Source organism: Streptomyces sp. SAS_272, from assembly GCF_052543235.1.
On the sequence record NZ_JBMNDR010000059.1, the window covers coordinates 1 to 55,217 of the forward strand.

Consider the following 55,217-nt stretch of genomic DNA (forward strand, 5'->3'; position numbering starts at 1 on the left):
GGCGGCGCCCAGCGCGTGCAGCGGGGCGTCGCGGTAGAGGTCGAGAGCCTCTTCGGGGGTGATCCGCCCACCGGCGGCGGCACGGTCGAGGACGGACTGAAGTTCGGCCTTCTCGGTCACCGGGAGCGTCCCTTTCGTCAAGGGTTGTGGACAGACCGAGCCAGCCTACGCCAGGCCTCCCGGCGCCCCGACCTCAGGCCGCGTACGCGCCGACCAGCAGCCCGGCGAGCGTGCCCACGAGCATGAACGGCCCGAAGGCGATGAGTGTCCCGCGTCTTCCCCGCCCCACGACGAACAGCACGCCGCCGTACAGCGCGCCGAACAGGAACGCGGCGAACGTGCCCAGCATGACGGTCGGCCAGCCGTACCAGCCGAGGACGGCGCCCATGCCGAGCGCGAGTTTCACGTCGCCGAAGGCCATGCCGCCGGGGTTGACGAGGTGCAGCACGAGGTAGCCGGCGCCGAGGGCGAGCGCGCCCAGCAGGGCCGTCGTCCAGTCCCCGGCGTGCTCGGGGAGCAGCGCGGCCAGGCCCAGCAGGGCGAGGGCGGCGACCGCGAGCGGGAGGGTCAGCGGGTCGGGCAGCCGCCGTACCCGAACGTCGACGACGGCCAGCAGCACCCCGACCGGCGCGAGCGCCAGCCACACCACCGACTCGGGCCGCACACCGGTCGCCATGGCGAGCGCGGCGCACAGCAGCGCGGTGAGGGCGGGGAGGAGAAGGGCGCCGGGGGCGACGGTGGCGGCGCAACGGCGGCAGTGGGCGCGTCCGAGCCAGCCCCGGAACGGATGGCCGGCCGGGCAGGCCGCCCGCCAGCCGCCGACCGTTTCCCACTCTTCCTGCCCGCCCGGCGCTCCCGTCCCGCCCGGTGCTCCCGTCCCGCCCGGTGCTCCCGGCGTTCCCGGTGCTCCCGGTGCTCCCGGCGCTCCCGGCGCTCCCGGCGCTCCCGGCGCTTCCTGCCCCGCCTGCTCGTCGCTCTCGTCCGCCGTACCCCGCTCCGCGGTCTGCTCCTGCCGTTCCGGGGCATTCTCGTCCCGTTCGGCGGCCTGCTCATCCGGTGCGGCGGCCTGCTCACCCGGTTCCGCGGTCTGCTCGTCCGATTCCGCGGTCTGCTCGTCCTGTTCCTCCTCCGGCGGCACGGAGAAGCGGTACGCGGCGCGCGGCAGCAGCGCCCCTGTCACCGCGCCCCACAGCGCGGCGGCGGCGGTCAGTGTCAGGTCGCTGGGCGGTGTGGTCATCGTCAGAGATCGTAGGGAAAAGGGAGAGACAGAGGAGAGACGAGGGAGGCCGGAACGGTCGGCACGACGCCGTCCGCTCCGCCTCTCCGCCTCCCGGGGCCGCTATTCGACCTTCGACATCCGTGCGACCGGGTTGCCCTCCGCCGCGCTCTCGGAGGTGTAGGTCAGGTCGTCGCCGGTCGGCGTGAGCCGGATCGGGTGCGGCTTCGGATTGCAGCCGCCGTGGTTGTTCGCGGCGCCCACGGACGTGGCGACGACCTCCTTCGCCGTCACCTGCTTCAGCGTCAGGACGTCGACGCAGACGCCGCCGAGCACGTCCGTCTGCCGCAGCTCCCCCAGCTTCCCGCCCACGACCGCCTTTTGGACCGTCACCCGGAACGTGCCCATCGGGAGGGCCCCGTCGAGGCCGCTGCCCTGCCCCTCCCAGGTGCCGATGTACCGGGCGGGAAGCGCTGAGGCCGACGAGCCGCCGGTGGCGCCGGGACTCGCCGCGGGCGACTGCCCCTCGGTGGCGCCGGGGGTCGCCGCGGCCGTCGGCGCCGGGGAGTTCGCGTCGCTGCCGGCCTCGGTGTCCTGGCCGCCGTCGCCCGGCAGCAGCCGGAACACCAGCACCGAGCCGACCGTCACCGCCGCCATCGCGCCCGCTACCGCCAGCGCGACGGTGCAGCTCAGCCGGCGTCCGCGGCCGCCCTCGCCGGGCGTCGCGCTGCCCGCCACGGTGACCGAGAGCCGGCCGCGACCGTCGGAACCTCCGGTGTGTCCGGAACCTGCGGTGCGTCCGGCGCGTTCGGCCTCGTCGGCCGCAGGCTCGGCGTCCCTCGGCGTGGGCACGGGCGGGACCACGAGCCCGGCAGCCGAGCGGTCGGCCCGGTCCGCCGGAGTCGCCGGAGTGCCCGGAGCCGCGGGGATCACGTCCATCACCGGTGGCGGCCCGAACACCCCCAGCGAGGCTGGCGGCTCGCCCGCCGGGGCCCTGCCCGAGGCCGCTCCCACGGGCTCCCCCGACGCCATCGCCGCGCTGCCGAACCCCACCGGACCGGACGCGGCGGGCTCCGCGCCGGCGTGCGTCCCCTCCAGGTTCAGCAACTGGACGGCGCTGCGCCCCAACTGTTCCACCAGCGCTCCCGGCAGCCAGCCGTCCGCCACCAGCCGGGCCGCGCCCTCGGGCCCGAGGCGCCGGGCCACCTCCTCAGGGGACGGCCTCGCTGCCGGGTCCTTGACGAGGCACGCCTCGGCGACCGCCCGCAGTTCACCGCGCAGCCCGCCCTCCGGCGGGCCGAGCTCCGGTTCCTCGTGGACCACCTTGTAGAGGAGCGCGGCCGACGAGTCACCGGGGAACGGGGACCGTCCGGTCGCCGCGTACACCAGTACCGCGCCGAGGGAGAAGACGTCGGCGGCGCCGGACGCGCCCCTGCCGAGGATCTGTTCCGGGGCCATGTAGCCGGGCGAGCCGACCGAGACGCCGGTCGAGGTGAGCGAGGCGGTGCCGTCGGTCGCGCGGGCGATGCCGAAGTCGATCAGCAGCGGGCCGTCCACGGTCAGCAGCACGTTGGACGGCTTGACGTCCCGGTGCACCAAACCCAGTCCGTGCACCGTGCCGAGGGCCTCCGCCAGGCCGGCGCCGAGCACGCGCACGGAGTGCTCGGGCAGCGCCCCGCCCGACGCGACGGCGGCGGCCAGGGACGGTCCGGCCGCGTAGCCGGTGGCCACCCAGGGGACCGTGGCCTCCGGGTCCGCGTCCAGGACCGGTGCCGTCCACGCCCCGCCGACCCGCCTCGCGGCCTCGACGTCGCGCCGGAAGCGGGCGCGGAACTCCTCGTCGAGCGCGAGGTGCGGATGCACGATCTTCACGGCCACCGTGCGGCCGCCCGCGCTGCGGCCGAGGTAGACCCGGCCCATGCCGCCGGAACCCAGTCGGCCGAGCAGCCGGTAGGGCCCGACCGTCGTGGGTTCACCGTCTCCGAGCGGCTGCATCGGCGCCACCCCCTCCCCCGTCAGGACTCCGTAGGAGACTACGCAGATCGGGGCCGGAGCAGTTCCACCCTGACGTCAGCCGGGAAGCCCGTGGTCGGGCCGACGCGGCGGGCGAACTCCGTGACGGCCTCCAGCTGGGGCGCGCCGAAGCGGAAGTCGAGGGTGGTGAAGTACCGCTCGAGGACGTCTTCGTCGAACTCCTCCCAGCGGGCCGCCTGCTCGGCGACCTTGCCGACCTCCTCCAGGGAGAGGTTGCGGGAGTCGAGGAACGCCTGGTGGACCTGGCGGGTCAGGACGGGCTCGCGCTCCAGGTAGTCGCGCCGGGCCGCCCACACCGCGAAGACGAAGGGGAGTCCGGTCCACTCCTTCCACAGCCGGCCGAGGTCGTGCACCTCCAGGCCGAACCGTGGTCCGTCCAGCAGGTTCGCGCGCAGCGCCGCGTCGCCGATGAGGACGGCGGCCTCGGCCTCCTGCATCATCAGGCTGAGGTCGGGCGGACAGGTGTAGTAGTCCGGCCGGACTCCGAAGCGGTCGGCCAGGAGCAGTTGCGCGAGGCGCACCGAGGTCCGGGAGGTCGAGCCGAGGGCGACCCGGGCGCCGTCGAGCTGGTCCAGCGGGACCTGCGAGACGATCACACAGGACATCACCGGGCCGTCGCAGCCCACGGCGATGTCGGGGAAGGCGACCAGGTCGTCGGCGTTCTTCAGGAACTCGACGAGGGTCACGGGCCCGATGTCGAGATCGCCCCGCACCAGCTGCTCGCTGAGCTTCTCCGGGGTGTCCTTGGTCAGGTCGAAGTCGAGGAGCGTGCCGGTTCTCGCGAGCCCCCAGTAGAGGGGCAGGCAGTTGAGGAACTGGATGTGGCCGACGCGCGGCCGGGTGCGAGAATTGTCCACATCGCGAGGCTAGACCCCGTCGGGTACGCTGCGGACTCCGACCCCCGAGTCAACCCCTTTCATGGATCTTCAAACGTCCGAGTGACGTGATCTTGACCTCTATTGCTTTCGGCTGCCCACATGCTACGCTCGCCGCAAGTTGCAGTTTGGTTTCCCTTGCAGTACAGAGCCTGCGGAGCATGTAACCGCGGGCTCTCGTCGTTTTCAGACGTATGCAGTTGTGCGGCACTTGCTTTCACGCTTGCAGGGTTCTGGAGCAGGGCAACCCTTTGGGCCCAAGGAGGGCTTATGGCTACCGGAACCGTGAAGTGGTTCAACGCCGAAAAGGGCTTTGGCTTCATCGCCCAAGAAGGCGGCGGCCCCGACGTCTTCGTCCACTACTCCGCGATCAACGCGCAGGGCTTCCGCTCGCTCGAGGAGAACCAGCAGGTCTCCTTCGACGTGACGCAGGGCCCGAAGGGTCCCCAGGCGGAGAACGTCACCCCCGTCTGAGTCTCCACACCCTGAGATCGCAAGTCTGAGAGCAGTACCCAAGGAGCCCTGTGCCGTTCGGCACGGGGCTCCTGCCTTTGCCCCCGATGTCGGTCGGGCCTCCTAGGCTCCCCACCCATGACCGACACGGACACCCACGCCCACACCGACACCGACACCACGAAGCCCGAGCCCTCCCCCGCTCCCGGGTTCGTCGCCACCACCCGTGCGTTCTACGACGCCGTCGCCGAGGACTACGCCGAGCGGTTCCGTGACGACCTCGCCGCGCGACCGCTCGACCGGGCCGTGCTCACCGCCTACGCCGAGCTCGTCGGGGCCGGCGGCCGGGTGGCCGACCTGGGCTGCGGTCCCGGCCGGACCACCGCACGGCTCGCCGCGCTCGGGCTCGACGTGTCCGGGCTCGACCTGTCGGAGTCGATGCTGGCGATCGCCCGGCGCGAGAACCCGGGGATCCGCTTCGAGCAGGGCTCGATGCTGGAGCTCGACTTCCCCGACGGAGCCCTGGCCGGAGTCGTCTCCTTCTACTCGTCCATCCACACCCCGCTGGACGAACTGCCCGCGCTCTTCGCCGGATTCCACCGCGTGCTGGCCCCGGGCGGGCACCTCCTGCTGGCCTTCCAGGTCGGCGACGAGCCCCGGCACTACGACCGCCCCTGGGGTCACCCGGTCGCCATCGACTTCGAGCGCCGGCGTCCGGAGACGATGGCCGGGCTGCTGACCGCGGCCGGCTTCGCCGTGCTGTCGCGCACGGTGCGGGAGCCGGACGCGGACCTCGGCGAGCCGACCGCCCAGGCGTTCCTGATCGCGCGCAGGCCCCCGAAGACCGCGCCCGCCGCCCCCGAGATCGGTCCGGACGCCTAGGGCGTGTTTCGAAAGCAGCGTCGTCTGCCCGAAGGGCAGACGCTCGTGATCAATACGCCTGGAGCACCCCGGCGAGATCGAGGGCCGCGATGTAGCCGAAGGTCATCGCGGGGCCGATCGTCGAACCGGCGCCCGCGTAGCTGTGACCCATGACCGCCGCGCTGGCGTTGCCTGCGGCGTACAGCCCCGGGATGACCGAGCCGTCGGGTCGCAGCACGCGGGCACGGGCGTCGGTGCGCAGGCCGCCCTTCGTGCCGAGGTCGCCGGGGACGATGCGGAAGGCGTGGAAGGGAGGCAGCCACAGAGGGGCGAGGCAGGAGTTCGGGAGGACTCCCGGGTCCGTGTAGTAGTGGTCGTACGCGCTGTCGCCCCGCCCGAAGTCGGTGTCGTCGCCCCGGAGCGCGAGCGTGTTGAAGCGGTCGACGGTCGCTCGCAGGGCGGGCCCCGGAACGCCGATGGCGGCGGCCAGGGCGTCCAGGGACCAGGCCTTGTGCGCGGCCCCCGAGCTGTACCAGTCGGCCGGGAACGGCAAGGTCGGCGCCACGTCCTTGAACAGGTAGCGGTTGCGGTAGTTCTGGTCGGTGATCAGCCAGGCCGGGATCGCGCGGTCGGTCGGGTTCTGGTCGTACATGGTGTGGACGACGTCGCCGTAGGGGGCGGCCTCATTGACGAAGCGGCGGCCGGCCCCGTTGACCAGGAGTCCGCCGGGGAGGGTGCGCTCGGCGAGGCAGAACCAGGGCTGCCCGGGGAGCGGGATCGCCGGGCCCCACCAGGCGTCGTCCATCAGGGCGAGGTCGGCGCCGAGCCGCTGTCCCGCCCGGATGCCGTCCCCGGTGTTCTCCTTCGCGCCGACGCTCCACTCGGTGCCGATCGGCTGACGTTGGTACCGGGCCCGCATGGCCGCGTCGTGCTCGAAACCGCCGGAGCCGACGACGACCCCGCGCCGGGCCCGGACCAGGCCGGGCGCGCCGTCGCGGGTGACCACCGCGCCGACGACGGCTCCGCCTTCGACGTGCAGGTCGGTCAGCGGACTGGAGAGCCAGACCGGCACTCCGGCGGCGCGCAGCCCGAGCCGCAGGCCGCCCGCCAGGGACTGGCCCATGGTCAGCGGTTTCTGTCCGAGGAGCGCGGCCTTCGTGCCCCGGGCCAGGCACTCGGCGGCGACGGCCGCGCCCCGCACGCTGACAGCGGTCAGGTTGAGCCACTTGTAGTCGGCGCTGAAGACCACCATCCCGGCCGGCACCTGGAGGTACGAGGGGTTGAGGCGGGCCAGGTCCGCGCCGAGGAGGTTTCCGTCGAGCTGGTCGGGCTCGACGGAGCGGCCGCCCGGGAGACCTCCGGGAAGCTCGGGGTAGTAGTCGCTGTAGCCCTCCATCCAGCGGAAGCGCAGCGGGCTGTGGGCGATGACGGAGGCGAGCATCGCCGGACCGTGCGCGAGGAAGGCGCGCTGCCGGTCGGCGGGGACCTCCGGGCCGACGACCGCGGCGAGGTAGGCGGCGGCTTTCGCGGGGGTGTCGGGGACGCCCGCCGCGAGGATCACCGGGTTGTTCGGGATCCAGATCCCGGCGCCGGACCGGGCGGCCGAGCCCCCGAAGGTCGCCGCCTTCTCGACCACCACACAGCTCAGCCCCTGCCGGGCGGCGGTCAGCGCGGCGGTCATCCCGGCCGCGCCGGAGCCGACCACGACGACGTCGTACGTGCCGAGGAGGGGCAGGTCGGCGGCCCGGGCACCCTGTTGCACCCCCGTGGCGACAGCGAGCCCGGCACCGGCGGCTCCGGCCAGCAGATGTCTTCGGGAAGGGGATCCGGTCATGTCGACTCCAGCCCAGACGGAACGCGCGAGAACCGGGAATGTCGCGCGGGGGTCTTGGGAAGTCAAGGGCCACTACGTCCCTCCCGCCCACGCCATGGGCGCCCTTCCTCGCTCACGGCGTGGGCTGATCACTGCGGGGACGGATCAGGCCTTGCCGCAGGACCATGCGCCGAACAGGCCCCACTCACCGGAGCTGTACTCGCCCAGGCCCGCCTGGATGCACACGCCCGTGCCTTCGTCGTACTTCTTGTTCACCGACTTCGTGGAGCCGTTCTTACCCGGGTTCCAGATGGTGAAGTCGTAACCGCCGTCGGACTTGTACGGGGCGACGTCCACCTTGAGGACCGCGGACATCTCGTCGGCGCACACGTCCTTGATGTGGAACCATTCGCCCTCGGCCTCGAAGGTGCCGACCGAACTGGCGGAGCAGGTGTCCTTCTTGCTCTGGCCCCAGGAGGTGGCGTTCGTGCCGGCCAGAGCAGGCGAGTTGGCCAGCGCGACCAGCGCCGCGGCCGCGACCACGATGCCGCCGGCACGGAACTTGTTCATGAGATACCCCCGAGGGAAGCGATCCGGAACGGGTTGTTCGACCCGCGTGGATCACGCTAGGGCGCGCTTCCCCTGCGGGACCATGGTGCACAGTGGCCACTTCGGTCCGAGAGGTGTGCACGGTGATCAGTCGCGATGAGCGCGTGCACGATGTCGTGGAGGCCGGACCCGGTCGTCAACAGGTCGCGGTTGAGGAGGCGTTCGGCGGTGCGCAGCCGGGCCCGTACCGTGTTGCGGCTCACGGACAGGGCTTCGGCGGCCCGTTGGGCGTCGGTGTTGTGGCCGACCCAGGTACGTAAGGTGGCGTGAAGGTCGCGGTGGGCGGCCTCACCGAGGGGTTCGAGGAACCCCGTCGCCCAGTCGACGGCGGGCTCGCTGCTCAAGAGGTGGGCGAGGGACGGCGCGCCCGAGGCTGCCGCCTCGGCGCCTGGCTCCGAAGGGAGGGCGTTGGAGGCCAGGGCCAGGGCCAGGTCCAGTGCGGCGCGGACGCGGACCTCGCCCAGGTCGGCCTGCAGGGCCCGTTCGGCCCGGCCGCAGTGCGCGGTGACGGTGGTGCGGCTGATACCCAGAAGACGGGCCACGGCGGAGCGGGGAAAGGCCACGGCGAGACGGGTGACGTCCTGGGTGATCTTCGCTTCGCCGAGCAGCGGCTCGACGTGCGCACGGGCCCAGGACAGGGCCGCCGGTCTGGGCAGCAGGGGCAGCAGCGACGGGCTGCCGTGGTAGACGGCCAGGCGTTCGGGGGAGTTGCGGGCGACGGCGAGGGCGTGCACCGCCTCCCCGTACGCCGCAGCCGTGGCGGCGATCGGATGGGGCCTGCTGACGCCGAGCGCGTAACCGCGGTTCTCGCGAACCAGCCTGCGCAGCACGCCCGCCAACCGGTCGTCCAGGCCCCCGCTGCCTTCGCCGTCTCGCTCCCGCTCGGCGATCGGGCAGATCAGGTGGTCCAGGAAGGCCGGGCAGTGCACCATGAGGCCGACGCCGTGATAGCCGGAGGCGTCCTGGAAGGCACTGGCCAGCCGGTCCCGGTCGGCGGGCGGGCAGTGCAGCAGATGGACTCGGACGCGTTCGGCGTCCAGGAGCGGCGGGACGTCCCGGTGGGTCATGCGACGGGCCAGGGTGACGTCCCCGGTCATGAGGGCGGTCAGCACGGCGAAGCGCAGGGCGCGTGCCTTCTCCTCATAGCCGCGGGCGCTGTGGTCGGCCCTGCGCGCCTCGCCGAGCAGGTGCAGCAGGCCGCCGGCCCGGGATACGAGAGCAGCCGCCTCACGGGACCGTCCGGCCGCGCCGACGGTGACGAGGACCGGACGCGGAGCCTGTCGGCCGCAGGCTTCGAGGTGTACCTCCAGGTCGCCGTGGCGGGCGGTGGCTGCGCCGAGCCGACCGTCGGCGAGCCGCACCAACCGCTCCCCCAGCGCCTCGACGGCCTCATGGGGGAAGCCGTCGGTGGCCGCCTCGATCCGGCCGCCGGGGCAGACCCAGGCCACGGCGGTCGCCGTACGCCGCCCGAGCCAGTCCAGTACGTCTGCCGGGGACGCGCGGCGTTGGACCACTCGCAGCAGCTCGTCGATCCCCTGCTCCCACCCCAACTCGCCCACTGCTCAACCGCTTTCCGTCGTCGGTGACGCGTCAGGACGCAGGAAACCACACGTTCATCTCTCGTACGGTTATTCGACCTCGGCCGCGAAGTGACGCAGGACCGCCTCACGGCGGAGTTTCATCGACGACGACGTTCGTACGTGCCGAGGAGGGGCAGGTCGGCGGCTGCCGCGGTCCACTGCACGGCGACGACGGCGAGCCCGCCTCCCGCGGCCGCGCCGAGCACCCTTCTGCGCGAGGGACGGCTGAGCGACGGTGCGCTCTCGGGTGGTCTCACAGGGTCCGCGCTCGTGGTCATGGCCACTCCAGCCCGCCGGGAACTCATGGATGGATTCGGGTGCGGAGACCGGAATGTCGCGCGAGGGTCTTGTGAAGTCAAGGGCCGTGCAGCGGAGTTCACCGCCGGCTTTACTCGGAGACACGCGCTGTGGAGTACGGCTAGCGTGTCCGGGTGATCGATGACACCGTGCGACTGCGCCCCGTCCGCGAGGACGATCTGCCGATGCTGGAACAGTTCATGCTCGACCCCGAGGCGGCCGGGACGTTCTCGTGGTTCGGCTGGACGGACCCCGGGCGCATGCGGCGGCGCTGGGCCGAGAACGGGATGCTCTCCGTCGACGGGGGCCAGTTGATGGTGACGTCCGGCATGGAACCGCTCGGCTTCGTGGCCTGGCGCAGGATCGTCACCGTGGCCCACTCCTCCTACTGGAACATAGGCATCCAACTGCTGCCGCGGGCGCAGGGACGCGGGGTCGGCACCCAGGCCCAACGCCTCCTGGCCCGCTACCTGTTCGCGCACACGCCCGCCGTGCGGATCGAGGCGCACACCGATGTGGAGAACATCGCCGAGCAACGCGCGCTGGAGAAGGCCGGTTTCACCCGCGAGGGCGTGCTGCGCAGCGTCGTGTTCCGCGACGGGCGCTGGCGCGACAGCCTGTCCTACAGCGTGCTGCGGGACGACGCCCCCTGAGCGGGCACGCGTCCCTGGGGTACGCGCCCTGAGGGGGCACGCGCCCCTGAGGGGCACGCGCCCTGATCGGGCGGCGGTCCCCTCGGCCCGGTCCGTTCGATCCGGCCTGTTCCGTCGATCCAGCCTGTCCGGCCGATCCGGCCTGTCCCCTCGATCCGGCCGATCCGGCCGATCCGGCCGAGGTCACCTCTCGTAGAGCCCCTCCACCTGCTCCGCGAAGTCCCGGAGGACCGCCTCGCGGCGGAGTTTCATCGACGGGGTGAGGTGGCCGGCCTGTTCGGTGAAGTCGGTCGGCAGGATGACGAAGCGGCGGATCGACTCGGGGCGGGAGACCAGCTTGTTGGCCTCGTCGACCGCCCGCTGGAGCACCGCGTCGAGTTCCGCGTCGCCGATCAGCAGTTCCGCCGGCACCGGGTGCTTGCCGTTCATGTGCCGCCAGTGGGTGAGGCCGTCGGGGTCGAGGGTGAGCAGGGCGGAGACGTAGGGGCGGCCGTCGCCGAGGACCATGGCCTGGGAGATCAGGGGGTGCGAGCGCAGCCAGTTCTCCAGCGGCGCGGGGGCGACGCTCTTGCCGCCGGCCGTGATGATCATCTCCTTCTTGCGGCCGGTGATCGTCAGATAGCCCTCGTCGTCGAGGGCGCCGAGGTCGCCGGTGGCGAGCCAGCCGTCGGGGGCGGCGGGGACCACTCCGCCGGCCGCCGGGTCCCAGTAGCCGCGCAGCACGTGGTCGCCGGCGATGAGGATCTCGCCGTCCGCGGCGATGCGGATCTTCGTGCCGGGAAGCGGCCAGCCGACCGTGCCCAGACGGGGTTTCATCGGTGGGGTGACCGTGGACGCGCCCGTGGTCTCGGTGAGGCCGTAGCCCTCGTAGATCTCGATGCCCGCGCCGAGGTAGAAGGCGGAGAGGCGCCGGCCGAGGGGGGAGCCGCCGCAGATGGCGTGGCGGACCCTGCCGCCCATCGCGTTGCGGATGCGGCGGTAGACGAGCGGGTCGTAGAGGGCGCGGGCGGCGCGCAGGGTGGCCCCCGGGCCGGATCCCGCGCCGGTCTTCTGCGCCTCGACGGCCTCGCCGTAGCGGCGGGCCACGCCCACGGCCCGGTCGAAGGAGGACAGCTTGCCGCCCGCCTCGGCCTTCGCCCGGGCGGTGTTGAAGATCTTCTCCAGCATGTAGGGGATGGCCAGCAGACAGGTGGGTCTGAAGGCCGCCAGGTCCGGCAGGAGCTGGTCCGCCTTGAGGCTCGGGGCGTGACCGAGGCGGACGCGGGCGCGGATGCAGGCGATGGCGACCATCCGGCCGAAGACGTGCGACATGGGGAGGAAGAGGAGGACGGAGAGCTCGTCGTCGTTCTTGGCCTTGAAGACCGGGTAGAGGAGTTCGATCGCGTTGTCGACCTCGGCGAAGAAGTTGCCGTGGGTGAGCGCGCAGCCCTTGGGCCGGCCGGTGGTGCCGGAGGTGTAGATGAGGGTGGCGAGCGTGTCCGGGACGAGCATGCCGCGGCGGATCTCGACCTCGGCGTCCGGCACCCGCTCGCCCGCCTCGATCAGCCGGTCCACGTGGCCCTTCTCCATGACCCACATGTGCTGGAGGTCGGGCAGCCGGTCGCGTTCCGGGCCGAGGGCCGCGGCCTGGCCGGCGGTCTCGGTGACGAGGGCGACCGCGCCGGAGTCCTGGAGGATCCAGCGGGTCTGGAAGACCGAGGAGGTCGGGTAGACGGGCACGGTGACCAGGCCGGCCGCCCAGGCCGCGAAGTCGAGCAGGGTCCACTCGTAGGTCGTGCGGGCCATGATGGCGATCCGGTCGCCGGGCGCCAGCCCCTCCGCGATCAGCCCGCGGGCCACGGCGTGGACCTGCGCGGCGAAGCGTTCCGCCGTGATGTCGGTCCAGTGCCCGTCCGGTCCCCGGCGGCTGAGGACCACCGACTCGGGGACGGCGGCCGCGTTGTCGTAGGGCAGGTCGGCGAGCGAGCCGTACGTCACCGGGCGGGCGAGGGCCGGCAGGGAGGCCTCCCGTACGGCGCCGTCCAGTCGTCGCGTCTCGGGTTCCACAAGGACGGGAGGGGCGTCAGGGTCGGCGTAGGCCGAGCCGGCGGCTGAGTACGGGGTGGACACGGGCGGCTCCCTGGGCGTGCAGCGAAGAAACTGCTTGCTGCATGACGTACGTGCTTCGCGCACCGACGCGTTCAACCGGGATGCCCCCTATGAAAGGGGTTACCGCCAGTTAGGTAGGGGATCGTACGGCGCTCACATGTGGGGCTTGTGCGTGTTCCGGGATGTTCCGGGGTCGGGTCTGTGCAATCTCGGGGTGTATGTGAGGAATCTTCAGGTTTGCCACGGCTTCATCGGGATTCATCCGCCTTCGGTTTTCACGCCCGCTCCAGGATCGCCGTCACTCCCTGACCACCCGCCGCGCAGACGGAGATCAGACCGCGCGAGGGGCCGTGCTGCTCGGTGAGCAGCTTGGCGAGCGTCGCGACGATGCGGGCGCCGGTCGCCGCGAAGGGATGGCCGGTGGCGAGCGAGGAGCCGGCGATGTTCAGCCGGTCCCGGTCGACCGGGGCGAGGCCCTGCTTCTCCCAGGCCGCCAGCGTCGCCAGCACCTGGGAGGCGAAGGCCTCGTGGACCTCCACCAGGTCGAAGTCCTCCATGCCCAGTCCGGCCCGTTCCAGCATCCGCGGGACGGCGTACGCGGGAGCCATCAGCAGACCGTCGCCGGTTCCGCTTCCGCCGTCGGCCGCGTCGCCGCGCACGAAGTCCACGGCCGCCGTCTCGTAGGCCGTCAGGTAGGCGAGCGGCTCCAGACCGCGGGCCTCGGCCCACTCCTCGGAGGCGAGGAGGACGACCGCGGCGCCGTCCGTCAGCGGCGTCGAGTTGCCTGCCGTCATGGTGGGTTCGGGGCCGTCGACGCCGAACACCGGCTTCAGCCGGGCCAGTTTCTCGACGGTGGAGTCCGGCCGCAGGTTCTGGTCGCGGGCCAGGTCGTGGAACGGGACGACGAGGTCGTCGAAGAAGCCGCGCTCGTAGGCGGCCGCGAGGCGCTGGTGACTGGCGGCCGCCAGCGCGTCCTGGGCCTCACGCTCGACGCCCCAGACGCGGGCGGTGACCGCGGCGTGCTCACCCATGGACAGACCCGTGCGCGGTTCGGCGTTGCGCGGGATCTCGGGGATCAGATGGGAGGGGCGGATCTGCGCGAGCGCCTTGAGGCGGGCTCCTGTCGTCTTCGCGCGGCGGGCCTCCAGGAGGATGCGCCGCAGCCGGTCGTTCACGCCCAGCGGCGCGTCGCTCGCGGTGTCCGCGCCGCCCGCGATCGCCGAGTCGGTCTGGCCGAGGGCGATCTTGTTGGCGGCGGCGATCACGGCCTGCAGGCCGGTGCCGCAGGCCTGCTGGACGTCGTAGGCGGGGGTGCGGGGGTCGAGCCTCGAGCCGAGGACGGTCTCGCGGGCCAGGTTGAAGTCACGGCTGTGCTTGAGGACGGCCCCGGCGACCAGCTCGCCCACCACGCCGGGGACGTCGAGGGCGTACCGGCTCACCAGCCCGTTCACCGCCGCCGTCAGCATCTCCTGGTTGGAGGCGGTGGCGTAGGGGCCGTCGGAGCGTGCGAAGGGGATGCGCGAGCCGCCGACGATCGCGACCCGTCGGGCGCGCGGGGGCTCGGAAGGAGTCCGGAGCGAGGGCTCCACCAGCTTCAGCCGTGACGGCTCCGAAGGACTCATCTCGACCTGCTCCTCACCCTTGACCTAGACTTACCCCGGGTAACCTTACTCCAGAGTAAGCATGTGCGCCGAGCCCGTGGGAGAGAACATGGCCGACCGCTATCTGAGCTTCACCGCCACCGCACCGGGCCGCTTCCTCACCCGGAGGCTCGGCCTGCCGCAACCGACGGCGCTGCTGCGCTGGTCAGCCGAACGCCCCTCCCTCACCGGCTCCTTGATCCACCTTACGGCCGGGAGGTCCACACTCGGACTCGCACCGGTACTGACCCGCGCCGGCCTGCCGCTCCACGGCTCCGGGGACAGCGACGGAGCCGGCGTCCCCGGCCCCGCCGCCGTCGTCCTCGACGCGACCGGCGTCCGGGACGTCGAGGCGCTCGCCGAGGTGCACGCTGCCCTGCACCCGGTGGTGCGGTCGGTCGCGGCGAGCGGCCGGATCGTCGTCCTCGGCGCGCCCCTCGACCCCGACGACCACTGCCAGGCGGCCGTGCAGCAGGCCCTGGAAGGGTTCGTGCGCTCCCTCGGCAAGGAGGTCGGACGCGGCAGGACCGTCAACCTGGTCCGGCTGACCGACGCGCAGGCGGCCGAGTCCACCCTGCGCTTCCTCCTCTCCCCCAAGTCGGCCTACGTCAGCGGGCAGGTCATCGGCGTGGGGGCCGCCGGCGCGGAGGGCTCCGAGGGCCCCAACGACTGGTCGCTCCCCCTCGCCGGCCGCACCGCGCTCGTCACGGGCGGCGCCCGGGGGATCGGCGCCGCCGTCGCCGAGCGGCTGGCCGGGGACGGCGCCCGGGTCGTCGTCCTCGACGTGCCGCAGGCCGGGGACGACGCCCGCCGGGTCGCCGAACGGCTGGGCGGCACCGCTCTCGCGCTCGACATCACGGCGGCCGACGCGGGCGAACGGATCGCCGCCGAACTGCCCGACGGGCTGGACGTGCTGATCCACAACGCGGGGATCACCCGGGACCGACGGCTGGTCAACATGCCCGCCGAACGCTGGAGTTCGGTGCTCGACGTCAACCTGTCGAGCGTGCTGCGCACCACGGACGCGCTGCTCGCCAAGGGCGTGCTGCGGCCGGGCGGGCGGATCGTGGCCACCGCCTCCATCGCCGGACTCGCGGGCAACGCGGGCCAGACGAACTACGGCGCGAGCAAGGCGGGGATCGCGGGACTCGTGCGCACCCTGGCGCCGCATGCGCTCGCGGAGCACGGGGTCACGGTGAACGCGGTGGCGCCCGGCTTCATCGAGACCAGGATGACCGCCGCGGTGCCGCTGTTCATCCGCGAGGCGGGCCGGCGTATGAACTCCCTGGCGCAGGGCGGGCTGCCCGTCGACGTCGCCGAGACGACGGCGTGGCTCGCGCACCCCGCCTCCGGCGCGGTCAACGGACAGGTCGTGCGGGTGTGCGGCCAGAGTCTGCTGGGGGCGTAGTGCGCACGCCCGCCACGTCGACGACCCTGACCGCGCTTCCGTCCCTCGGCCCGCTGTTCGCCCGCGGCGCGCTGCGCTCCCCTTTCAAGAACCCCCGTCCGGGCGTCTCCTTCTCCGGCGCCGGCGACCGCCTCGTGCTGCCCGGCCTGCGCGTGGACCCGACCCGGCTCGCCGCCTACGAGCGCGTCTGCGGCTTCCCGACCGGTGAGGACTCGCTGCCGCTCACCTACCCGCACGTCCTGGGCTTCCCGCTGGCCATGAAGGTCATGAGCGGCCGGGACTTCCCGCTTCCGCTGCTCGGCCTCGTCCACACGTCGATCGAGATCACCCGCCGGACCGCGCTCGCGTCCGCCGGAACCTACGAACTCTCGGTGCACGTCGAGGAGTTGGCACCGCACCGGCGCGGGACGGAGGCCGTCGTGGTCACCGAGCTGCGGCAGGCCGGCGAGACCGTGTGGGAGTCGACGAGCAGATACCTCGCCCGGCACGCCACCGAGGCCGCGCCCGCTGCCGTCGAGCCGGAGCCCTGCCCGCCGCCGGTGCTCGACGAGTGGCGGCTCGCCGCCGACGTCGGCCGGCGCTACGGCGCCGCCTCCGGCGACCGCAACCCCATCCACCTCCACCCGCTCACCGCCCGTCTCTTCGGCTTCCCCCGAGCCATCGCGCACGGCATGTGGACCGTCGCCCGCTGCCTCGCCGCCCACGGCGTCCCGCAGCAGGCACGGGTCCGGGCCGACTTCCGCGCCCCGGTCCTGCTCCCCGGCACGGTGTCGTTCGCGTCGGACGGCGCACGGTTCGCCCTGTGCGGCACGGGAGACCCGGCCCGGATCCATGTGACGGGACGGGTGGATCCCCTGCAGGACCCGCTCCCGCGCACGGGCCCCGCGCACACGCCGTGAGCCGCCGCCCCGGACCGCCGGTGAGCCGACGCCGGGCGGACGTCCGCCGCGGCGGACCGTGACGGCGAGGCGCACCCGGGCGGCCTGCCGCCGCAGCCGGGCGACGGTCCGGCGACGCCACCGTGCCGCCGCAGGGTCACGGCCCCGCCGCAGGGCGGAGCGGGGACGGCCGCGGCAGAGCGGGGACCACCGCGGCGGAGCGGGGACGACCGTGGCGGAGCGGGGACGACCGCGGCAGAGCGGGGACGGCCGTGGCGGCGAAGGCTCGCCGGTGCGGGCTCGGAGGCGACGGCTCGGAGGCGACGGCTCGGCGGTTCAGGCGGCCGAGAGTTCAGGCGGCCGAGGGTTCAGGCGGCCGGTGGGGACCAGGAGCGGCCGTTCATGAGGTTCCCGAGGCCCGCCCAGGCGAAGTTCATCAGGGTGGCCGCCGCCTGGTGGGAGGAGACGGCGTCGTCGGTGTTGGCCCAGGCGGCGAGCGACTCGGCGGCCCCGACCAGGGCTTCGGCGAGCCCGGCGACCTCGCGTTCGGGCAGGTCGGGGTCGCGGTGGGCCTCCCGGGCCGCTATCGCGATCAGCTGCGTCACGAACGCCACGATCTCCTCGCGCATCGCCGCGACCTCGCCGGCGAAGGGCTCGCCGTGCGTGCGGGCCTGGAGGTGCAGGACGGACCAGGCGTGCGGATGCCGCCCGGTGTGCGCGAAGAACGCCCGCAGCCCGTCCCAGAGCTGGCGGTCGGCGGGCAGATCGGTGCGGACGCCGGTGCGCACCGCCTCGACGAGGGACTTGGCCTCCCGCCGGATGCAGGCGGTGAACAGGTCTTCCTTGGAGTTCAGGTACAGGTACACCAACGGCTTGGACACGCCCGCGAGCTCCGCGATCTCGTCCATCGACGCGGCCATGTAGCCACGGCGGCCGAAGGTCTCCACGGCGGCGTCCAGCATCTGCTGCTCACGGACCGCACGCGGCATCCGCTTGGTCTTCACGGCACCCATGGGGCAAGACTAGTTGGGCCCCGCGGTCGGCAGCTCCGTTCAGGACGCCTGCTCCTGTGCCCGGCCCCGGGCGTGGGCCGAGTCGACCGCCTCGTCCTCCTGGGCCCGGTTGGCGTCGAGGTTGGCCTTCATACGGTCCACCCGCTCGACGACCGTCACCGAGGCGCGGTCGCGCTCCTTGCGCAGCACGACGAAGCTGATCGGCGCGGAGAGCACCAGGGCCAGCAGGACGATCCACATGCCGTTGGAGTCACCGAGGCCGCGCGGGACGACGCCCGAGTAGACGAGTGCCCAGACGGCCAGGAGGCAGCCTGCGAAGACACCGAGGCGCATCAGCGTGTAGCGGAGCATCTCAATCCAGACTTCCGATTCCAAAGGGGGCCACCGTCCAGTGAAGCACGCCCGGCAGCCGATCTTGCAGCGGGGTGGCCGGCCGCCCGGGCGTCATGTCAGCGGCAGCAGCATGGTGATGTCGTCGCGGTCGTCGCCCGGCGCGACCCGGATCGCACCGGGCACCCGGCCGACCTCCCGGTAGCCGCAGGAGCCGTAGAACCGCTCCAGGCCGAGTCCGCCGCGGCAGCCGAGCCGGATCGCCTCGACGCCGTCGAAGCCGCGGGCCGCGTCCGCGGCGGCCGCCAGCAGGTCGCGGCCGTACCCCTTGCCCTGGTGACGGGGGTGCACCATGACCGTGTACAGCATCACCCAGTGGGTCTGGAGGCGATGGCTGTTGAAGGCGAAGAACGCGGTCGCCGCCACCTGGCCCGACGCGTCCTGACCGACGAGCAGCCGGTTGCGGCCCTCGGCGATGGCCACGAGGTGCCGGACCAGATCCGGCCGGATCTCGTCACGCGACACGGGGGCGACGAACCCGACGGCGCCGCCCGCGTTGGAGACGTCGGTCCACAGGTCGAGGACGCCGTCGCGCAGGGCCGGGGTGACAGCGGGGTCGAGGGTGAAAGTAAGTGGCACAGCAGGATCGTAACCCTTACGACATGCGTCGCGCCGTCCCTTCCGGATCCCGGACCGGCCCCCGGCCCCGCCCCCGGGCCGGCGGGTCACACCCGCATGGGCTGCGGCGACTCGCGCAGTGCCGGGTCGGGGCCGTCGTACTCGCGGATGATCTCGTAGCGGGTGTTGCGCTCCACCGGGCGGAACCCGGCGTCCCGGATGAGGTCCAGCAGGTCCTCGCGGGTCAGCTTGTTCGGCGTGCCGTAGTTGTCGGCGTCGTGCGTGATCTTGTACTCGACGACCGAGCCGTCCATGTCGTCCGCGCCGTGCTGCAGCGCGAGCTGCGCGGTCTGGACGCCGTGCATCACCCAGAAGACCTTCACATGCGGGACGTTGTCGAAGAGCAGCCGCGAGACCGCGAACGTCTTCAGCGCCTCCGCGCCCGTCGCCATCGTCGTCCGGGCCTGGAGCCGGTTGCGGACCTTGCCGTCCTTCATGTCCACGAAGTCGTGCTGGTAGCGCAGCGGGATGAAGACCTGGAAGCCGTTCGTCTCGTCCTGCAGCTCACGCAGCCGCAGGACGTGGTCGACGCGGTGGCGGGGCTCCTCGATGTGCCCGTACAGCATGGTCGACGGGGTCTTGAGCCCCTTCTCGTGCGCCAGGCGGTGGATCCGCGACCAGTCCTCCCAGTGGGTGCGGTGGTCCACGATGTGCCGGCGGACCTCCCAGTCGAAGATCTCCGCGCCGCCGCCGGTCAGCGACTCCAGGCCCGCGTCGATCAGCTCGTCCAGGATCTCCGAGGCCGTGAGCCCGCTGATCGTCTCGAAGTGGTGGATCTCCGTCGCCGTGAACGCCTTGAGCGAGACGTTCGGCAGGGCCGCCTTGAGCTCGCGCAGCGAGCGCGGGTAGTAGCGCCACGGCAGGTTCGGGTGCAGCCCGTTGACGATGTGCAGCTCGGTGAGGTTCTCGCCCTCCATCGCCTTGGCGAGCTTCACCGCCTCCTCGATGCGCATCGTGTACGCGTCCTTCTCGCCAGGCTTGCGCTGGAAGGAGCAGTAGGCGCAGGACGCGGTGCACACGTTCGTCATGTTGAGGTGACGGTTGACGTTGAAGTGCACGACGTCGCCGTTCTTGCGGGTGCGCACCTCGTGCGCGAGCCCGCCCAGCCAGGCCAGGTCGTCCGACTCGTACAGCGCGACGCCGTCCTCACGGGTGAGCCGCTCACCGGCCCTGACCTTGTCCTCCAGCTCGCGCTTGAGCCCGACGTCCATGCCCACACCTTTCACCGACGACCTACCGACGACCTATCGACGACCGCCGACGGCTTCCCGCCGGCTGTCCCGCCGACCGGCTTTCCGGTCGGCCGACTTCCCCGCCGGCCCGGCTTCCTGCCGGCCCGACCCACCGTACGTCTTCGCCCCTACACCTCTTCGGGCAGCTCCCCGACGCGGTTCTCCCACTTCGTGGAGAGCACGATGGTGGTACGGGTCCGGGACACGCCCTTGGTCCCGCTCAGCCGACGGATGATCTTCTCCAGACCGTCGACGTCCGTGGCCCGCACCTTGAGCATGAACGAGTCGTCGCCGGCGATGAACCAGCAGTCCTCGATCTCGCTCAGGTCCTTGAGCCGGGCCGCCACGTCCTCGTGGTCGGCGGCGTCGGACAGCGAGATGCCGATGAGGGCGATGACGCCGAGGCCCAGCTGGGCGGCGTTCACCGTGGCGCGGTAGCCGGTGAGGACGCCGGCCGCCTCCAGCCGGTTGATGCGGTCGGTGACACTGGGTCCCGACAGGCCGACGAGGCGTCCCAGCTCCGCGTACGAGGCCCGGCCGTTCTCCCGGAGGGCCTGGATGAGCTGCCTGTCCACCGCGTCCATGCGAATCGAAGCCTTCCGATCAAGATTCCTGAAAAGATGAGAGGTACTGCGACTTGCTCAGATGGCGCTCATGAGGCCCGGGTTCCGGCCGCGCCGCCCAGATCGCCGTCCCACCGGCGGTAGAGCCCGTGCGCGACCCCCGCCGCGTCGAGTACGCGCCCGGCGACGAAGTCGACCAGGTCCTGGATGTGGGTGGCCCCCGCGTAGAAGGCGGGCGAGGCGGGCACGACGCTCGCGCCGGCGTCGTCCAGCGCCACCAGATGACGCAGTGTCTGCCCGTTCAGCGGGGTCTCGCGCACGGCGACGACGAGCGGCCGCCGCTCCTTGAGCGTGACGCTCGCGGCCCGCTGGAGCAGGTCCTTCGACAACCCGAGGGCGACTCCGGCGACGCAGGCCGTCGAGGCCGGGACGATCAGCATCCCCCTGACGGGATACGACCCGGAGGAGGGACCGGCCGCGAGATCCCCCGCGCCCCAGTGCCGCACCCGGTCGCCGCTGACGTCCACGTCGAACGCGCCCGGCTTGCCGTCGGCCCCGCGCGCGAGCCATTCCCGCAGGTCGTCCCGCCAGTGCGCGTCCCGGAAGGAGATCCCGGTCTCGTCGAGCAGGGTGAGCCGCGAGGCCCGGCTGACCACCAGATCCACGCTCTCGCCCCCGGCGAGCAGCGCACGCAGCACAGCGGCGGCATAGGGCGTACCGGACGCCCCGGACACCCCCACGATCCAAGGCACGCGCTGCGTTTCTCCTGCGTTCACACCTCGAGCGTACCGGTGGGCGCGGAGGTCTTCAGGACCGGACTACACCGTGAGCCCACGCACCATCAGGTCGGCGAGCGCACAGACGAACAGGCTGATGCCGATGAACCCGTTCGTCGAGAAGAACGCCCTGTTCAACCGGGACAGGTCGTGCGGGCGGACGATCGAGTGCTCGTACACGAACGCGCCGGCCACGATCAGCAGCCCCAGCCAGAAGAACGCGCCGGCGCCGGTGGCCAGCGCGTACCAGACGAGCAGCGCGGTCGTCACGGCGTGGCAGACGCGCGCGCCCTTGATCGCCGCCGGGATGCCGAAGCGGGCCGGGACCGACATGACGCCGGTCTCCCGGTCGGTCTCGACGTCCTGGCAGGCGTAGATCAGGTCGAAGCCGCCGATCCAGACGCCGACGGCGAGACCGAGGACGACCGCGTCCCAGGACCACTCGCCGGTGATCGCCAGCCAGCCGCCGATCGGCCCCATCGCCTGCGCCAGACCCAGGATGGCCTGCGGGAAGTTCGTGAACCGCTTGCCGTAGGGGTAGACGACCATCGGGACGACGGCGATGGGGGCGAGGGCCAGGCAGAGCGGGTTGAGCATGGCCGCCGAGCCGAGGAAGACGGCGACGGCGATCAGCGCGCCGGTCCACGCGTGCTTCACCGACATCGCGCCCGTCACCAGCTCGCGCTGTGCGGTGCGCGGGTTACGGGCGTCGATCTCGCGGTCGATGATCCGGTTGACGGCCATGGCGAAGGTGCGCAGGCCCACCATGCACACGGTGACCAGCAGCAGCCTGCCCCAGTGGATGTTGCCGTCCAGCTCGTACATCGCCGTCAGCGCGGCGATGTACGCGAAGGGCAGCGCGAACACGGAGTGCTCGATCATCACCAGGCGCAGGAAGGCCTTCGTGCGCCCCGGCTGCTGCGGGAGCGCTGCGGAAGCGGAGCTCACAGGCCGTACTCCTTCCAGCGGCGGTCGACCTTGGCCGCCGTCTCCGGGTCGGACAGGACCATCTCGGGCCAGCCGCCGTCGCGCGTGTACCCCTCCTCGGGCCACTTGCGCGTGGCGTCGATGCCCGCCTTGCCGCCCCAGAACTGCTGGTAGGAGGCGTGGTCGAGGTGGTCGACGGGGCCCTCGACGACCGACAGGTCGCGCGCGTAGTCGGTGTTGCCGAGCGCCCGCCAGGCGACCTCGTGCAGGTCGTGGACGTCGCAGTCGGCGTCGACCACCACGATCAGCTTGGTCAGCGACATCATGTGCGCGCCCCAGACCGCGTGCATGACCTTCTGCGCGTGCTTGGGGTACTTCTTGTCGATCGAGACGATCGCGCAGTTGTGGAAGCCGCCGGCCTCGGGCAGGTGGTAGTCCACGATGTCCGGGACGATGATCTTGAGCAGGGGAAGGAAGAACCGCTCTGTGGCACGGCCGAGAGGCCCGTCCTCCGTCGGCGGCCTGCCCACCACGATCGACTGCAGCAACGGCCGCTTCCGCATCGTCACGCAGTCGATCTTCAGGGCGGGGAACGGCTCCTGCGGCGTGTAGAAGCCGGTGTGGTCGCCGAAGGGCCCCTCGGGAAGCATCTCGCCCGGCTCCAGCCAGCCCTCGATCACGACCTCCGCCTGCGCCGGCACCTGCAGCGGCACGGTCTTGCAGTCGACCATCTCGATCCGCTTGCCCGCGATGAAGCCGGCGAACAGGTACTCGTCGATGTCGCCGGGGAGCGGGGCGGTGGAGGCGTAGGTCACGGCGGGCGGGCAGCCGAAGGCGATCGCGACCGGAAGCCTCTCGCCCTTGCGGGCGGCCACCTGGTAGTGGTTGCGGCTGTCCTTGTGGATCTGCCAGTGCATGCCGATCGTGCGCTTGTCGTGGCGCTGCAGGCGGTACAGGCCGAGGTTGCGGATGCCGCTCTCGGGGTCCTTGGTGTGGGTCAGGCCCAGGTTGAAGAAGGAGCCGCCGTCCTGCGGCCAGGTGAAGAGGGCGGGCAGCGCGTCGAGGTCGACGTCGTCGCCGTGCAGGACGACCTCCTGGACGGGCGCGTCCTGCGGCTTCACCTTCTTCGGCGGCACGTGCGTCATCGCGCCGAGCTTCCCGAACGCCTCGCGCACGCCCACGAAGCCCTGCGGCAGCTCGGGCCGCAGCAGCCCGCCGATCTTGTCGCTGATCTCCGCGTACGACTTCAGCCCGAGGGCCTTCAGCAGCCGCCGGTCGGTGCCGAACACGTTCATCGCGAGGGGCATGCCGGAGCCCTTCACGTTCTCGAAGAGCAACGCGGGGCCACCGGACTTCTGGACCCGGTCGACGATCTCCCCGACCTCCAGATACGGATCGACCTCGGCCTTGACGCGCTTGAGGTCGCCTTCGCGTTCCAGTGCCCTGAGCAGGGAACGAAGATCGTCGTAAGCCATGTGTCCCAGTATCGGCCACCCGCTACCCTGACCCCGTCACCGGGGCCGCCCAGGTCCCGTCACCGTCTTCTGGGAGAGCCCGCCACCATGCTCAGGTATCTGCCGTTCCTGCTGGTCCTGGCGCTGTGGATCTATGCCTTCGTCGACTGCCTGAACACCCCCGAGGAGGAGGTGCGCGGGCTCCCGAAGGTGATCTGGGTGATCATCATCCTGCTCTTCGGCGAGGTGCTCGTGGGCCCGATCGCCTGGCTGGTCGCCGGAAAGACCCGGCATGCGCCGGCGGGCGGCTCCACGCCGTCGCAGTGGCACCGCAACCAGCGCACGGAGTTCGTCGCGCCGGACGACAACCCCGAGTTCCTCAAGTCCCTGCAGAAGGAGAACAAGAAGGACGAGGAGCTCCTCAAGGACTGGGAGGCCGACCTGCGCCGCCGCGAGGACGAGCTCAAGCGCCGTGAGTCGGGCGAGGAGCCCACGGAAGGCTGACGGCGTCCTCGGTCAGTCCGAGGTCCCCGTGACCTTGTGCGTCCGGCCCGAGGCACTGACCGGACCGGGCCGGTCAGATCAGGCAGGCCGCCCTCCGCCGGCCCTCCGGCCCGGGCCCTCACATGGCCACGATGCCAAACCCGCGGGAGGTCCACATCAGGAGCGGACGGCGTCCACGAACGCCGCCCAGGCGCTCCGCGCGACGACGATCACCGGGCCGTCGGGGTTCTTGCTGTCACGGACGGGGACGGCGGAGACGAACCCGGGGGCGACTTCTAGACAGTTGCCGCCGTTGGCGTCGCTGTGAGTGCTCTTGATCCACGTTGTCGCGCTGAGCTGCTGCCGGTCCATAGTGCTCATACCCTTCCCTCGCGTCGCTGATCAGGGCGGCGGATTCGGGGGCTGACAGCGCGTCGGCCCTGAGCACATCATAGGTCTGGCTGTGGCCTGCAAAGACGGCCGGATCGTCACTGAAGTGCCCTCGGTCCAAAGACTCCGAGTAGACCCAGTCATGCCCGTCGGGAAGCTTGATCAGGGACATGGAACCGCTGGGACGCGCCAGTTCCCGTCCGGCTGGAGCAACCTGAATGCGGACGTTCGAGCGCTGACCGGCCTCCAGCAGGTACGCGTACTGGTCCTTCATGACCGTCGCTCCTCCGACGATGTTGCGCAGACAGCTTTCGTCCAGCACGACGACGTACAACGGGCCGCCGTCGGTGAAATAGCGCTGCTGTCGGCTCAGTCGGGCCCGCACTCGATCCTCCAGCTCGGTCCCCCCTGACCGGCGCGAGAGAACAGCCCGGGCATAGTCGGGGGTCTGCAACATGCCAGGGATCACACGCTCTTGATACTCGCGTAGAGAGACCGCCTCCGCGTCCATCTCTGCTCGACGCCTGAACCAGTCCGGATGCTCCACCTGCGGGTACCAGTCCACGCGGCTCCACAGTCGCGCCAACGCCCCGCCCGCTCCCAGGACTTCGTCGCACTTCTTGGCGAACGGCTCCTGGGGCACCCGCGTCCCCGCCTCCACCCGCGCCACCAGCGACCGGTCGCACGGGATCGCCTTCGCCAGCGCGTCCTGCGTCAGCAGGGCCCCCTCCCGGAAATGGCGCAACAGCTCGCCGAACAGGGCGGCGTTGGTCGTCACGGTGGTCGTCCCCCTCTGTGACAGGCGTCCGTTGGCACGCGTCGGGCATTGATACGCACCGTGCCCGCACGCGACGCTCGACACACCCAGAGTCACGAAGTCGGTACGGAGAGGGCGCGAACGGGCATGACCGAAAGCATCGAGAAGCAGTTCGAAAAGGGAACGGTCGTCTACGACCCCGCCTCGGACAGCGTCGGCGAGTACCAGGGCAAGGCGGGCCCGTACGCACTGCTGCGTCCGCTCGGCGGCGGCCGGGAGTGGGAGACCCGCCCGGAGTCACTGCGCCCGGCCACTCCCGGCGAACGTCTCGGGGCGGGGATCCGCGTGGCCGACTCCCGTTCGTCCCAGCACTCTCAGGAACCCCCCGTCCCCGTCCGCGACTGTGCGGCCTGCGCCGATCTGGCGGGGCTCCGCGACGACGCCCGCGCCCGGCGCGACGGCAGCGCCGAGACCGACGCGGACGTACTGCTCCGCCGCCACCAACGGCGGTACCACGCACCGCTGCTGGGGCTGGAGGAGTACGCACCCGTGCCGGACGCCTCGGCAGGGGCGGAGTGATCGCTCCCGGACCTGCCGGCGCTCGGCCGGGAAGTTCAGCCGACCGTGATCGAGTCCAGCTTCGCGCGCAGGTAGACGTGCGAGTCGACCGGTTCGTACGCCACCCGGCCGACCGGGGCGGGCACCGACTCCACCAGCGTCCCCGGGGTGCACTCGCCGAAGTAGACGAGGGACATCAGCTCCTCGGCGGGCTCGTCGGCCGGGGGCGGCAGGACCCGGTGCCGGCCGGAGCGCCAGCGGTCGCCGGTCCAACGGGCCAGCAGATCGCCGACGTTGACGGTGAGGGCGGCCGGGTCGAAGGGCGCGTCCTCCCAGCCGCCGGCGTCCGTCCAGACCTGGAGCCCGCCCTTGCCGGCCTGCCGGTCGAGGATCGTGACGGTGCCGAAGTCGGTGTGCGGACCGATGCGGAACTGACCGGGCTGCGGCTCGCCGACGACGTCCGTCCCCGGGTACCAGTTGATGTTGAAGCCGTACGTGGGATGGTCCATGTGGCGGGAGAAGAAGTCCGGTTCGAGGCCGAGGGCCTCGCCGAGCAGGGACAGCAGTTCCTTCTCCAGCTCGGCCATGCGCTCCAGGTACTCCTCGCACAGCGCCCGGAGCTGCGGCGTCTGCGCCGGCCAGACGTTCGGCGCGTACCACTCGGCGTTGACCGCCGGGTCGTCGAAGGGCTCATGGGTGGCGAAGGTCAGGGACTCCTTCAGGTCGGGGGGCGTCTCGGTGCCCTCCGCGTAGCCGTTGGCCTCCGCGCCGGGGCCGAGCCAGCCGCGTCCGCCGACCTTCGCGGCGTACGGCTGCTTGGCCTCGGCGGGGAGGGTGAAGAACGCGCGGGCGACCTCCCGGACGCGGTGGCGCAGCACGGGGTCGACGCTGTGTCCGGTGACCAGCAGGAAGCCGGCGGTCTGCAGGGCCTCGTCGACGGTGCGGGCGATCGCGGCACGGGCGTCCCGGTCTCCGTCCAGCCAGGGCCCGAGGTCGACGGTGGGGATGCGCGGACTCCGCCGGGCGGCGGGGGCGCTCAGGGAATCGCTCATGGAATCACTCCCGGGGTCACTCACCGATGTCCTCGTTCCACAGGGCCGGGTTCCTCTCGACGAAGTCGCGCATCATCGCGACGCACTCCGCGTCGTCCAGCAGCACGATCTCCACGCCGTGCTCGGCCAGCCAGTCGTGGCCGCCGTGGAAGGTGACAGCCTCCCCCACGACCACCCGGGAGATGCCGAACTGGCGGACCAGACCGGAGCAGTACCAGCACGGGGAGAGGGTCGTGACCATCGTCGTGCCGCGGTAGGACCGCTGCCGGCCCGCCGCCCGGAAGGCTGCCGTCTCGGCGTGCACGGAGGGGTCGTCGTCCTGGACGCGGCGGTTGTGGCCGCGGCCGAGGAGGGTGCCGTCCGGGCCGTACAGCGCCGCGCCGATCGGAATGCCGCCCTCGGCGAGGCCGACCCGTGCCTCCGCGACGGCGGTGCCGAGCCAGGTCCGTGCCGTCGCCTGATCCAGAAGGTGATCCATGGGCTCATGCTGCTGCGGCGGACGGCCGGGTGCAACGCCGCCGTTCGAGTGGTCCGGCCACCGGATGACCGGAACCTGCCCCACCGCACATCTCCGCACATCTCCGGCACCGCCCAGGGAACCCCGGACCGCGCGAGCCTCTCTCACCGTCCAAAGGGGGAACGCCGATGAAGTTCGTGAAGAACCGTTACGCGTCCGTCGCCGCGCTGCTCGTCTGCTGCTGTCTGCCGCTGGCCGCCTGCGGCACGGAACGCCCGGGGACGCAGGCGGCGGGGGCCCAGTCCGGCGGGGGGTCATCCGGGAAGGACGAGACGAGCGACGACGGCGAGGAGAACCTCCCCGACACGACCTCCGACGACCAGGGCGACGGCCGGGACACCACCTCCGACGACCAGGGCGCACTCCCCGACACCACGAGCGACGACCAGGGGACCGGCCCCGACACCACCTCCGACGACCAGGGGACCCTCCCCGACACCACGACCGACGACCAGGGCGAAGGCCCGCCCGCGGGCGACACGACGGACGACGGCGGGGGCGTGCCGACGGCGGGTCCGCACCGCTGGTTCCCGATGCTCCGCGAGTTCCGCGCCTACCTCGCGTCGAGCGTCCCGAAGGCCGACGCCGCCGTCGCCGCCCATGTGACGGGCGTCCAGGTCCGCATGCCCGCGGACGGTGCCCGCAGTGTGGCCGTCGTCCACGTCGACTACGGCGTGTGGGAGCAGGCGGGGGCCGACCGCACCGCCCGGCTCTTCGCCCGCTGGCGGCTCTCCGTGTACGGCGACCACGGCCGGGTGCAGGTCCTCGGCCCGGGAAAGACCACGGCCGAAGCCCACTGGTGACCGACGCCGCGTGAGACCGCTCCCGCCGCCGTGTCAGGGCCCCGGCGTGACCTTGCGGGCGCGTGGCGTCCTACGGCCGCTCGCCCGCCCTGTCGACGACGGCCCGGCGCAGGACCCGCAGCGCCTCCGCAGCCGCCGTGTAGTCCAGACCGCCCCACACGCACAGCGCCAGCACCTCCCGCTCGGGCCGCCGCAGCTTCGCCAGCGCGTCCTGCACCAGGGCCAGTCGGGCGGCGTCGTCCATCCGCCCGGCGACCTCCTCGGCGAAGTCGCCCAGCTCCTCCCCACGTGGGAGCCGGGCGACGGCCGCCGCGTGCCTGCGGGCCGCGCGGCGGGTGTTGCGCGTGACGTTGGTGGCGATGCCCAGCAGCCACGGGCGCGGCGAGCCGCCGTCCTCGTCGAGCTTCTCGCGCAGCCGCCAGGCGTCCAGGAAGGTCAGCGAGACGACCTCCTCGGCGACCGTCCACTCCCCCGTGAGCCGGTAGGCGTGGTTGTAGACGGAGCGGGCGTAGGCGTCGAAGAGCTCGGCGAAGGCGTCGTGGTCCCCCGCGCGGATGCGTTTTCTCAGCGTTCGCCGAGCGCTCGGGGTACTCGGGTTCGTATCCACGCCCTTCTACCTGTCCGTACGGCGAAGGCCGGTTCCCGTGACCCAGGTCACGGGAACCGGCCTTCGCCGCGTCGTCTCAGAAGGTGATGCCCGTCAGTGCGCCCAGGCTCTTCACTTCGGCGTAGGAGTGCTTGCCGGAGATGAAGATGTTGACGCCGTAGTAGTTGAACAGCCAGCAGCCGAAGGCGAGCAGGGCGAGATAGGCGGCCTTGCGGCCCTTCCAGCCGGCGGTGGCGCGGGCGTGCAGGTAGCAGGCGTAGGCGACCCAGGTGATGAACGACCAGGTCTCCTTGGGGTCCCAGCCCCAGTAGCGGCCCCACGCGTCGCCCGCCCAGATCGCGCCCGCGATGATCGTGAACGTCCACAGGGGGAAGACGGCGGCGTTCACGCGGTAGGCGAACTTGTCGAGGGAGGCCGAGGCGGGGAGCCGGTCCAGCACCGAGTTCGCGAACCTGCCGGGCGTTCCGCCGTTCGCCAGCCTGTTCTCGTAGGCGTCCTTGAACAGGTACAGGATCGTGGCGACCGCGCCGACGTAGAACACCGCGCCGCAGAAGATCGCGGTGGAGACGTGGATGTACAGCCAGTAGGAGTGCAGCGCCGGGACCAGCTGGTCGCTCGCCGTGTAGAGGACCGTCACCGCGAGGCCCAGGTCCAGCAGGACCGTGGTGATCAGGAACAGGCCGAGCCAGCGCACGTTCTTCTTCAGCGCGAGCAGGCCGAGGTACACGCCGACGGCCACCGTGGAGAAGGTGATGTTGAACTCGTACATGTTGCCCCACGGGGCCCGCTGCACCGAGGCCGCACGGGCGACCACGCCGCCCACCTCGACCAGGAAGGCGAGCACGGTGAGGGAGATGGCGATCCGGCCGTACATGTCGCCCTGCTCGTCACCGCCGTGCGCGCCCGGCCCGTCGGGCACGTCACGCGCGCCGGCCGCCGAGCGCACCACGACCTGCGGCCGCTCCAGGACGGCGGTGGAGCCGCCCTTCGTCACGGTGACGGCCGGCCCCTTCGCCTGCGCCTTCACGCCCTGCTGGGCGGTGAGCGCGGCGGCGGTGCGGCCGACCTTGCTGCGGCCGCCGAGGAGCCATTCGGCGATGTACGCGAAGAAGGCCAGGGTGTAGACGGCCATCGAGGAGTAGATCAGCGTGTTGCTGATGCTCGCGAGATGTTCGTTGGTGGCGGCGGCCAACTCGGTCGCGGCGGCGAGAGTCACTGCTCAGCCCCTTTTTCGGCGGGTACGACATGGGGGTCGGTGGATTCGGGTGAGTCGTCCGCGGCGTCGGGCGCCCCGGGGGCCTGGTCGTACAGGGTTCCGGCGAGAGCGCCGAGTTCTTCGGGCACCTTGGCGGACTCGCTGCGGCCGAGGCCGGCCATCTCGACGACCGTCACGCCGTCGGCGCCCCGCACGGCACGCACCCACACCCGGCGGCGCTGGATGAACAGGGAGGCGGCGAGCCCGAAGATCGCGGTGATCGCGCCGCCCAGCGCCCAGCCGCTGCCCGGCTGCTGGGTGATCTGGAAGTTGGCCCACTGCCGGGTGCTGTCGTAGGTGACCGTGCCCGCCCCGTCGGGGAGGGTCATGGTCTCGCCGGGCTTGAGGTTCTCGCGCAGCTGCGCGTTCTTGGAGTCCTTGAACCCCTTCATATGGGCCTTGTCGAGCTGGTACACGCTCTGCGGGATGCCCGAGTTGACGCCGATGTCACCGTGGTACGGCGTCAGGTTCAGCACCGGGTTGCGCAGCGAGGGGAACGTGGAGGCGGTCTCGCTGCCCGGCGTGTAGGTCGGCAGGAAGAACGCCGAGATGCCCAGCTGCTCGCTGACGCCCCGGGCGTTCCGGTAGCCGTCCAGGACCTTGATCACGCCCGACGAGGTGACGTTGGAGTCGAGCGGCAGCAGGGGGACGGCGTCGTGGAAGACGACCTCGCCCTTGCCGTCGCGGACGGTGATCACCGGGGCGTAGCCGTGGGCGGTGAGATAGACCTTCGAGTCCTCGATCTCCAGCGGGTGGTTGACCTTGACGAGGGTCTTCTGGTCCTTGCCGTACGCGCCCACGCTGTAGGTGAGGGCGGCCTGGTAGGTGCGCGGGGTGCCGGTGTTGGGGCCCGAGGTCTCGTAGGTGCCGGTGAACTTGTCCAGAGTGAAGCTGAACGGGTTCAGGTCGTCGGTGTCGAAGAGGTTGCCGGACTTGAAGTCGTCGTAGGAGATGAGGGTGTTGGAGAAGCCGCCGCTGCCCTCGACCAGGAGCCTGTTGCCCTCGGACTTGAAGAGCTGGCCCCAGGCGAAGGCGACCAGCATCACGATGAGGGCGATGTGGAAGGCGAGGTTGCCGACCTCGCGCAGATAGCCCTTCTCCGCGGCGACGGCGTCCCCGGTCGCGTGGGCGCGGAAGCGGCGCTTCTTCAGCAGGGCCAGCGCGGCCTCGCGCACCTGCTCCGGCTCGGCCCGCGTACGCCAGGTCGTGTAGGCCGGCAGCCGGGTCAGCGTCCTCGGCGCCCCCGGCGGGCGGCCGCGCAGCTGGCCCACGAACTGCCAGGTGCGGGGCACGATGCAGCCGACGAGGGAGATGAACAGCAGGAGGTAGATCGCGGAGAACCACACCGAGCTGTAGACGTGGAAGAGGCCGAGCCGGTCGTAGACGACCGCGAGGTTCTCGTGGGCCCGGCGGAAGTCGGCGACCTTCGTCTCGTCGTTGCCGGACTGCGGGATCAGCGAGCCGGGGATCGCCCCGAGCGCGAGCAGCAGCAGAAGCAGCAGGGCGACCCGCATGGAGGTGAGCTGACGCCAGAACCAGCGGGCCCAGCCGACGACGCCCAGGGCGGGCATGTTGGCGAGGGAGTCCGCGGGCGCGGTCGACAGCTGGGAGCCGGCGGCGCCGAGGTCCTGCTCCTCGGCGGCGGCCGGAGTCTCACCTGGGCCGGCGTTGACCGTGCTCTTGCTCATGGATCAGATCCCCACAGTGAAGCCGGCGGACCAGGACTGCATGTCCTGCACGATGCGGTCCCAGGCGCCGGTCAGCAGCAGCAGACCGGTGACGATCATCATCGTGCCGCCGATCCGCATCACCCAGACGTAGTGGCGCTTGACCCAGCCGAAGGCGCCGAGCGCCTTGCGGAAGGCGACCGCGGCGAGCACGAACGGCACGCCGAGGCCGAGGCAGTAGGCGACGGTCAGTATGGCACCGCGGCCCGCGCTCCCCTGCTGGGAGGAGAGGGCGATGACGGAGGCGAGGGTCGGACCGATGCAGGGGGTCCACCCGATGCCGAACAGGGCGCCGAGGAAGGGAGCTCCGACGAGCCCGGCGACGGGCCTGCGGTGGAAGCGGAACTCGCGCTGCGTCATCCAGGGCATCAGGCCCATGAAGAAGACGCCCATGAGGATCATGAGGACGCCCAGCACCTTGGACAGGACGCTCTGGTTCTCCTGGAGCGTCTGGCCGAAGTACCCGAACAGGGCCCCGCCGGAGACGAACACGGCGGTGAAGCCGAGGACGAACAGCGAGGCGCCGGCGACCATCCGTCCGCGCCGCGCCTCGGCGAGGTCGGTGCCGGTCACGCCGGTGACATACGAGAGATAGCCCGGGACGAGCGGCAGGACGCAGGGCGAGAAGAAGGAGACGAGACCGCCGAGCAGGGCCAGCGGCAGGGCGAGCAGCAGGGCGCCGTTCATCACCGTCTGGTTCGGGTCGGTGGCGGCGGCGAACGTGGTGAGCGCGCTCACGTCACTTCTCCGCGAGGATCGGGGCGATCATCTTGCGCAGTTTCTCCTCGCTGAGCGCGGCCAGCGAGCGGGCGGCGATCTTCCCCTCCCGGTCGACGACGAGCGTGGAGGGGATGGCCTGCGGGTTGAGCGTGCCCTTGCGGAAGCGGAGGATCAGCTTGCTGCTGGGGTCGTACAGGCTGGGGTAGGTGACGCCGTACTGCTCCTCGAAGGCGAGGGCGCTGCGCACCTGGGGGTCGGCGACGTTGATGCCGACGAACTGCACGCCCTTGCCCTGGAGGTCCTTGGAGACCTTCTCGAAGTTGGGCGCCTCGGCGCGGCACGGGGCGCACCAGGAGCCCCACACGTTCAGGACGACGATCTTGCCCTTGAAGGAGGCGACGTCCAGCTGCTTGCCCGCGACGGTCTCACCCGAGAGGTCGGGGACCTGCGCCCGCTCGCCCTTCTCGGCGGTGGAGATGCCGTCCTTGCCGAGGACGAAGTTGGTGCCGCCGCCCCCGCCCGACGTGCCGCCCGAGCCGCAGGCGGACAGCAGCAACGCGGCGATGACGGCACCCGCGCCGAGGACTGCGGGGCGACGCGGACGGATCCAGGCGGCACTCATGTGAAAAGTTTCGCATGCCCGTTCTGAGGATCTTGCGCACCCCCCTTGCGGGGAGAAAACCGCATTTCAGGTGGCAGACGCGGAAGCCTTCGGGGCGGTCGGCGACTTGGGGGCGGTCGGCGACTTCGGGGTCGCGGCCAGGAACGTCTTCCAGCCGCCGGCCGGCTGCTGCCCGACATCGAGGGTGCGCAGCTTCTCGAGCACCTCCGGCTTCTGGACGTCGATCCAGTCCACGAACTGCCGGAAGGAGACGATGCGCACGTCCGCGCCCTTCGCCTTCTCGCGGGCGATGTGCTTGAAGGACTCCTCGACGGCGTCCATGTAGATGCCGCCGTTCCACTGCTCGAAGTGGTTGCCGACGAAGAACGGAGCCCGGTTCGTCTCGAATGCCCGCTTGAATCCCTGTATGTACGCCTGGGAGGACTGCTGACGCCAGCCCGGGTAGTTGTGGGCGGGCGCCTTGGTCGAGTTGACCGACTGGTTGGCGAGCATGTTGTAGTCCATCGAGAGGACCTCGAAGCTGCGCCCCGGGAAAGGTATCTGCTGCAAGGGCAGATCCCAGATCCCGCCCCTCTTCTTCGGCCACACCTGACGGCCGCCCGGCGAGGAGGCGTCGTAGCGCCAGCCGAGGGCACGGGCGGTGGGCAGCAGATTGTCCTGACCGAGCAGACAGGGCGTGCGTCCGCCGACGAGTTCCTTGTCGTAGTCGAAGGGCAGCGCGGGCAGGTCGGTCCAGCCGGTGTTGGTCCGCCACTCCTTCACGAACTTCTTCGCCTGGTCTATCTCGCTGCGCCACTGCGCCGGCGTCCACTTGCCGACCGAGCCGTGGCCCTCGCCGCAGAAGTGGCCGTTGAAGTGGGTGCCTATCTCATGCCCCTCGAGCCAGGCGCGACGGACGCCCGCGAGCGTCATCTTGACGTGCTCGTCGGTGAGGTAGCCGATGTCGGAGGCGCCGCGGGGGTTGTTCGGCGGGTCGTAGAGCCGCTTCTTCGACTCGGGCAGCAGATACAGCCCGGAGAGGAAGAAGGTCATGCTCGCGCCGTGCGCCTTGGCGAGATCGAGGAAGCGGTCGAAGAGCCCGTTGCCGACCTCGCCCGCGCCGTCCCAGGAGAAGACGACGAACTGCGGCGGCTCCTCGCCGGGCTGGAGCGGCACCGGCTTGGCCGGCTGGTGGGGCTGCTTGCCGGTGAAGGACGTGGAGCCGTCGCCGAGTGGGCGGGCATCGGCCTTGGGGCGAGGGCTGCCGGAGCCGCCGTCCTTGGCGCCCTTCTTCGCATCACCGGCGGGGGACGGGTCGTCCGAACTCGTGAGACTGCCGCAGCCGGCGAGTCCGGCGACTGCCGCGGCTCCGGCCCCGAGTCCGATGGCTCCCCTTCGGGTGATCGTGCGCATGGCGTCCTCGTTCATCAGATCCTCAGGTGGTCACCCATTCAGAGGACATGATGAACGGTGAGGTTCCTCTCGATCACGTCGATCTGGCAACAAATGTCACGAACGTGTCATGGGCCACAGCGAGGGTTCGTGGAAACAGGCGACGGGCGGTGGGCGCACCACCGCCCGCCCTCCGGTTCAGCGGTCCTGGTAGAAGATGTCCGTCACGGCGTACCGCGACCCGTTGCCGCAGGAGGCCTTCGACGTCTTCCTGATGCCGACCCACGGGCCGTACGACGTCAGAATGTTGCCGGTGATGCCGTCCTTGCACGTCACCTTGACTCGGTACTGGCCAGTGCCGCTGTAGCAGATCACGGATCCCCAGATCGGCACTGGCGAGATCTGGTCTTCGGCGAACTGACACACGCTCGGCACGGCGCTCGCGGCGGTCGCGCCCGCGATCGGCGCGGCGACGGCGATGCCGGCCAGCACCAGCGGCGTCATGGCGAGCGACGCCAGCTTCCTCATCTTCACGGCTTCTTCCCCCTTCTGTCTGCCTGCCGGTCCAGCAGGCAGCCGGTACCGGGCCCATGGAACACGGCCGCGGCGATGGTCAGGCAGGACGCTACCCAAGATCCAAGAGGCATGTCCATGACCTTTGGCAGGGCCTGGCCTAAGCCCCGAAGGCCTTGCCCTTGCCCTGGACCGGCTTGGCCCCGGCGCGCAGGTGCACCGGCACCAGGTCGAGGGCGGGTTCGGCGTACCCGACCGACATGATCCGGTCGCCCTGGTACGTGAACGTCGTCAGCGAGGCGAGCGTGCACTGCCGCTTGCGCGGGTCGTGCCACAGCCGCCGCCGCTCGACGTAGGACCGCACGATCCAGATCGGCAGCTGATGGCTGACCAGCACGGCCTCGTGCCCGCGGGCCGCGTCCTTCGCCGCGTCCAGCGCGCCCATCATCCGCACGACCTGGTCGACGTAGGGCTCACCCCAGGACGGCTTGAAGGGGTTGACGAGGTGCTTCCAGTTCTCCGGCCGGCGCAGCGCCCCGTCGCCCACGCCGAACGTCTTGCCCTGGAAGACGTTCTCCGCCTCCAGCAGCCGCGCGTCGGTGGCCAGGTCGAGCCCGTGCGCCTTCGCGATGGGGGTCGCCGTCTCCTGCGCCCGCTCCAACGGGGAGGCGACGACGTGCGTGACGTCGCGGGAGGCGAGGTGCTCGGCGACCCGTTCGGCCATCTGCCGGCCCAGCTCGGACAGGTGGTAGCCGTCGAGACGGCCGTAGAGCACGCCGTCGGGGTTGTCGACCTCGCCGTGCCGCATGAGGTGGACGACGGTGATGTCCTGGGCGGCGCCGTTCTTCTCGAAGGTGCTCATTCCGCCGTGGCCTCCGCAGCCGCTCGGGCCGCCGCCGGGAGGGCGTCGGCGATTCTCTGGACGGCCGTGTCGTCGTGGGCCGTGGACACGAACCAGGACTCGAAGGACGACGGCGGCAGATAGACGCCGTTCGCCAGCAACGAGTGGAAGAAGGCGGTGAAGCGGAACGACTCCTGCGCCTTGGCGTCCTCGTAGTCGCGGACCGGACGGTCCGTGAAGAAGACGGAGAACATGTTGGAGGCGCTCTGCAGCGTGTGCGCGACGCTTTCCTTGGTCAGCGCCTCCGACACCAGCGACTGGATCTGCGTGGAGACCTCGTTCACCTTGACGTAGGCGGCGTCGTCGAGGAGCCGGAGCTGGGCCAGGCCGGCCGCGGTGGCGACCGGGTTCCCGGAGAGCGTGCCGGCCTGGTAGACCGGCCCGGCGGGCGCGAGGTGCTCCATCACGTCGGCACGTCCGCCGAACGCCGCCGCCGGGAAGCCGCCGCCCATGACCTTGCCGAAGGTCACCAGGTCGGGCGTGACCCCGTCGATCCCGAACCACCCGGCGCGGCTGGTGCGGAAGCCCGTCATCACCTCGTCGGAGACGAACAGCGCGCCGTTGGCCCGGCAGGCGTCCTTGAGCCCCTGGTTGAACCCGGGCAGCGGCGGCACGACGCCCATGTTCCCGGGCGAGGCCTCGGTGATCACGCAGGCGATCTCACCGGGGTGCCGGTGGAAGGCCTCCTGCACGGACTCCAGGTCGTTGTACGGCAGGACGATCGTGTCGCCGGCCTGCGCGCCGGTGACGCCCGGCGTGTCGGGCAGCGCGAAGGTGGCGACCCCGCTGCCCGCCGCCGCGAGGAGCGAGTCGACGTGCCCGTGGTAGCAGCCGGCGAACTTGATCACCTTGGTGCGCCGGGTGAAGCCGCGGGCGAGCCGGATGGCCGACATGGTGGCCTCGGTGCCGCTGGACACCAGGCGCACCTGGTCGACGGGCCCGATCCGGGCCACGATCTCCTCGGCGAGTGCGACCTCGCCCTCACCGGGCGTGCCGAAGGAGGTGCCGCGGGTGACGGCCTCCTGCACAGCGGCGATCACCTCGGGGTGCGAGTGCCCGAGGATCATGGGCCCCCAGGAACAGACCAGGTCGACGTACTCCCGCCCGTCGGCGTCCGTCAGATACGGGCCGGCGCCGGACACCATGAACCGCGGCGTGCCGCCCACGGCGCGGAACGCGCGCACCGGCGAGTTCACGCCGCCCGGGGTGACGACGGACGCACGGTCGAACAGCGCCTGCGAGACGGGCGCATCGTATGAATAGGGCAGTTCGCTCATGACCTGCGGCTTCTCCGACCTTCTCCGACTTGCTGGACTCCGGTTGCCAGTGACCTCCCAGGGTAGGCCAGCGACGGCCGGGCCCCACGGGGCGTGCCGTCGCCGGCCGCGACGGCGGCTGCCGGGACCGGGCCCGTGCCGCGGCCGGGGCCCTCTCCCCGGCCGAGCCGTGGCGCATGTGGCTCCGCCGACCGCCTCACCATCTGCGAAACTGAGTCGGAACGGGCCTGACAGACGTAGCTCTCACCGACCGAGTGTCGAGGGGCTGCGAGTTTCCTGCGGACAGGTGTTTCACCGCACGTTTCGGCGGGCGGCCGTGGGGGAGGTCACTGACACGATGATCGGGTTGCGCGGCGGCGCCGGCGCGTCCTAGAAAAGCAGTCGGGTGGAGATATGCATCGCGGTGGCGGACTGGGCGAGGGGACTGACGACCTGGGTCCTCGACGTGCCCGGCGGGGAAGGCACCGGCGCAACGCGGAGGAAAGCGGCGAAGCACGACAGACGCAGGCACAAGGCGCACCGAGTGAGTCCGAGCGGGTCGACCGACGGGTCGACCAGGTCGATCGTCTCGAGGCGGGAAGCAGGAATGGTGGTCGGGTGGGGGTGACGTACAAGTACTTCGGCGCGCCGGACGGCGCCACGGCGGCCCGCGTCCCGATCTCGATGCGCCCCGAGGAGCTCGGCGGCGACGAGCTCGGCATGAACGGCATGTTCACCAAGATCAAGCCGGAGACGATGGCCGCGATGGTCCTGACCGGCATCGAGGGCGTCCCCCTGAACAAGGTGCCCCCGCTGGAGCTGGTCGTCCTCCACCCCGACTACGCCGTCGTGAAGCTCCCCATGACCGTCGTCGACCCGCTGCGGGACATCGGCGAGGAAGCGGTCGGCGCGGCCGCCTTCATCTGGTCGACGGTCCCGGACCGCGGCGGCCCCCGGGACGCCTTCAACGTGTACCAACTCCTGCACGAGTGGCAGGACTTCTCGCACCGGTTGCACGAGGCGGGACACCAGCCGTACTGCCTCGTGTGGCCTTGAGCCGGCTCGTCCCGTCATCGGCGGGATCGCCCCTCTTCGACCAACTGGCCTTGCTGAACGGCGTGTTCGGACGCAGGTGATGCGCCGGGCCGGCGGGTGCCGGCGGGCCGGGGCGTGTCAGGATGACGCTCCGACAGTCACTCATGGACGGAGTCCTGCGTCATGTCCTCTGCCCTCGGCGGCGACGGCGGTCCCTCTCTGCGGATCGACACGAGCAAGCCGCACCCCGCCCGGATGTACGACTACTTCCTCGGCGGGAAGGACAACTACGAGGTCGACCAGGAAGCCGCCGAGCAGTTCATCAAGGCGGCGCCCGAGGTCCGGTTGGCCGTCCGGGCCAACCGGAGCTTCATGCACCGCGCCGTCCGTCATGTCGTCGCGGAGGGCGGCGTCCGGCAGATCCTCGACATCGGCACGGGTCTGCCGACCGAGCCCAACGTGCACCAGATCGCACGGGCCGTCGCACCCGGGACGCGCGTCGCCTACGTCGACAACGACCCGATCGTCAGCACCCACTCCATGACCCTCGTGGACGACGCCGCCGACACCTCCGTCGTCCTGGCCGACCTGCGCGACCCCCGGGCCGTCCTCGACCACCCCGACGTGCGCCGGGTGATCGACTTCGACCGGCCGGTGGCCCTGCTGCTGGTGGCCGTCCTGCACTTCGTCACCGAGGCGGAGGACCCGGACGCCGTCGTCGCCGAACTCCGTGACGCGCTGCCCACCGGCTCGTACCTGGTGCTGTCCCACGCGACGGGCGACCTGCACGAGGACGGGCGCAGGGACGCGGCCGCCGTCTACAAGGGCGCGACCGCCAGCATGAACCCCCGCGGCCACTCCCGCGTGCTCGACTTCTTCGGGGACTTCACGCTGCTCGACCCGGGCCTGGTCCTGGTCCCGCAGTGGCGTCCCGACGAGCCGCCCGCGCCGGACACCCCGCCCATCGGCATCTACGGCGGAGTGGCCCGCAAGGGCGGCTGACCTCCCCGGACGCATCCGGGCGGCGCCGGACCGACCGTCCCGGCCGGGACGGTCCGCCGGGGACGGCCGGCGCAGGACGGCCGCGGCAAGGCCGCCGCTGCGGACGGCTCGGCGGCGGGTCCGGCCGGTTCAGCTCCAGAAGCCTTCGCCCTCCGGTCCCTCGATCTCCTGCTCCGCCCAGATCGTCTTGCCCTTCGCGCCCGGGCGGGCGCCCCAGCGCCGGGACAGCTGGGCGACCAGGAGCAACCCCCGGCCGCCCTCGTCGTAGGTGCGGGCACGGCGCATGTGGGGGGCCGTGCCACCGGCGTCGCTGACCTCGCAGATGAGGGTGCGGTCATGGATGAGCCGCAGCTGGACGGGCGGTTCGCCGTGCCGGATCGCGTTGGTGACCAGCTCGCTCACGATCAGCTCGGTGACGAAGGCGGCGTCGGCGAGCCCCCAGTCCGCCAGCCGGCCGACCGCCTTCTTCCGGGCGTCGGCGACCGCGGCCGGGTCGGCGTCCACGTCCCAGGTCGCTACGCGGGAGGCGTCCAGCACCCGGGTGCGGGCGAGGAGGAGCGCCACGTCGTCGGCGGGCGTCCGGGGGAGCAGGTCGTCGAGGACCGCGTCGCACATGACGTCCAGGGAGGCCGCCGGGGCGGTCAGGGACCGGCACAGGCGGGCCGCGCCGTCGTCGACGTCGCTGTCGCGGGACCGGGACGCGATGAGGCCGTCCGTGTAGAGGGCGAGCAGGCTGCCCTCGGGCAGCTCCGTCTCGAGCGCCTCGAAGGGCAGTCCGCCCAGACCCAGCGGAGGCCCCGCGGGAAGCGGCAGCAGTTCCACCACGCCGTCCGGGCGCGCCACGGCGGGCAGCGGATGCCCGGCCCTGGCCAGGCTGCAGCGGCGCGTCACAGGGTCGTACACGGCGTACAGGCAGGTCGCCCCGACGTCGCCCGGGGTCCCCTCGTCGCCGAGCGTGTCGGCCTCGGTGGCGAGCCTGCCCACCATGTCGTCGAGGTGGGTGAGCAGTTCGCCGGGGGGCAGGTCGATGTCGGCGAGGGTGCGCACGGCCGTGCGCAGCCGCCCCATGGTCGCCGAGGCGTGGATGCCGTGCCCCACGACGTCACCGACGACGAGCGCGACCCGGGCGCCGGACAGCGGGATCACGTCGAACCAGTCGCCGCCCACCCCGGCCCGCGCGTCGGCCGGCAGGTAGCGGGAGGCTATCTCCATCGCGGACTGCTCGGGCAGCCGCTGCGGCAGCAGGCTGCGCTGCAGAGTGACGGCCGTCCTGCGCTCGCGGGTGTAGCGCCAGGCGTTGTCGATGCAGACCGCCGCCTTGGCCGCCAGCTCCTCGGCCAGCACCACGTCGTCGTGCTGGAACGGTTCCGGACGCCGGTGCCGGACGAGCACGGCGACGCCCAGCGCGACGCCGCGCGCCGACAGCGGGACGGCGATCACCGAGTGGAGTCCGAAGTCCCGGATGCGGGCCATGCGCACCGGGTCCCCGGCGACCCAGGCGGGGATCGCGGCCTCGGTCACCTGACGGCGGACGGGCCGTCCCGTGCGCAGGCACTGGGCCGGCGGCGAGCTCTCCGGGTACACGTCGACGTCACCCGGCTGGAGGACGGCCTCGGGGGCGCCCGGCAGCACGGACCGGTGGGCGACGCGGCGCAGCGGCAGGGACCCGCCGGTCGTGGTCTCCTCCTGCCCCGCCTCGAACGACGTCAGCAGGTCGACGCTGAGGAAGTCCGCCAGGCCCGGCACCGCCACGTCGGCCAGCTCCTGTGCGGTCCGGGTCACGTCGAGGGTGCTGCCGATCAGGGTGCTGGCCTCGGCGATCAGCTGGAGGCGCTGGCGGGCCCGGTGCTGCTCCGTCATGTCGTGCCCGGTGGACGCCACGCCCAGGACCCGGCCGTCCGCGTCCTGCACCCGGTAGAGATCGACCGCCCACGCGTGTTGCCGGCTCTCGCCCGGGGCCCGAACGACGTTCTCCACGTGCCGCGGCTCGCCGGTCTCCAGCGTCCGCCGCATCAGCCGCTCGACGTCCTGCGCCGACGCCGTGGGCAGGACGTCGGTGATCCGCAGGCCGCGCAGATACTCCTCGTCCAGGCCGAGCGCGCGCTGTGCGGCCTGGTTGGACCGGCAGAAGCGCAGGTCCGTGTCGTGCACCGAGGTCGCGCAGCAGGGGGACTCGAGGAACCCCCACCGCATGAGCGCGTCCTCGTCGGTCCGGGGCCGGGGCGGTGACGCCGGCACCGCGCAGACCAGCAGCCAGTCCCGGACGCCGTCGTCCCCGGTCCGGTGATGTGCGACGACCCTGGCCTCCACCGGACGACCGGCCCGGTGCCGCAGGTCGAGCACCCCGTGCCACCGCGTCCGCCGGGCGAGGGGCAGACCGGCGGGGGGCTGGTCGGTGAGGGGCAGACCCATGGGCGGCCCTCCGGAGGCAGGCGGCGCCCCGGGAGCCGGGTCGGCCGGGCGCGGATCTGCCGGGGGCAGGTGGGCCCAGGGCAGGTCGACCGCCGGCGGGCCGGTCCGGGGCGGGTCGCCGGGCGGGGGCGGGGGGTCCGGCGAGGTCGGGGCGCGGGCGAGCAGGACGGTGGCCGGGCGGCCGACGATCTGCTCCGCCGTGTAGCCCAGCAGTCGTGCGGCGCCCGCGTTCCAGCCGGTGACGGCGCCCTGTTCGTCGACGGTGACCCGCGCGGTCAGCGCCTCGCCGACGGCCTCCGATGCCTCGCTCATCTCACTCTCCCGCGGAATGCGCAACCCGTATCATTCCCGGCAAATCCACGCATACACGGAATCACTCGTATTTCCGTGAGACATCCGCGACCGCCGGCCGCCGGCGGCTCGTCCCGCCGGCGTTCGGGCCACCCCTCGCTCACACCCCGTCCGGCGCCCCTTCCGCCCCTCGCCGCCCCTCCGGCGGACCTCCGCCCACGGTGAAGCCGATCACCGAGCCGCCGCCCGCGCGCCGCGCGGCGAACGGCGCGCCGCCGTGGGCCAGCGCCACCTCGCGCACGATGGACAGACCGAGGCCGGATCCGGGCCGGGACCGGGCGTCGGCGGCGCGGTAGAAGCGGTCGAAGACGCGCGTCAGGTCGGCCTCGGCGATGCCGGGCCCGCGGTCGAGGACCTCGACGCGGACGACGCCCGGCCGGGCGGGTCCGGTGACGGCGATCTCGACGGGCGCCCGGCCGTCCCGGTCGAACTTGGCGGCGTTCTCCACGAGGTTCGACACCGCCCGCTGGAGCATGCCCGGCCGCCCGTAGGAGCTGGTGTCGCCGGACGCCCGCAGCAGGATCTGCCGTCCGGTGCGGCGTCGGGCGAGGGCCGCCACCTCCTCGGCGAGGTCGGCGAGGTCCAGCTTGCGCGGCGGCTCGGCGTCGGACTGGCCGGCCGCGAGGTCGACGAGCTCGTTGACCAGGTCGGTCAGCTCCCGTGCCTCCTGGCCGAGGTCCGCCACCAGCTCGTCGCGGATGTCCGGCGGCAGCTCGTCGATGCGGCGCAGCAGGGAGATGTTGGTCCGCAGCGACGTCAGCGGCGTGCGCAGCTCGTGGCCGGCGTCCTGGACGAGCCGGCGCTGGTCCTCCTCCGACTGGGCGAGCCGGCCCAGCATGCGGTCGAAGGCGCGGCCCAGCCGCCCCACCTCGTCGTGGCCGGTGACGGGCACCTGCACGCCGAGCCGCCGGGTGCGGGCGACGTTCTCGGCGGCGGTGGTGAGGATCACCAGACGGTGGGTGATGCGCCGGGCCAGCCACCAGCCGAACAGGCCGGCGGCCGTCACGACCGCGGTCATCAGGATCAGCGTGCGCTGCTGGAGCGCCCGCAGCAGGTCCTCGGTGTCGCTGAACTCCTGCGCCACCTGGACCGCGCCCCGCCCGCCGCCGAGCGAGACGGTCGCGATGCGGTAGACGTCGCTGCCGACGTCGACGTCCTTGTGCTCGGCCATCTGCCCGGCGTCGGCGGCGCCCGCCGCCGCGCGGTCGGCGGTCGCCACCGGCAGCCGTGGCGTGCCGCCGTCCACGACCCTCCCGTCCGGGCCGAGCACCTGCACGTCCGTGCGGGCCGGCCGCACGATGTCGTGCCCGGGCTCGGCCGAGGAGAAGTCCTCCGGCGCCATCCGCTGGTCGCGCACCTCGTCCCGCAGGTCCTGCACGACCTCGTCGAACACGGACTCCTGGTCGACCCGGACCAGCCGGGCGGCCGCCGAGTAGGACAGGACGCCGACGAGGACGGTGACGGCGGCGGTCACGGCGGCGAAGGACACCGCGAAGGTGGTGCGCAGCGACACCAGCTTCGGCCGCGGCCGGGACAGGAACGAGGGCAGCAGCCGGCGCAGCACGGGGCGCTGACGGCTCACCGGCGCACCCCTCAGTCCTCGCGCAGCACGTAGCCCACGCCGCGCACGGTGTGGATCAGCTGCGGGGCGCCGGGCTGGTCGAGCTTGCGGCGCAGGTAGCCGACGTAGACGGCGAGGTTCTTGGAACCGGGCCCGAAGTCGTAGCCCCAGATGCGGTCGTAGATCGTGGAGTGGTCCAGGACGATCCCGGCGTTGCGCACCAGCAGTTCCAGCAGTTCGAACTCGGTGCGGGTGAGCTCCAGCTCCCGTTCGCCCCGCCAGGCCCGACGTGCCTGCGGGTCCATGCGCAGCCCGGCCGCCTCCACGTGCCGCTCGGGAGTCGGCCTGGGGACATCGGGGGCGGGGGCGACGGCGTCGGCGTTGGTCCGGCGCAGCAGCGCCCGCAGCCGGGCGAAGACCTCCTCGACGTCGAACGGCTTGACGACGTAGTCGTCGGCGCCCGCGTCCAGCCCGGCGATCCGGTCCGCGGTCTCCACCAGCGCGGTCAGCATCAGGACGGGTGTGCGGTCGCCCTCGGCGCGCAGCACCCGGCAGACCTGGAGGCCGTCGATCCCGGGCATCATCACGTCGAGGACGAGCACGTCCGGCGGGTTCCTGTGGGCCTGCGCCAGCGCCTCGACTCCGTCGGCGACCGCGGTGACCCGGTAGCCCTCCAGGGCCAGGGCGCGTTCCAGGGCGTTGCGGATGGCACGGTCGTCTTCGGCGAGCAGCACGGTGGGAGGCACCCGCCCAGTCTGCCAAGGCCTGCGGCGGTCGGGCCGGGGGGAGGGCCGTACCGTCACCCTTCTTACTCGGCTCTCACCGTCCGGGTGGGCGTACCCAGGGGCCGACGCCGCCGGACGCCCGCTTCGGCCCGAAACGGCCTCGTCCTCGGTCTCCCCCGGAAGGGGTGCCCCCGGACGGGGGTGCCCCGGACGGGCCGGATCTCCCGTCCGGGGCCCGGAGGGGCGGCGGTCACCGGGCGGCCAGCGCCGCCAGCTGCTCGGCGAAGGGCACCACCGTGAACTCGGACTCCTGGTCGGCCCTCGCCGGTTGCGGAGCCGACCCGGGCGCGGACAGGCCCGTCATCAGCGTGGCCAGCTCACCCGCCGCGCGCTCGATCCGCTCCGGCAGGCCCTGCGCGCCCCAGTCCTCCGAGGCCGCGTAGACGGCGGTCGGGACGACGACGGCGTGCAGGTAGGAGAAGAGCGGCCGCAGCGCGTGCTCCAGCACCAGCGAGTGGCGCGCGGAGCCGCCCGTGGCGGCGATGAGCACCGGCTTGCCGGCCACGGCGTCCGGGTCGAGCACGTCGAAGAACGACTTGAACAGGCCGCTGTAGGACGCGGAGAACACCGGGGTGACGACGATCAGTCCGTCCGCCGCCGCCACCGCCTCCTGCGCGGCCGCGAGCCGCCGCCCGGGGAAGCCGTTGGTGAAGTGGTGGGCGATCTCCACGGCCAGGTCGCGCAGCTCCACGACCTCGACGTCGACGGACGCGTGCCGTTGCACCGCCCCGGTGAGCCGGTCGGCCAGCAGCCGGGTGGACGACGGGACGCTCAGCCCCGCCGAGAGCACGACGAGTTTCATGCCACGACCTCCTTCTCCGCCTTGCCCCCGTGGGCTCCTTCGGCCCCTTCTGCCTGCTTCTGCGCGAGCAGCGACCCGTGGGTCGGCGCGTCCGGCACGTCGGCCGGACGGCCCGCGGCGAACTCCTTGCGCAGCACCGGAACGACCTCCTCGCCGAGCAGGTCGAGCTGCTCCAGCACGGTCTTCAGCGGCAGCCCCGCGTGGTCCAGCAGGAACAGCTGACGCTGGTAGTCGCCCGCGTACTCGCGGAACTTCAGGGTCTTCTCGACGACCTGCTCGGGCGTGCCGACGGTCAGCGGGGTCTGGTCGGTGAAGTCCTCCAGGGACGGCCCGTGCCCGTAGACCGGCGCGTTGTCGAAGTACGGGCGGAACTCACGCACCGCGTCCTGCGAGTTCTTCCGCATGAACACCTGGCCGCCCAGGCCGACGATGGCCTGCTCGGGCGTGCCGTGCCCGTAGTGCGCGTACCGGGCGCGGTAGAGCTCGACCATCCGCTTGGTGTGGTCGGCCGGCCAGAAGATGTTGTTGTGGAAGAAGCCGTCGCCGTAGAACGCGGCCTGCTCGGCGATCTCGGGAGAGCGGATGGAGCCGTGCCAGACGAACGGCGGCACGTCGTCCAGCGGGCGGGGCGTGGAGGTGAAGCCCTGCAACGCGGTGCGGAACTTCCCCTCCCAGTCGACGACGTCTTCGCGCCACAGCCTGCGCAGCAGGGCGTAGTTCTCGACGGCGAGGTTGATGCCCTCGCGGATGTCCTGTCCGAACCAGGGATAGACCGGGCCGGTGTTGCCGCGCCCCATCATCAGGTCCACGCGCCCGTCGGCCAGGTGCTGGAGCATCGCGAAGTCCTCGGCGATCTTCACCGGGTCGTTCGTGGTGATGAGGGTGGTGGAGGTGGAGAGGATCAGCCTCTCCGTCTGCGCGGCTATGTAGCCGAGCATGGTGGTCGGGGACGAGGGCACGAACGGCGGGTTGTGGTGCTCGCCGGTCGCGAAGACGTCGAGGCCGACCTCCTCCGCCTTCAGCGCGATCGCGACCATGGCCTTGATCCGCTCGCGCTCGGTCGGCGTACGGCCCGTGGTGGGGTCCGGCGTGACATCGCCGACGCTGAAGATCCCGAACTGCATGGTCGCTCACCCTCCAGGTTGTTGACGCTTCAACTATACCCGGAGAACCGCGACCCGCCCAGGGCTATTCCCCTCGACCTACGGCCGCGCCCCGCGTCCGCCTATGGCCGTGCCCCGCGTCCGCCACGGCCGTTCCCGGCGGCCCTCGCCGGCCGCTCCCTCTCCCCTCGCCCCTCCTTCACGCCTTCCTTCACGCCTTCCAGTGCGGGTCACGGCCGGTCCGCGCGAGCAGCCGCTCGAAAGGAGGCGCGTCCTCGGCCGCCGCCACCGCCTCGCCGAACACACCCATCCGCCGGGCCGTCGGCTCCAGCACGGCGACCGCCCCGGCCAGCTCCGCCACCACCGCCTCGTCGGCCTCCGGGAAGTCCTGGCCGGTGGCCCGCGCCAGATCCCACACGTGCACCGTCAGATCCAGCAGCGCCATCGAGCCGACCAGCCGCGCGGGCATGTCCATCGCGCCCGTCGTGCCCTCCTCGGCGCCCGGCGCGGACCAGGCCGCCACCAACAGGTCCGTCTCCGCCACCAGCCGCCCGCGCCAGTCCGGCCCCGCACCCACCCGATCGGGAGCCTCCCCGAACTCCGACTCCTCCTTCGCCGCCAGCCGCTGGAACTGGACGACCACCTGGAACAGATGGTTGACCAAGGTCTTCACGTCGTACTCCGCGCAGGGCGTGGGGCCGGCCAGAGCCGCGTCCGGGATGCCCCGCACCACCGGCCCGACCCGCTCGCGCGCCCTGCCGAGCAGCTCGCCGATGCCGTACCCGCTCCCACGGCCGCCGTCGTGGATGCCGATGCCGCTGCCTACGTGGATGCCGCTGCCGCTGCCTTCGCTGTCCATGCCCCGACCGTAGGGACGCCCGCCGCCGCCCGTCTTGAAGAAACGCGACGTACGATCCGGGCATGGCCGCCCCCCGCCGCGACACCCGCGGGATCGTCGACCCGGCCGGGCTGCTGGCCCGCGTGCGGTTCCGCCGCCACCGGCCCGCCGAGCCGCTGCGCCGTCATGTCGAGACGTACTGGCTGATCGACTGGGACCTGCCCGAGCCGTACGCCTCCCACATCGTCCCGCACCCGTCCGTCAACCTCACCTTCCAGTGGGAGGAGGCCGACGGCCCGCCCTACGGCGAGCTGACCGGCGTCGCCCGCGGCCTCTACACCAGAAAGCTCACCGGCCGGGGACGGGTCTGCGGGGTGAAGTTCCGCCCCGGCGGCTTCCGCCCGTACGCCCCCGCGGAACCCGTCGCGCACTGGACCGGCCGCGTCCTGCCCGCCGGCGACGTCTTCCCCCGGGCCGGCGGAGACATCCCCCGGACGGTGACCGGCCCCGCCGACGACCTCGGCCGGGTCGCCGCCCTCGACGCCTTCCTGCTCTCCCTCGACCCCGAGCCCGACCCGCGCGCCGACCAGGCCATGGACCTCGTCGAGCAGATCCGCGCCGACCGCACCGTGCGCCGTGTCGCCGACCTCGCCCGCGCCGGGGACCTCTCGGTACGGGCCCTGCAACGGCTCTTCGCCGCCTACGTCGGCGTCAGCCCGAAGTGGGCCATCCTCCGCTACCGCCTGCACGAAGCCCTGGAAGTCGCCGGCACCCGGCAGGATCTCGACTGGGCCGGCCTCGCCGCCGACCTCGGCTACGCCGACCAGGCCCACCTGGCCCGCGACTTCACCGCCACCGTCGGCCTCCCCCCGGCCGCCTACGCCCACGCCGCCCGCACTCCGTAGGCCCGGGCCGCAGCCGTCCGCCGCGAGCCCGGCCCGTGCACAGCCGCCGGCCGGCCGGCGGCCCGACCGGCTTCAGGACGTCAGCGGCAGGGCGTCCATGTACGCGTTGGACGGCTTGGGCGCCTTCGCCACGCTCCGGGCGTCCAGCGCGACCGCCGCCGACGCCGTGCCCAGCGTCCCGCCCGGATGCCAGGTCCCGGTGACGTTCACCCAGGTGTCCGCCTTCGGCGCGGCGGCCCCGTGGACCAGCACCTTCACCGACGACGCGTCCGCCGCACAGCAGCTGACGACGATCCGGGTCAGATACCAGCCGTCCCCGCCCGGGGCCGGCGTGACGAACCCCGTCATCACCACGGTCCGCTTCCCGACGGCCCGCGACCGGTCCTGCTGCACGCGCTGGGTGAAGTCGGTCAGCGTGATCGGCAGCGGGGAGGTCGCCGGCAGCGGGTCGAATCCGTCCTCCTCCACCGCCACCGCCTTGGCCGGTTCACGCGAGGCGGTGTACGAGCCGAGCGCGGGCGGGGCGTAGAACAGCAGGCTCAGCACCGGCAGGAAGAGCAGCCACGCCACCCGCGGCACCCGGGAGTGATCGTGCCCGTGCGCGACCCCGCCCCCGCTCCCGCTCCCGTCGCCGTCAGGCCGACGCCGGTGCCCATGCCCGTGGTCACGGTCGTGGTCGTGGTCGTGGTCGTGCCCAAGGTCGTGCTCGTCGCGCCCGCCGCCGGTCCGTCGCCGGCCCCACGCCTCCGCCGCCGCCCACGCCCCCAGCACCACCAGCACCGCTCCGGACGCGACCAGCAGCGGCCGCATGCCCGCCTTCACCAGATTGAGGTACAGGTCGGTGAAGAGCGCGGCGTGCAGCAGCCCCAGACCGCTCAGCACCAGCAACGCCGCCTGCGCGAACCGCCTCACAGCAACACCCCTCCGATCACCGCGCTGCACACCACCGCGACCACCGCCGTGGCCGCCGAGAAGCGCACCGCGAACGCCCGCCCGAACGTCCCCGCCTGCAACGCGATCAGCTTCAGGTCCACCATCGGCCCCACCACCATGAACGTCAGCCGCGCCACCGGCGAGAACCCGCTGAGCGACGCCGCCACGAACGCGTCGGCCTCGCTGCACACCGCCAGCACGATCGCCAGCGCCGCCAGGAACAGCACCGACAGCCACGGCGACCCCGCGAACGTGTCCAGCACCGAACGCGGCACCGCCACGTTGAACGTCGCCGCCGCCATCGCCCCCACCACCAGGAAACCCCCGGCGTGCAGGAAATCGTGCTGGAAACCCTGCCGGAACTCCCGGAACCGGCTGTGCCCCGGCACATGTCCCGCCGGCCGGTCGGTCCGCGGCCGCAGCCACTCCTCGCGGCCCAGCCAGAGCCACAGCCAGCCCATCGCGGCGGCCGTGACCAGCGAGGCCACCAGCCTCGCCAGCACCATCTCCGGACGGCCCGGGAACGCCACTGCCGTGGCCGTCAGCACCACCGGGTTCACCGCCGGCGCCGACAGCAGGAACGCGAACGCCGCGGCCGGCGTCACCCCCCGCCCGATCAGACTGTTCGCCACCGGCACCGACGCGCACTCGCACCCCGGCAGCACCACTCCCGCCGCCCCCGCCACGGGCACGGCCAGCGCGGGCCGCTTCGGCAGCACCCGCTGGAAGACACTCGCCGGCACGAACGCGTTGATCGCCCCCGACAACGCCGTCCCCAACAGCAGGAACGGCAGCGCCTGCACGGTCACGGCCAGACACACCGTCCGCCACGCCTGCACCGCCGGCTCGTCCAGCGACCGCCCGACGACCACCAGCAGGACACCCGGCACCACCGCCGCGCCCAGCAGCAACAACGGCCAGTGCCGCGGCAGCCCGCCCCCCGCGGGAGCGTCCGCCCCGCCGTCGGCCACCGCCCCGGAAGGCCGTATGTCCGTCTCCTGCATCCCGCCCTACACCCGCCCTTCCCGCAACCGCACGACCTGCTCCGCGCCGAACTCCACCGTCCGCCGCATGTGCCGCACGATCACCGCGAGCTCGGCGTCCGCGAGATCGTCGAAGAGCGGCATCCAGTCGCCGCCCAGCCGCTCCCACATCCGCCCGAACTCCGCGATCCGCTCCGGCACGGTCGCCACGAGCACCCGCCGCCGATCCGCCGCGTCCCGCCGGCGCACCACATAGCCCGCCTTCTCCAACCGGTCCACCAGCCGGGTCGCCGACCCCGTGGTGAGCCCCGTCAGCTCCGCGACCCGGCCCGTCGTCACCGGCTCCCGCTCCAGCGCCAGCAGGTTCAGACACTGCAGATCCGTGGGGTGCAGCGCCAGCCGGTCCGCGAGCGCCTGGTTGAACAGGGCATACGCGGCCGCGTACCGCCGGGAGACCACGGACAGCTCGTCCAGCAGCCGCGACCGCACGTTCCGGGACATCGCTCCCCTTCGCCGGAGCCGGCGCCGTCGTCGGCGCCGTCCGCAGATCGTACGACGCACCGGTCCCACGGTCCTCAGAAGAAGTACGCGTCCCCGGTGTCCAGCACCAGCACCGTCTGACGTCGCCCCGGCGCGGGCCCCCGACCGGCCGCACATCCCGCCCGCCTATCCTGGCCGTAGCCCAGCCGCACCCCGCCCCACCGCCCCGACCGAGGAGCAGTCCATGGCCGCCGCCGCACCGTCCGCCGCCTCCCGCATCGCCGTCGTCACCGGTGCGAGCAGCGGGATCGGCGCCGCGACCGCCCGGGAACTCGCCGCGGCCGGTTACCGCGTGGTCCTGACCGCCCGCCGCAAGGACCGCATCGAGGCGCTCGCCGAGGAGATCACCCGCGCGGGCGGCTCCGCCGCGGCCTACCAGCTGGACGTCACCGACCGCGCCGCCGTCGACGAGTTCGCCACCGCCTTCCGGACGATCGGCGTGCTCGTCAACAACGCCGGCGGCGCACTCGGCGCCGACCCCGTCGCCACCGGCGACCCCGCCGACTGGCGCACCATGTACGAGACGAACGTCCTCGGCACCCTGAACGTCACCCAGGCGCTCCTCCCCCAGCTCGTGGCGAGCGGCGACGGCACCGTGGTCGTGGTGTCCTCCACCGCCGGACTCGGCACCTACGAGGGCGGCGCCGGCTACGTCGCCGCCAAGCACGGCGCGCACGTTCTCGCCGAGACCCTCCGCCTGGAGATCGTCGGACAGCCGGTCCGGGTCATCGAGATCGCCCCCGGCATGGTGAAGACCGACGAGTTCGCCCTCACCCGCTTCGGCGGCGACCAGGACAGGGCGGCCAAGGTCTACCAGGGCGTCGCCGAACCCCTCACCGCCTCCGACGTCGCCGAGACCATCGCCTGGGCGGTGACCCGCCCCAGCCACGTCAACGTCGACCTCCTCGTCCTGCGCCCCCGCGCCCAGGCGTCGAACACCAAGGTCCACCGCGAGCTGTGAGCCCGTCGCGGCGCCCCCGTGCGCAAGGGGCGCCGCCTCACGCGGTCAGGGGCCCGGGCAGCCCGGATCGTCGACGATCACCGCGTGGGCCGGGATGATGACGACGTCGTCGTCGTCCTCCTGCACGAACTTCGTCGTGGCATAACCCCGCCGGCCCTTCCCGACGCACTTCGTCGCCAGGTTCCCGAACCCGTCCGGGAAGTTGTAGACCTCGGCCGGGGTGTCCTCCCCGGCCCGCCCGGCCACCGGCGCGTCGGCCTTGCCCCGCTCGTCGTAGTACTCCTGCGAGCACCCGCCGAGCAGGAGCGCGAGGGCGCACGCCACGCCGACCGCAGTCAGCCGCCGCATGTCTTGTCCTGCACGATCTGCACGTTCGACGGACCGGACGCGTTGGTCGTCACGTACGCCCGGTACCCGTGCCCCACGCACTTGGTGGCCAGGTTCCCGAAACCGTCGGGCATGTTGAACACCTCGGCGGGCGTGTCGTCCCCCGCCTTCCCCTGCACCGGGGCGTCCCCCTTGCCGCGCTTGTCCTCGTACTCCTGGGAACAGCCGGCCAGCGTCCCGACGGCCAGCAGCACCAGCCCCACAGCCCAGACTCCCGCACGCATCCGCTTGCGCTCCATCGCAGAACCCCCGTTCTCTCGTGCCCCCGTGCCCCCGTGCCCCCGTGCCCCCATGGGCCCGCATGTCGCATCCCAGTTCGAGCAAGGTCGAGGGTGCACCTGAAGACACCGCCGCGCCCCGCTCCGGTTCCCGGGCCACCGTAAGGTCTGGTCCGTGGACCGACACATACCGTTCGAGACCCTGCACAACTTCCGCGACCTGGGCGGATACCCCACCGACACCGGCCGCCGCATCCGCCCCGGCCGCCTGTTCCGCGCGGACTCCCTCGGCAAGCTCACGCCCGGCACCCCGGACTGGGACCGCTTCCTCGCCCTGGACGTCCGCACGGTGATCGACCTGCGACACCCCCGGGAGATCGAGGCGCGGGGCCGCGTCCCCCGGCACGACTCCTTCGCCTACCAGAACCTCAGCATCGAGCACCGCCCCTACAACCAGGCGGCGCTGACCCCGGACCTCGACCCCGGCCCCTACCTCTGCGCGCGCTACATGGAGGTCGCCGAGGACGGCGTCAAGGAGATCGCGACGGCACTGCGTCTGGTGGCCGAGACGGAGCACGGCCTGGTCTTCCACTGCGCCTCCGGCAAGGACCGCACCGGCCAGCTCGCCGCTTTGATCCTCGCCCTCCTCGGCGTCCCCGACGAGACGATCATCGAGGACTTCAGTCTGACCGAACTGGCGACCCAGGCCCTGCTGGACGACTGGCGAGCCCGCAACGGCGGCCGCTCCCCGGCCTGGCCGGCCTTCGGGCGCGCCCCCGAGGCGGCGATGCGCCTGTTCCTGGCAGCCCTGCGCGAGCGCCACGGCTCGGTGGAGGCGTACGTGACGCACGCCCTGGGCCTGGACGCGGCCGAACTGTCCACCGCCCTGTGCTCCCGTCTCCTCGAACCCCTCCCCACCACCTGGCCGGAGCCGGCCTACCGCAAGGCGCGGCCGCAGGACGCGGTCGCCCTGGTCCGCCTGCGCGACACGGCCGCCCTGTGGCAACTGGCCCGCGGCATCCGGCAATGGCAGCCGGGCGAGAAGACCGAGGCGCACTTCGTCGACCGCATGCGCGAGGGCGAGGTCTGGCTGGCGCACACCGGAGCCGCCCTCACGGGCGCCTACGAACTCTGGTGGGACGACCCGGCGGCCTGGGGCCCCCGCCCGCCCGACGCGGGCTACGTCCACCGCCTGATGACGGCCCCGCACACCGCCCCGCCCGGCGCCGGCCGCAGGCTGCTGGCCCACGCCGAGTCCCGCATCAGCGCCGCCGGCCGCCCCTACGCCCGCCTCGACTGCCTCTCCGCCAACCCCCGCCTGCGCGCCTACTACGAGTCGGCCGGCTACACGGTCGTGGGCGAGCAGCGCGCGAAGGACGGCGGCTCGGGCAGCCCGTACGCGGTGACACTGCTGGAGAAACGGCTCGGGTGAACGTGCGGATGAGGCCCCCGCGCACGGGAGCCTCATCCGCTCACCCCTTCACGCAGATGAACTGCTTCAGCTTCGCCACCACCTCGACCAGGTCACGCTGCTGTTCCATCACCTGATCGATGTTCTTGTAGGCGCCGGGAATCTCGTCCACCACGCCGGAGTCCTTGCGGCACTCCACGCCCCGTGTCTGCGCCTCCAGGTCCTTCGTCGAGAAGCGACGCCTGGCCGCGGTGCGGCTCATACGGCGACCTGCCCCGTGCGAGGCCGAGTTGAAGGCCTTCTCGTTACCGATGCCCTTCACGATGTAGGTGGCCGTCCCCATGGAGCCGGGGATGATTCCGAGGTCGCCGGCGCCCGCCCTGATCGCGCCCTTACGGGTGACCAGGAGGTCCATCCCGTCGTAGCGTTCCTCCGAGACGTAGTTGTGGTGACAGCTGACCTCCATCTCGAAGGTCGGCCTCGCCTTCTTGAACTCCTTGCGGACCACGTCCTTCAGGAGCGCCATCATGATGGTGCGGTTGTACTTCGCGTACTCCTGCGCCCAGTAGAGGTCGTTGCGGTAGGCCGCCATCTGCGGAGTGTCCGAGATGAAGACGGCGAGATCGCGGTCGACCAGGCCCTGGTTGTGCGGGAGCTTCTGGGCGACTCCGATGTGGTGGTCCGCCAGTTCCTTGCCGATGTTGCGGGAACCGGAATGCAGCGTGAGCCACACGAAACCCTCGGTGTCGAGCGAGAACTCACAGTAGTGGTTTCCCGCTCCCAGCGTCCCCATCTGCCTGCCCGCCCGTTCGCGGCGGAACCTCACCGACTCCGCGACGCCGTCGAACCGGCCCCAGAAGTCGTCCCAGCCACCGACGGCCAGACCGTGCAACTGCCCCGGATCCACGGGGTCGTCGTGCATCCCCCGCCCGACCGGAACAGCCTGCTCGATCTTCGAGCGCAGCCGGGACAGGTCCCCCGGCAGGTCGTTCGCCGTCAACGACGTCCTGACCGCCGACATGCCGCACCCGATGTCGACCCCCACCGCCGCCGGGCAGACGGCCCCGCTCATGGCGATGACCGAGCCGACCGTCGCGCCCTTGCCGTAGTGGACGTCCGGCATGACCGCCAGGCCCTTGATCCACGGCAGGGTGGCAACGTTGCGCAGCTGCTGCAGCGCACCCTCCTCGACCGAGGCCGGGTCGGCCCACATGCGGATGGGCACCTTCGCGCCCGGCATTTCCACGTACGACATATGACCCAATCCCCCTGGAAAACCAACAAAAGCAGTGATTCGCAAAACCGGTGCCAAGGTCGACGAAAACGGACGGCGGACCGGCATCCACGGTGGTGCGTGCGATACACATTGTCTGCAGGGACCGACCTCGCCCGGCAAGCGATTAACCAGCGGGGACGCGGGCCCGGAGACCGAACATCCCGAAGTGACCGTCGAGAGGAGCCGACCGTGCAGCGGAAGGCCTATGTACCCGGCGTCGTCGCGCTCCTCGCGGCGCTGCTGGCCGGCTGCACCGGCGGCTCGGACGACACCGGCTCGGACGACAACTCCAACCCGGGCGAGGCCAACACGTCGGCGCCCGCCGCCCGGCCGGGCAAGTACACCACGCTGCCGGAGGCGTGCGGCGTGGTGAGCCGGGCCACGCTCGACTCCCTGCTTCCCGGCATCCAGCAGCTCACCGACGTGACGCGACGCGACGCGGCCTACGCCGGCGAGGCGACGCTGACCTACGACACGGACCGCAAGGTGGGATGCCGTTGGAAGGTGGAGTCGACGGACGCCACCGATCATCTCCTCGTCGATTTCGAGCGGGTCGTCTCGTACGACAACGCGGTGAGCGACGACTCCCAGGCGGAGACGCTCTTCGCGAAGAAGGTGACGGCGGCCGACCTGCCGGCGCCCGTCGCGTCCGCCACGGCCGGCGTGTCGCCCTCCACGAGTGCCACGGGTTCCCCGAGCGCGGGGGCTTCGTCCTCGTCGACGGCCGGCGTCTCCTCCGTCTCGCCGTCGGCCTCCTCGCCGGCGGCCTCGGCCTCGGCCTCCTCGACGGTCGCGCCGGCCGAT

Annotated in this window: 53 protein-coding genes and 4 pseudogenes (1 of these 57 running past the window's edge); 14 read left to right on the forward strand and 43 right to left on the reverse strand. The window is 72.1% G+C overall.

Translation table 11 applies throughout. From position 1 onward, the window contains the following. The 4 genes and pseudogenes from ACN6LD_RS28340 to ACN6LD_RS28355 form a co-directional block, all read right to left on the reverse strand. Positions 1–120, reverse strand: a pseudogene (locus ACN6LD_RS28340) (dehypoxanthine futalosine cyclase); the annotation flags it as partial. 73 nt (positions 121–193) lie between these two features. Next, positions 194–874 (reverse strand): annotated as a pseudogene (locus ACN6LD_RS28345) (prepilin peptidase); the annotation flags it as partial. Between the two features lie 465 nt (positions 875–1,339). Further along, positions 1,340–3,211 carry a protein kinase domain-containing protein gene (locus tag ACN6LD_RS28350; RefSeq protein ID WP_445044686.1) on the reverse strand — a complete coding sequence of 624 codons (1,872 nt, stop codon included), beginning with the start codon at positions 3,209–3,211 and terminating at the stop codon, positions 1,340–1,342. A gap of 38 nt (positions 3,212–3,249) precedes the next feature. After that, entirely contained in the window at positions 3,250–4,107 is an 858-nt protein-coding gene (locus ACN6LD_RS28355) for a menaquinone biosynthetic enzyme MqnA/MqnD family protein (RefSeq protein ID WP_057584987.1), read from the reverse strand. A gap of 288 nt (positions 4,108–4,395) precedes the next feature. Here ACN6LD_RS28355 and ACN6LD_RS28360 point away from each other — a divergent pair, with 288 nt between their 5' ends. Together ACN6LD_RS28360 and ACN6LD_RS28365 are read left to right on the forward strand one after the other, a co-directional pair. Beyond that, complete coding sequence (locus tag ACN6LD_RS28360; RefSeq protein WP_003974443.1) at positions 4,396–4,599, forward strand: cold-shock protein; 204 nt, start codon at positions 4,396–4,398, stop codon at positions 4,597–4,599. Between the two features lie 117 nt (positions 4,600–4,716). After that, entirely contained in the window at positions 4,717–5,460 is a 744-nt protein-coding gene (locus tag ACN6LD_RS28365; protein WP_445044687.1) for a class I SAM-dependent DNA methyltransferase, read from the forward strand. Positions 5,461–5,509: 49 nt separating this feature from the next. On the opposite strand, the gene kstD is transcribed toward ACN6LD_RS28365, so the two are convergent. The 4 genes from kstD to ACN6LD_RS28385 form a co-directional block, all read right to left on the reverse strand. Beyond that, entirely contained in the window at positions 5,510–7,273 is a 1,764-nt protein-coding gene (gene kstD / locus ACN6LD_RS28370) for a 3-oxosteroid 1-dehydrogenase (RefSeq protein WP_319194036.1), read from the reverse strand. Between the two features lie 144 nt (positions 7,274–7,417). Beyond that, positions 7,418–7,822 (reverse strand): hypothetical protein, encoded by a 405-nt coding sequence (locus ACN6LD_RS28375; RefSeq protein ID WP_319194034.1) that lies wholly within the window; start codon positions 7,820–7,822, stop codon positions 7,418–7,420. A 56-nt stretch (positions 7,823–7,878) separates the two neighbouring features. Next, a complete protein-coding gene (locus ACN6LD_RS28380; protein WP_445044688.1) occupies positions 7,879–9,420 on the reverse strand; it encodes a helix-turn-helix domain-containing protein in 1,542 nt (513 codons plus the stop codon). Between the two features lie 119 nt (positions 9,421–9,539). Next, the gene (locus tag ACN6LD_RS28385) at positions 9,540–9,719 is read right to left on the reverse strand and encodes a hypothetical protein (RefSeq protein ID WP_445044689.1); all 180 of its coding nucleotides are present in this window, start codon (positions 9,717–9,719) and stop codon (positions 9,540–9,542) included. Between the two features lie 153 nt (positions 9,720–9,872). On the opposite strand from ACN6LD_RS28385, the gene ACN6LD_RS28390 reads away from it, so the two are divergent. Continuing rightward, the gene (locus ACN6LD_RS28390) at positions 9,873–10,391 is read left to right on the forward strand and encodes a GNAT family N-acetyltransferase (protein ID WP_445044690.1); all 519 of its coding nucleotides are present in this window, start codon (positions 9,873–9,875) and stop codon (positions 10,389–10,391) included. A 183-nt stretch (positions 10,392–10,574) separates the two neighbouring features. Here the strand turns inward: ACN6LD_RS28390 and ACN6LD_RS28395 are convergent, their stop codons facing one another. Together ACN6LD_RS28395 and ACN6LD_RS28400 are read right to left on the reverse strand one after the other, a co-directional pair. Then, on the reverse strand, positions 10,575–12,500 hold the full coding sequence (locus ACN6LD_RS28395; protein ID WP_319194027.1) for an AMP-dependent synthetase/ligase: 1,926 nt from the start codon (positions 12,498–12,500) through the stop codon (positions 10,575–10,577). Positions 12,501–12,754: 254 nt separating this feature from the next. Further along, positions 12,755–14,101 (reverse strand): acetyl-CoA C-acetyltransferase, encoded by a 1,347-nt coding sequence (locus ACN6LD_RS28400; RefSeq protein ID WP_319194025.1) that lies wholly within the window; start codon positions 14,099–14,101, stop codon positions 12,755–12,757. 88 nt (positions 14,102–14,189) lie between these two features. Here ACN6LD_RS28400 and ACN6LD_RS28405 point away from each other — a divergent pair, with 88 nt between their 5' ends. Continuing rightward, entirely contained in the window at positions 14,190–15,527 is a 1,338-nt protein-coding gene (locus tag ACN6LD_RS28405) for a 3-oxoacyl-ACP reductase (RefSeq protein ID WP_445044691.1), read from the forward strand. Continuing rightward, positions 15,527–16,426 carry a MaoC family dehydratase gene (locus ACN6LD_RS28410; protein ID WP_445044692.1) on the forward strand — a complete coding sequence of 300 codons (900 nt, stop codon included), beginning with the start codon at positions 15,527–15,529 and terminating at the stop codon, positions 16,424–16,426. Before ACN6LD_RS28405 ends, ACN6LD_RS28410 begins: the two co-directional genes overlap by 1 nt. Positions 16,427–16,773: 347 nt before the next feature. On the opposite strand, the gene ACN6LD_RS28415 is transcribed toward ACN6LD_RS28410, so the two are convergent. From ACN6LD_RS28415 to ACN6LD_RS28450, 8 genes are all read right to left on the reverse strand, one after another. Then, positions 16,774–17,418, reverse strand: coding sequence for a TetR/AcrR family transcriptional regulator (locus tag ACN6LD_RS28415; RefSeq protein ID WP_319194022.1), 645 nt, complete (start codon positions 17,416–17,418; stop codon positions 16,774–16,776). A gap of 39 nt (positions 17,419–17,457) precedes the next feature. Continuing rightward, the gene (locus ACN6LD_RS28420; RefSeq protein ID WP_445044715.1) at positions 17,458–17,769 is read right to left on the reverse strand and encodes a DUF4229 domain-containing protein; all 312 of its coding nucleotides are present in this window, start codon (positions 17,767–17,769) and stop codon (positions 17,458–17,460) included. A 93-nt stretch (positions 17,770–17,862) separates the two neighbouring features. Beyond that, entirely contained in the window at positions 17,863–18,387 is a 525-nt protein-coding gene (locus ACN6LD_RS28425; protein ID WP_319194019.1) for a GNAT family N-acetyltransferase, read from the reverse strand. Positions 18,388–18,473: 86 nt separating this feature from the next. Beyond that, positions 18,474–19,637 carry an aminofutalosine synthase MqnE gene (gene mqnE / locus ACN6LD_RS28430; protein WP_445044693.1) on the reverse strand — a complete coding sequence of 388 codons (1,164 nt, stop codon included), beginning with the start codon at positions 19,635–19,637 and terminating at the stop codon, positions 18,474–18,476. Between the two features lie 149 nt (positions 19,638–19,786). Beyond that, entirely contained in the window at positions 19,787–20,242 is a 456-nt protein-coding gene (locus ACN6LD_RS28435) for an Lrp/AsnC family transcriptional regulator (protein WP_445044694.1), read from the reverse strand. Between the two features lie 68 nt (positions 20,243–20,310). Further along, positions 20,311–20,973: a UbiX family flavin prenyltransferase gene (locus tag ACN6LD_RS28440; protein WP_266727867.1), complete on the reverse strand. Its 663-nt coding sequence runs from the start codon at positions 20,971–20,973 to the stop codon at positions 20,311–20,313. 66 nt (positions 20,974–21,039) lie between these two features. After that, entirely contained in the window at positions 21,040–21,945 is a 906-nt protein-coding gene (gene mqnP / locus ACN6LD_RS28445) for a menaquinone biosynthesis prenyltransferase MqnP (protein ID WP_057583649.1), read from the reverse strand. Further along, positions 21,942–23,399, reverse strand: coding sequence for a menaquinone biosynthesis decarboxylase (locus tag ACN6LD_RS28450; RefSeq protein ID WP_319193264.1), 1,458 nt, complete (start codon positions 23,397–23,399; stop codon positions 21,942–21,944). The genes mqnP and ACN6LD_RS28450 overlap by 4 nt, the downstream gene beginning before the upstream one ends. Positions 23,400–23,486: 87 nt before the next feature. Between ACN6LD_RS28450 and ACN6LD_RS28455 the strand changes: the two genes are divergently transcribed. Then, positions 23,487–23,882: a PLD nuclease N-terminal domain-containing protein gene (locus tag ACN6LD_RS28455; protein WP_319193263.1), complete on the forward strand. Its 396-nt coding sequence runs from the start codon at positions 23,487–23,489 to the stop codon at positions 23,880–23,882. A 156-nt stretch (positions 23,883–24,038) separates the two neighbouring features. On the opposite strand, the pseudogene ACN6LD_RS28460 reads toward ACN6LD_RS28455, so the two are convergent. Together ACN6LD_RS28460 and ACN6LD_RS28465 are read right to left on the reverse strand one after the other, a co-directional pair. Beyond that, positions 24,039–24,146: pseudogene (locus tag ACN6LD_RS28460) on the reverse strand (DUF397 domain-containing protein); the annotation flags it as partial. Beyond that, positions 24,118–25,029: a helix-turn-helix domain-containing protein gene (locus ACN6LD_RS28465; RefSeq protein WP_445044695.1), complete on the reverse strand. Its 912-nt coding sequence runs from the start codon at positions 25,027–25,029 to the stop codon at positions 24,118–24,120. The gene ACN6LD_RS28465 and the pseudogene ACN6LD_RS28460, both read right to left, overlap by 29 nt. 126 nt (positions 25,030–25,155) lie before the next feature. On the opposite strand from ACN6LD_RS28465, the gene ACN6LD_RS28470 reads away from it, so the two are divergent. Further along, positions 25,156–25,587: a hypothetical protein gene (locus ACN6LD_RS28470; protein ID WP_445044696.1), complete on the forward strand. Its 432-nt coding sequence runs from the start codon at positions 25,156–25,158 to the stop codon at positions 25,585–25,587. 35 nt (positions 25,588–25,622) lie between these two features. On the opposite strand, the gene ACN6LD_RS28475 is transcribed toward ACN6LD_RS28470, so the two are convergent. Both ACN6LD_RS28475 and ACN6LD_RS28480 read right to left on the reverse strand, forming a co-directional pair. After that, a complete protein-coding gene (locus tag ACN6LD_RS28475; RefSeq protein WP_445044697.1) occupies positions 25,623–26,618 on the reverse strand; it encodes an isopenicillin N synthase family dioxygenase in 996 nt (331 codons plus the stop codon). 16 nt (positions 26,619–26,634) lie between these two features. Beyond that, on the reverse strand, positions 26,635–27,096 hold the full coding sequence (locus tag ACN6LD_RS28480; protein ID WP_445044698.1) for a nucleoside deaminase: 462 nt from the start codon (positions 27,094–27,096) through the stop codon (positions 26,635–26,637). Between the two features lie 167 nt (positions 27,097–27,263). On the opposite strand from ACN6LD_RS28480, the gene ACN6LD_RS28485 reads away from it, so the two are divergent. Next, entirely contained in the window at positions 27,264–27,938 is a 675-nt protein-coding gene (locus ACN6LD_RS28485) for a hypothetical protein (RefSeq protein WP_445044699.1), read from the forward strand. Between the two features lie 112 nt (positions 27,939–28,050). Here the strand turns inward: ACN6LD_RS28485 and ACN6LD_RS28490 are convergent. The 9 genes and pseudogenes from ACN6LD_RS28490 to hemL form a co-directional block, all read right to left on the reverse strand. Next, positions 28,051–28,506, reverse strand: a pseudogene (locus ACN6LD_RS28490) (RNA polymerase sigma factor); the annotation flags it as partial. A gap of 115 nt (positions 28,507–28,621) precedes the next feature. Further along, positions 28,622–29,761, reverse strand: a complete 1,140-nt coding sequence (gene ccsB, locus ACN6LD_RS28495) for a c-type cytochrome biogenesis protein CcsB (RefSeq protein ID WP_445044700.1) — start codon at positions 29,759–29,761, stop codon at positions 28,622–28,624. Further along, positions 29,758–31,488: a cytochrome c biogenesis protein ResB gene (resB, locus tag ACN6LD_RS28500; RefSeq protein ID WP_445044701.1), complete on the reverse strand. Its 1,731-nt coding sequence runs from the start codon at positions 31,486–31,488 to the stop codon at positions 29,758–29,760. The genes ccsB and resB overlap by 4 nt, the downstream gene beginning before the upstream one ends. A 3-nt stretch (positions 31,489–31,491) precedes the next feature. After that, entirely contained in the window at positions 31,492–32,265 is a 774-nt protein-coding gene (locus ACN6LD_RS28505) for a cytochrome c biogenesis CcdA family protein (RefSeq protein WP_057583637.1), read from the reverse strand. 1 nt (position 32,266) lies between these two features. Then, complete coding sequence (locus ACN6LD_RS28510; protein WP_319193254.1) at positions 32,267–32,869, reverse strand: TlpA family protein disulfide reductase; 603 nt, start codon at positions 32,867–32,869, stop codon at positions 32,267–32,269. Positions 32,870–32,935: 66 nt separating this feature from the next. Beyond that, positions 32,936–34,261, reverse strand: a complete 1,326-nt coding sequence (locus ACN6LD_RS28515; RefSeq protein ID WP_319193266.1) for a polysaccharide deacetylase family protein — start codon at positions 34,259–34,261, stop codon at positions 32,936–32,938. A 177-nt stretch (positions 34,262–34,438) separates the two neighbouring features. Continuing rightward, complete coding sequence (locus tag ACN6LD_RS28520) at positions 34,439–34,768, reverse strand: hypothetical protein (protein WP_445044702.1); 330 nt, start codon at positions 34,766–34,768, stop codon at positions 34,439–34,441. Between the two features lie 145 nt (positions 34,769–34,913). Further along, positions 34,914–35,615: a histidine phosphatase family protein gene (locus tag ACN6LD_RS28525; protein WP_319193251.1), complete on the reverse strand. Its 702-nt coding sequence runs from the start codon at positions 35,613–35,615 to the stop codon at positions 34,914–34,916. After that, positions 35,612–36,931 carry a glutamate-1-semialdehyde 2,1-aminomutase gene (gene hemL / locus ACN6LD_RS28530; protein WP_445044703.1) on the reverse strand — a complete coding sequence of 440 codons (1,320 nt, stop codon included), beginning with the start codon at positions 36,929–36,931 and terminating at the stop codon, positions 35,612–35,614. The genes ACN6LD_RS28525 and hemL overlap by 4 nt, the downstream gene beginning before the upstream one ends. 393 nt (positions 36,932–37,324) lie before the next feature. Between hemL and ACN6LD_RS28535 the strand changes: the two genes are divergently transcribed. Beyond that, positions 37,325–37,966 (forward strand): hypothetical protein, encoded by a 642-nt coding sequence (locus ACN6LD_RS28535; protein WP_319193249.1) that lies wholly within the window; start codon positions 37,325–37,327, stop codon positions 37,964–37,966. 162 nt (positions 37,967–38,128) lie between these two features. Beyond that, positions 38,129–38,947, forward strand: a complete 819-nt coding sequence (locus ACN6LD_RS28540) for an SAM-dependent methyltransferase (protein ID WP_319193247.1) — start codon at positions 38,129–38,131, stop codon at positions 38,945–38,947. A 129-nt stretch (positions 38,948–39,076) separates the two neighbouring features. Here the strand turns inward: ACN6LD_RS28540 and ACN6LD_RS28545 are convergent, their stop codons facing one another. The 6 genes from ACN6LD_RS28545 to ACN6LD_RS28570 all read right to left on the reverse strand — a co-directional run bounded on the left by ACN6LD_RS28545 (position 39,077) and on the right by ACN6LD_RS28570 (position 46,820). Next, positions 39,077–41,671 carry a SpoIIE family protein phosphatase gene (locus ACN6LD_RS28545; RefSeq protein ID WP_445044704.1) on the reverse strand — a complete coding sequence of 865 codons (2,595 nt, stop codon included), beginning with the start codon at positions 41,669–41,671 and terminating at the stop codon, positions 39,077–39,079. Positions 41,672–41,810: 139 nt separating this feature from the next. Further along, positions 41,811–43,292 carry an ATP-binding protein gene (locus tag ACN6LD_RS28550; protein ID WP_445044705.1) on the reverse strand — a complete coding sequence of 494 codons (1,482 nt, stop codon included), beginning with the start codon at positions 43,290–43,292 and terminating at the stop codon, positions 41,811–41,813. A gap of 11 nt (positions 43,293–43,303) precedes the next feature. After that, on the reverse strand, positions 43,304–44,017 hold the full coding sequence (locus ACN6LD_RS28555) for a response regulator transcription factor (protein WP_445044707.1): 714 nt from the start codon (positions 44,015–44,017) through the stop codon (positions 43,304–43,306). Positions 44,018–44,246: 229 nt separating this feature from the next. Next, positions 44,247–44,858, reverse strand: a complete 612-nt coding sequence (locus tag ACN6LD_RS28560; protein ID WP_319190571.1) for an FMN reductase — start codon at positions 44,856–44,858, stop codon at positions 44,247–44,249. Beyond that, complete coding sequence (locus ACN6LD_RS28565; protein WP_445044708.1) at positions 44,855–45,982, reverse strand: LLM class flavin-dependent oxidoreductase; 1,128 nt, start codon at positions 45,980–45,982, stop codon at positions 44,855–44,857. The genes ACN6LD_RS28560 and ACN6LD_RS28565 overlap by 4 nt, the downstream gene beginning before the upstream one ends. Positions 45,983–46,172: 190 nt before the next feature. Continuing rightward, the gene (locus ACN6LD_RS28570) at positions 46,173–46,820 is read right to left on the reverse strand and encodes a TIGR03086 family metal-binding protein (RefSeq protein ID WP_445044709.1); all 648 of its coding nucleotides are present in this window, start codon (positions 46,818–46,820) and stop codon (positions 46,173–46,175) included. A gap of 62 nt (positions 46,821–46,882) precedes the next feature. Here ACN6LD_RS28570 and ACN6LD_RS28575 point away from each other — a divergent pair, with 62 nt between their 5' ends. Then, the gene (locus ACN6LD_RS28575; protein ID WP_319190565.1) at positions 46,883–47,704 is read left to right on the forward strand and encodes an AraC family transcriptional regulator; all 822 of its coding nucleotides are present in this window, start codon (positions 46,883–46,885) and stop codon (positions 47,702–47,704) included. 72 nt (positions 47,705–47,776) lie between these two features. Here ACN6LD_RS28575 and ACN6LD_RS28580 read toward each other — a convergent pair whose 3' ends face one another. Genes ACN6LD_RS28580 through ACN6LD_RS28590 form a run of 3 tightly spaced genes read right to left on the reverse strand, consistent with a single transcriptional unit; the run spans position 47,777 to position 50,121 of the window. Then, entirely contained in the window at positions 47,777–48,616 is an 840-nt protein-coding gene (locus ACN6LD_RS28580; protein ID WP_445044710.1) for a TIGR03943 family putative permease subunit, read from the reverse strand. After that, positions 48,613–49,641, reverse strand: a complete 1,029-nt coding sequence (locus tag ACN6LD_RS28585) for a permease (RefSeq protein ID WP_445044711.1) — start codon at positions 49,639–49,641, stop codon at positions 48,613–48,615. Before ACN6LD_RS28585 ends, ACN6LD_RS28580 begins: the two co-directional genes overlap by 4 nt. 6 nt (positions 49,642–49,647) lie before the next feature. Next, positions 49,648–50,121: a MarR family transcriptional regulator gene (locus tag ACN6LD_RS28590; protein WP_319190559.1), complete on the reverse strand. Its 474-nt coding sequence runs from the start codon at positions 50,119–50,121 to the stop codon at positions 49,648–49,650. Between the two features lie 223 nt (positions 50,122–50,344). Between ACN6LD_RS28590 and ACN6LD_RS28595 the strand changes: the two genes are divergently transcribed. Then, positions 50,345–51,121: an SDR family NAD(P)-dependent oxidoreductase gene (locus tag ACN6LD_RS28595; RefSeq protein WP_319190557.1), complete on the forward strand. Its 777-nt coding sequence runs from the start codon at positions 50,345–50,347 to the stop codon at positions 51,119–51,121. Between the two features lie 45 nt (positions 51,122–51,166). Here ACN6LD_RS28595 and ACN6LD_RS28600 read toward each other — a convergent pair whose 3' ends face one another. Together ACN6LD_RS28600 and ACN6LD_RS28605 are read right to left on the reverse strand one after the other, a co-directional pair. After that, positions 51,167–51,469 carry a hypothetical protein gene (locus tag ACN6LD_RS28600; RefSeq protein ID WP_319190556.1) on the reverse strand — a complete coding sequence of 101 codons (303 nt, stop codon included), beginning with the start codon at positions 51,467–51,469 and terminating at the stop codon, positions 51,167–51,169. Next, on the reverse strand, positions 51,457–51,732 hold the full coding sequence (locus ACN6LD_RS28605) for a hypothetical protein (RefSeq protein WP_319190555.1): 276 nt from the start codon (positions 51,730–51,732) through the stop codon (positions 51,457–51,459). Before ACN6LD_RS28605 ends, ACN6LD_RS28600 begins: the two co-directional genes overlap by 13 nt. Before the next feature lie 169 nt (positions 51,733–51,901). Between ACN6LD_RS28605 and ACN6LD_RS28610 the strand changes: the two genes are divergently transcribed. After that, entirely contained in the window at positions 51,902–53,158 is a 1,257-nt protein-coding gene (locus ACN6LD_RS28610; RefSeq protein WP_445044712.1) for a GNAT family N-acetyltransferase, read from the forward strand. Between the two features lie 40 nt (positions 53,159–53,198). Here ACN6LD_RS28610 and ACN6LD_RS28615 read toward each other — a convergent pair whose 3' ends face one another. Beyond that, the gene (locus tag ACN6LD_RS28615; protein ID WP_319190551.1) at positions 53,199–54,392 is read right to left on the reverse strand and encodes an RtcB family protein; all 1,194 of its coding nucleotides are present in this window, start codon (positions 54,390–54,392) and stop codon (positions 53,199–53,201) included. 210 nt (positions 54,393–54,602) lie between these two features. Here ACN6LD_RS28615 and ACN6LD_RS28620 point away from each other — a divergent pair, with 210 nt between their 5' ends. Then, positions 54,603–55,217, forward strand: partial view of a DUF3558 domain-containing protein gene (locus ACN6LD_RS28620; RefSeq protein ID WP_445044713.1) — the 5' portion only. The gene runs 240 nt beyond the window's last position; the window shows 615 of its 855 coding nt (coding positions 1–615); the start codon lies at positions 54,603–54,605; its stop codon lies off the right edge, out of view.

What these genes read in the sequence shown, in the direction of transcription:
- ACN6LD_RS28350 (WP_445044686.1), bottom strand. Translation starts at nt 3,211, where the DNA reads ATGCAGCCGCTCGGAGACGGTGAACCCACGACGGTCGGGCCCTACCGG.
- ACN6LD_RS28360 (WP_003974443.1), top strand. Translation starts at nt 4,396, where the DNA reads ATGGCTACCGGAACCGTGAAGTGGTTCAACGCCGAAAAGGGCTTTGGC.
- ACN6LD_RS28365 (WP_445044687.1), top strand. Translation starts at nt 4,717, where the DNA reads ATGACCGACACGGACACCCACGCCCACACCGACACCGACACCACGAAG.
- kstD (WP_319194036.1), bottom strand. Translation starts at nt 7,273, where the DNA reads ATGACCGGATCCCCTTCCCGAAGACATCTGCTGGCCGGAGCCGCCGGT.
- ACN6LD_RS28375 (WP_319194034.1), bottom strand. Translation starts at nt 7,822, where the DNA reads ATGAACAAGTTCCGTGCCGGCGGCATCGTGGTCGCGGCCGCGGCGCTG.
- ACN6LD_RS28385 (WP_445044689.1), bottom strand. Translation starts at nt 9,719, where the DNA reads ATGACCACGAGCGCGGACCCTGTGAGACCACCCGAGAGCGCACCGTCG.
- ACN6LD_RS28400 (WP_319194025.1), bottom strand. Translation starts at nt 14,101, where the DNA reads ATGAGTCCTTCGGAGCCGTCACGGCTGAAGCTGGTGGAGCCCTCGCTC.
- ACN6LD_RS28405 (WP_445044691.1), top strand. Translation starts at nt 14,190, where the DNA reads ATGGCCGACCGCTATCTGAGCTTCACCGCCACCGCACCGGGCCGCTTC.
- ACN6LD_RS28415 (WP_319194022.1), bottom strand. Translation starts at nt 17,418, where the DNA reads ATGGGTGCCGTGAAGACCAAGCGGATGCCGCGTGCGGTCCGTGAGCAG.
- ACN6LD_RS28420 (WP_445044715.1), bottom strand. Translation starts at nt 17,769, where the DNA reads ATGCTCCGCTACACGCTGATGCGCCTCGGTGTCTTCGCAGGCTGCCTC.
- mqnE (WP_445044693.1), bottom strand. Translation starts at nt 19,637, where the DNA reads ATGGACGTCGGGCTCAAGCGCGAGCTGGAGGACAAGGTCAGGGCCGGT.
- ACN6LD_RS28435 (WP_445044694.1), bottom strand. Translation starts at nt 20,242, where the DNA reads ATGGACGCGGTGGACAGGCAGCTCATCCAGGCCCTCCGGGAGAACGGC.
- ACN6LD_RS28450 (WP_319193264.1), bottom strand. Translation starts at nt 23,399, where the DNA reads ATGGCTTACGACGATCTTCGTTCCCTGCTCAGGGCACTGGAACGCGAA.
- ACN6LD_RS28455 (WP_319193263.1), top strand. Translation starts at nt 23,487, where the DNA reads ATGCTCAGGTATCTGCCGTTCCTGCTGGTCCTGGCGCTGTGGATCTAT.
- ACN6LD_RS28470 (WP_445044696.1), top strand. Translation starts at nt 25,156, where the DNA reads ATGACCGAAAGCATCGAGAAGCAGTTCGAAAAGGGAACGGTCGTCTAC.
- ACN6LD_RS28475 (WP_445044697.1), bottom strand. Translation starts at nt 26,618, where the DNA reads ATGAGCGATTCCCTGAGCGCCCCCGCCGCCCGGCGGAGTCCGCGCATC.
- ACN6LD_RS28480 (WP_445044698.1), bottom strand. Translation starts at nt 27,096, where the DNA reads ATGGATCACCTTCTGGATCAGGCGACGGCACGGACCTGGCTCGGCACC.
- ACN6LD_RS28485 (WP_445044699.1), top strand. Translation starts at nt 27,264, where the DNA reads ATGAAGTTCGTGAAGAACCGTTACGCGTCCGTCGCCGCGCTGCTCGTC.
- resB (WP_445044701.1), bottom strand. Translation starts at nt 31,488, where the DNA reads ATGAGCAAGAGCACGGTCAACGCCGGCCCAGGTGAGACTCCGGCCGCC.
- ACN6LD_RS28510 (WP_319193254.1), bottom strand. Translation starts at nt 32,869, where the DNA reads ATGAGTGCCGCCTGGATCCGTCCGCGTCGCCCCGCAGTCCTCGGCGCG.
- ACN6LD_RS28515 (WP_319193266.1), bottom strand. Translation starts at nt 34,261, where the DNA reads ATGCGCACGATCACCCGAAGGGGAGCCATCGGACTCGGGGCCGGAGCC.
- ACN6LD_RS28520 (WP_445044702.1), bottom strand. Translation starts at nt 34,768, where the DNA reads ATGAGGAAGCTGGCGTCGCTCGCCATGACGCCGCTGGTGCTGGCCGGC.
- ACN6LD_RS28525 (WP_319193251.1), bottom strand. Translation starts at nt 35,615, where the DNA reads ATGAGCACCTTCGAGAAGAACGGCGCCGCCCAGGACATCACCGTCGTC.
- hemL (WP_445044703.1), bottom strand. Translation starts at nt 36,931, where the DNA reads ATGAGCGAACTGCCCTATTCATACGATGCGCCCGTCTCGCAGGCGCTG.
- ACN6LD_RS28535 (WP_319193249.1), top strand. Translation starts at nt 37,325, where the DNA reads ATGCATCGCGGTGGCGGACTGGGCGAGGGGACTGACGACCTGGGTCCT.
- ACN6LD_RS28540 (WP_319193247.1), top strand. Translation starts at nt 38,129, where the DNA reads ATGTCCTCTGCCCTCGGCGGCGACGGCGGTCCCTCTCTGCGGATCGAC.
- ACN6LD_RS28545 (WP_445044704.1), bottom strand. Translation starts at nt 41,671, where the DNA reads ATGAGCGAGGCATCGGAGGCCGTCGGCGAGGCGCTGACCGCGCGGGTC.
- ACN6LD_RS28560 (WP_319190571.1), bottom strand. Translation starts at nt 44,858, where the DNA reads ATGAAACTCGTCGTGCTCTCGGCGGGGCTGAGCGTCCCGTCGTCCACC.
- ACN6LD_RS28565 (WP_445044708.1), bottom strand. Translation starts at nt 45,982, where the DNA reads ATGCAGTTCGGGATCTTCAGCGTCGGCGATGTCACGCCGGACCCCACC.
- ACN6LD_RS28570 (WP_445044709.1), bottom strand. Translation starts at nt 46,820, where the DNA reads ATGGACAGCGAAGGCAGCGGCAGCGGCATCCACGTAGGCAGCGGCATC.
- ACN6LD_RS28575 (WP_319190565.1), top strand. Translation starts at nt 46,883, where the DNA reads ATGGCCGCCCCCCGCCGCGACACCCGCGGGATCGTCGACCCGGCCGGG.
- ACN6LD_RS28585 (WP_445044711.1), bottom strand. Translation starts at nt 49,641, where the DNA reads ATGCAGGAGACGGACATACGGCCTTCCGGGGCGGTGGCCGACGGCGGG.
- ACN6LD_RS28590 (WP_319190559.1), bottom strand. Translation starts at nt 50,121, where the DNA reads ATGTCCCGGAACGTGCGGTCGCGGCTGCTGGACGAGCTGTCCGTGGTC.
- ACN6LD_RS28595 (WP_319190557.1), top strand. Translation starts at nt 50,345, where the DNA reads ATGGCCGCCGCCGCACCGTCCGCCGCCTCCCGCATCGCCGTCGTCACC.
- ACN6LD_RS28600 (WP_319190556.1), bottom strand. Translation starts at nt 51,469, where the DNA reads ATGCGGCGGCTGACTGCGGTCGGCGTGGCGTGCGCCCTCGCGCTCCTG.
- ACN6LD_RS28605 (WP_319190555.1), bottom strand. Translation starts at nt 51,732, where the DNA reads ATGCGTGCGGGAGTCTGGGCTGTGGGGCTGGTGCTGCTGGCCGTCGGG.
- ACN6LD_RS28615 (WP_319190551.1), bottom strand. Translation starts at nt 54,392, where the DNA reads ATGTCGTACGTGGAAATGCCGGGCGCGAAGGTGCCCATCCGCATGTGG.